A 54,795-nucleotide genomic window follows, 5' to 3' on the forward strand; every position below is an offset into this window, starting at 1 on the left:
CCGCCGCTATGGCCGCGCTGGCCGCGCTGGCCGCCACGGCAGGCGCCAGCGCTGCGAGGGCCGGCCCGTCCTGCGCCCCGCCTACCGTGCGAATGGCCAGGGCGAACACGGCGGCCGCGGCCACCGCGCCGGTGGCGCCGAGGGCCCAGCCCAGGCGCCGGTGGCGCCGTGCCGGCACCGCCGCCTGCCGGGCAGCCTCCTGGTCGAACACCTCCGCGGCGGCCCGGGCCAGGGTGCGCCGGTCGACGCGCTTGCGGCCCTGGGCATAGGCGCCCAGCAGCGCGCGATCGCACAGCAGGTTGATGCGGCGCGGCACGCCGCGCGACAGGCGGTGCACCTGGCGCAGCGCCTGGCGGTCGAAGGGCAGCGCGGCGGCACCGACGCTGCCCGCCACGCCCAGGCGGTGGTGCACGTACTGCGCGGTCTCGGCCTCGGACAGCGCCGTCAGATGGAAGCGCGCGATCACGCGCTGGGCCAGCTGCTCCAGCTGCGGGGCCGCCAGCATGCTGCGCAGCTCGGGCTGGCCGATCAGGATGATCTGCAGCAGCTTGCGCTCGCTGGTCTCCAGATTGGTCAGCAGCCGCAGCTGCTCCAGCAGCTCGGGCGCCAGGTTCTGCGCCTCGTCGATGATCAGCACATTGCTGCGGCCGGCCGCGTGGGTCTGCAGCAGGAAGGCGTTGAGCCGGTCGACGCAATGCTTCGCGGTCTCGCTGCCGCCCGCCGGCAGCGGCTCGCGCGGGATTCGGTATTCCTCGCAGACCGTCTGCAGCAGCTCCAGCACCGTCAGCTTGGGGTTGAAGATGTAGGCGACGTTGCACTGCGCCGGAATCTGCTCCAGGAAGCAGCGGCACACGGTGGTCTTGCCCGCCCCGATCTCGCCGGTCAGCAGCACGAAGCCGCCGCCGCCGCGCAGGCCGTAGAGCAGATGCGCCAACGCCTCGCGGTGCCGCTCGCTCATGAACAGGTAGCGAGGATCGGGCGCGATCGAGAAGGGCTCGTGCTGCAGGCCGAAGAAGGGGGCGTACATGCGAACGGTGGGGAGGTCCGGGGGGCTGGCCGCTAGCTTACTTGTAGAAGGCCTCGACCTTGCCCTTGAGCTTGATCATCAGCGGATTGCCCTTGCGATCCACGGTGCGGCCCGCGGGCACGCGCACCCAGCCTTCGCTGATGCAGTATTCCTCGACGTCGAAGCGCTCCTTGTCGTTGAAGCGGATGCCGATGTCGTGCTCGAACACGGCGGCCACATGATGCGGGCTGCGTGGGTCGATCGATAGGTGGTCGGGCAGCGGGGGCTTGTTGTTGCTGGCAGCGTCGGTCATGCAAACGTCTCTTCGGTGATGCGGATACGAGGCCGCTATTGTCCAGGACTCGGGCGGCAGGCCGGGACGGGGTTCACCAGGCTCCCGGTTCGGCTGCGGCAGCTTAACCCGGCCGGGCCCGGTGCCGCGGGCCTCAGTGCAGGCCGGCCAGCAGGGCCGCGTTGCCGCCCGCCGCCGCGGTGTTGATCGTCAGCGTCTGCTCGGCCGCGAAGCGGTAGAGCTGGCGCGGATCGAGCGCCTCGGCGGCCTCGATCAGCGGCAGGATGGCGCCGGGGCGCTCGGCCAGCCGGCGCTGCAGCGCGCGGCTCAGCGCGCCCTCGCCGGCGACCACCACGCCGGCCAACTCGGTCGTCGCCAGCCAGGCACCCAGCTGTGCGTCCGCACGCCCGGCGATGCGAACCGGGGCCGACGCCGGCAGGGCCGCCAGCAGGGTCTGCGCCGGCGCCTCGCCGCGCTCGTCGACCAGCAGGGCCACGCCGTTGCCGGCCAGCAGGGCGCCGACCACCGCCGCCGCCAGGGCCGGCGCGCCGGCACCGGTGGCCAGCACCAGGAAGATGCCGCGGCCATGGCGACGCAGCTCGTTGCTCTCGCCGGTGGGGCCGGGCAGGACCAGCGGGGCCAGGTCTTGCTCGGCGGCGGCGGCCAGGGCCGCGATCGTGGCGGCACTGGCGCCGTCCAGCAGGCCGTTCCTCGCGCCCTGGCGCAGCGCGGCGACGCGCTCGGACAGCGGCTGCGCGCTCCAGGTCCGGAAGGCCGGGCGCAGTTCGGCGCAGAGCGCGGCAACGGCCGCGGCCGCCGTCGCATCGCCGGCCGCGAGGGCCACCACCGCGCCGTCGGACGGGCGCGCCGGCAGGGCCGCGCCCGCCGGCGCGGCGAAGCGCCGCAGATAGCTGGGTCCGCCCGCCTTCGGGCCGGTGCCGGACAGGCCCTCGCCGCCGAAGGGCTGCACGCCCACCACGGCGCCGATGATGTTGCGGTTCACGTAGACGTTGCCGATGCGGGCCTTGTCCGCAAGACGCAGCGCCCGGCTGTCGATGCGGGTCTGGATACCCAGGGTCAGGCCGTAGCCCAGGCCGTTGATCCGATCGACCACGGCATCCGCCTCGCCGCCCCAGCGCAGCACATGCAGCACCGGGCCGAAGATCTCCTGGCCCAGCTCGCCAACACTCCCGATCTCGAAGGCCACCGGGCGGACCAGGCGCGGCAGCGCGTCGTGGATCGGCGCCTCGGCGATCAGGCGGGCCTCTCGCTTCAGGCGCGCCACATGGCGCTGGATGTTTTCAAACGCCTCGTCGTCGATCACCGGGCCAACATCGGTGGCCAGCTCTTCGGGCCTACCGACCCACAGCTCCTGCAGCGCGCCCTTGAGCATCGCGATCAGGCCGTCGGCGATGCTCTCGTGCACGCACAGCAGGCGCAGCGCCGAGCAGCGCTGGCCGGCGCTGCGGAAGGCGCTCTGCACCACGGCATCGACCACCTGCTCGGGCAGAGCGGTGGAATCGACCAGCATCGCGTTGATGCCGCCGGTTTCGGCGATCAGCGGCACGATCGCGCCGGACTTGGCGGCCAGCGTGCGGTTGATGATCTGCGCGACCTGGGTCGAGCCGGTGAAGCAGACGCCCGCCGTGCGCGCGTCGGCCACCAGGCCGGCGCCGACGATCTCGCCCGGGCCGTGCAGCAGCGCCAGCGCATCCGGCGGCACGCCGGCCTGATGCAGCAGCTCGACCAGCTTCAGCGCGACGAAGGGCGTCTGCTCGGCCGGCTTGGCGGCCACCGCATTGCCGGCGACCAGGGCCGCGACCACCTGGCCGGCGAAGATCGCCAGCGGGAAGTTCCAGGGGCTGATGCAGACGAACACGCCGCGGCCCTGCAGCTCGGATTGCGACTCTGCCTCATCGGCGTAGTAGCGCAGGAAGTCCACCGCCTCGCGCACCTCGGCGATGCAGTCGCCGGCGGTCTTGTGGGCCTCCCTGACCAAGAGGCCGCAGAACTCGGCCAGGCGCGCATCAAGCAGCTCGGCGGCGCGGCGCAGGATGGCGGCGCGTTCCGCGACGGGGCGGGCATTCCAGGCCGGGAAACCGGCGGCCAGCCGTTCCATCGCGGCCCGTACCTCGGCGGCGCCGGCCTCGGGCACGGCCTCGACCCGGGCGGCGGCCACCGCCGCGACGATGGGCGCGCGCTCGCCCGGCGCCGTCAGGTCCGCCCCGCTGCTGTTGCGGCGCGCGCCCAGGATGGCGGCCGGCAGGGGCAGCGAACCCTGGGCCTGCACCAGGGCGAGCGGTGAGGCCAGCAGCTCGTCGACCTTGACCTCGGCATCGGCCAGCTGGTGCACGAAGGAGCTGTTGGCGCCGTTCTCCAGCAGACGGCGCACCAGGTAGGCCAGCAGGTCGCGGTGCTCGCCGACCGGCGCGTAGACGCGGCAGGGAATGCTCGGATCCTTCAGCACCTCGCGGTAGACCCCCTCGCCCATGCCGTGCAGGCGCTGCATCTCGAACTTGGCTCCCGCCCCCGCCCCGGAAGGGGCGTCCAGGCCAGCCGCCCTGGCCATCTGCAGGATCGCCGCGATGGTGCCGGCGTTGTGGCTGGCGAACTGCGGGTAGATCACGTCGGCATGGCCGATCAGGGCCTGGGCGCAGGCCAGATAGGAGACGTCGGTGTGCTGCTTGTGCGTGTAGACCGGATAGGCCGAGAGGCCCAGCTCCTGGGCGCGCTTGATCTCGCCGTCCCAGTAGGCGCCCTTGACCAGGCGCACCATGAAGCGCAGTCCATGCTTGCGCGCTATTCGCGCCACCTCGTCGACCACCGCGCGGGCACGGGTCTGGTAGGCCTGCACCGCCAGGCCGAAGCCGCGCCACTGCGGGTAACGGCCGGCGATACGCTCGGCCAGCGCATCCAGCACCTCGAGCGAGAGCTCCAGCCGGTCCACCTCCTCGGCGTCGATGGTCAGGTTGATATCGGCCTGGGCGGCCAGCTCGATCAGCTGCCAGACGCGCGGCAGCAGCTCGGCGAACACGCGCTCGCGCTGCAGCACCTCGTAGCGCGAGAACAGGGCGCTGAGCTTGATCGAAATGCCGTCCGCGCCTTCCGGCCCGACATCGGCAGGAAGAGCCTGGCGGCCGCCGGCGATCGCCTTGATCGCGTTGATGTACGCGGCCTGGTAGCGCTCGGCGTCGTGCTCGGTGCGGGCGCCCTCGCCCAGCATGTCGTAGGAGAACCTCAGCTGGCGCTGGACCTTGCGCGCGCCGTCGGCCTCGCCCATCGCCTCCTGGATGCTGCGGCCCAGCACGAACTGGCGGCCCAGCAGCTGGATCGCGCGCACGGTGGCCGCGACCACTGTCTGCGCGCCCAGGCGCTTGATCAGGCCGCTGTCGGCCTCGGCACCGGGCAGGAACTTCTTGGACAGCGAGATCGCGCTGGCGGCCAGGCCGGCCAGCATCTTGTGCGGGCCGGATGGGGAAGGGGCCCCATCCTTCGTGCGGCCCGAGCCGCCATCGAAATCGGCCCGCCCCAGCTGGTCGGCGGTCAGCGCGATCGCGGTCTCGGCGTCGGGCACGCGCAGCAGGGCCTCGGCCAGGCGCATCAGGGCCAGGCCCTCGGCGCTGGTGATCGGGTATTCGCGCAGCAGCGATTCCATCGCCCAGAAGGGCGCGGGGTTGGCGCGCACCTGTTCCACCCAGGGACCGGCGGTCCGCAGCACGGCCGGCCAGTCCAGCGCCACGCCGGCGGCCAGTTCGCGCACCAGCGGGATCTCGTCCCGGTAGGGCTGGGGCAGGCGGGCCGACTCGGGCGACAGGACGAAAGCGCTCATGGGAGGGATCCTCACTAGTGAAGACCGGAAATTTATTCGTCCTCGTCTTGGATTAAATTCCAAACATCAGAAGCTGAGCCGAGAAAAATCCAGTGTCATCCGACGAACTCGACAAGATCGATGCCCGCATTCTGCGCGTGCTGCAGGCCGATGGGCGCATTTCCAATCTGAAGCTGGCCGAGGCGGTACATCTCTCCCCCACCGCGGTGCTGGAACGGGTCAAGCGCCTGACCCGCGAGGGCTACATCCTGGGCTACGAGGCGCGCCTGAACCCGGCCAAACTGGGGGCCTCGATGCTGGTCTTCATCGAGATCCTGCTGGACCGCACGGTGCATGACGTGATGGACAACTTCAAGGCCGCGGTCCAGGCCCGGCCCGAGATCCTGGAATGTCATCTGGTGGCCGGCGGCTTCGACTACCTGCTGAAGACCCGGGTGGCCGACATGGGCCATTACCGCGAGTTCATCGGCAGCGTGATCTGGACCCTGCCGGGGGTGCGGGAGACACGCACCTATGCCGTGATGGAGGAGGTGAAGCACAGCAGCGCCCTGCCGATCTGAGCTCATTTTTGTCGCCTTCAAGATCAGATGCGGCCCGTCCCCCGAGGGAGTGTGAGGGCGACCCCTATCCCCCCGCCCTCCCCCATCGTCCCTCCCTGGGTGTGATGGGAGAGCCGCCGGCGCTCGACCAAACTGGACTCATCACAGGCAGTACCCATGGAGTCCATCATGCAAACCCAGCGCCAAGACCAGACCGCCGCCGCCGAGCAGCAGGCCATCGCCCTGCTGCTGGAAGAGCTGGAGCCGGGCGCGCGCTGCGGCTGGTACGCCTCCAGCTACGAGCTGCGCCAGGGCCTGGAGATCAGCGAGGAGACGGACGAGACGGTGCTGGCCCTGTGGTTCCCGGCCCCCGCCGCGCGGCTGCACTGACCCGCGCCGGCAGATCGGCAGGCCCGCGGCGGTGCAGGTCCTGGCGCGTGTAGACCTGGCCGCGGCCCGAGAGCTGGCGCGACAGCTCCATCATCAGCTCATGGCTGCGCGAGCGCGGTGCCGACAGCGGCAGCAGCAGCATCGCCGCCGCCAAGCCGGCCGGCAGCCATAGCGGCAGGGCCAGGCGCAAGGCCGGCGCGCCGCGCAGCACCCAGACGCTGGCCAGGGCCCCCAGAGCAAAGCCGATCAAGGCCTCGGATGGAGAGTGGGCCCTCACCTCGACGCGCGACCAGGCCACCAGAGCCGCCAGCAGGAAGGCCGCCGCCACCACCCAGCGCCGCCGCCGCACCCCGCGCGCCAGCAGGGCGACCCAGGCCAGCGACGGCAGGCTGGCGGCCGCGAACATCGCATGGCCCGAGATGCCGGTGAAATCCCAGCGTGCCGAACCCAGGCCCCAGCCCATGAAGGCCAGCTTGCTAAGCGCCGTCAGCAGCGCCACCGCCGCGATGGCGCCCAGCCAGCGCAGGGCCAGCCGCCCCTGCCCGGCCGCCCGCCACAACCACAGCGCCGCCGCCCCGACCAGGGGCAGCAGGATCTGCGCCTCGCCGAGGCGGGTCAGCACATGCCAGAACGGCAGGGGGGTGGTGGCGTCGAACATGCCGCGATGCTAACGGCCGCCGCAAGATGGCCCGGCCAACTCAGCGGAACCCGCGGATCCGGCTCCGCCGGGCCGCCGGGCTCGCCCCCTTGAGGGGGCGGCCGCAGGCCGTAGGGGGTGGGCGAGTACTACGCCAGCTGCAGATGCCGCGGCCGCGCCAGGCGCGGCTCGGGCGGCGGCGGCGTGAACTGGAAGTCCTCGGCGGGCATCGGCCGGCCGTAGTGCCAGCCCTGGGCCCAGTCGCAGCCCTCGCGCAGCAGCCAGGCGGCCTGCTCGGCGGTCTCGACGCCCTCGGCCAGCACGTCCAGGTTCAGGCTGCGCGCCAGCACGATCACGGTGCGGGCGATCGCCGAGACATTGGCATCGCTGCCCAGCTCGGAGACGAAGCTGCGGTCGATCTTCAGGGTCCTGACCGGCATGCGCTTCAGGTAGGACAGCGAGGAATAGCCGGTGCCGAAATCGTCGATCGCGACCCGCACGCCGCGCTGCGACAGCTCGGTCAGCAGCTCGATCGCGCCCTCCGCATCCTCCAGCAGCAGGCTCTCGGTGACCTCCAGCTCCAGGGCCTGGGGCGGACAGCCGGTCTCGGCCAGGATGTAGTCCAGGGTCTGCACGAAGTCGCTCTGGCGCAGCTGGCGCGCCGAGACGTTGACGGCCACCTGCTGCGGCTTGCCGGGCTGGCCCTGCCAGCGCGCGGCCTGGGCGCAGGCCTCCTGCAGCACCCAGCGGCCGATCGGCACGATCAGGCCGGTGTCCTCGGCCAGCGGGATGAACTCGGCCGGCGAGATCGGGCCGCGCGTCGGGTGGCGCCAGCGCAGCAGCGCCTCGGCGCCCACCAGCTGGCCGTCGGCGAGGCGCACCTGGGGCTGGTATTCGATGCGGAACTGCGCCGCCTCGTTGGCCAGGCGCAGCGCATGGGTCAACTCGAAGCGCTGCTGCACGGCCTGGGTCAGCTCGGGGCGGTAGGCCTGCACGCTGTTGCGCGCCTCCAGCTTGGCGCGCACCATCGCGGCCTCGCCGTTGCGCAGCAGCTCGTCGACATCGGTGCCGTCGGTCGGGTAGATGGCCAGGCCGATGCTGGCACCCAGGTTGAAGCGCTGCTGGCCGACGACGATGGGCTCGTCCATGGCCTGGATCAGGCGGTCGCCCAGGCGCATCGAGGTCTCCTCGTCCACCAGGCCCGAGAGCACGACGACGAACTCGTCGGCCCCCACCCGCGCCACCGAATCGCTGGCCCGCACCACATTGATGAAGCGCTCGGCCGTGACCTTGATGACCTCGTCGCCGGCGCTGTGGCCGGCAATGTCGTTGACCTCGCGGAAGCCGTCCAGGTCGATGTAGAGCAGGGCCACGCAGGTGTGGTCGCGCTGGGCGATGCTGATCTGGCGGGTGATGCGGTCGCGCAGCAGGGCCAGGTTGGGCAGGCCGGTCAGGCGGTCGTGCAAGGACTGGTGCAGCAGCTCGGCCTCGGTCTGCCTGATGCGCGAGATGTCGGTCAGCACCAGCAGGTGCTGCAGCGGGCTGGAGCTGCTGGGCGGCACGCGCACCAGGGTGGCCCAGACCGGCACCGGCTCGCCGTCGCGGCGCCGCAGCGCCAGCTCGCCACACCATTTGCCGGCCTCGTCCAGCGCCTGCCAGATCTGCTGCTGCAGCTCGCTCGCCTGCTCGCCGGGGCGCAGCGGCTGGGGCAGGCGGCCGAGCTGATCGCGCAGGTCCAGGCCGGTGATCTGGAAGAAGGCCGGGTTGGCATCGACCACGCGGGCCTCGGCGTCCAACAGCAGGATGCCCTCGGCGCAATGCTCGAACACCATCGCGGCGCGGCGCAGCTCGTCCAGGGCGATCTGCAGCTCGGTCATGTCGCGCGCCACGCCCAGCGTGCCCAGGCGCTCGCCGTCGCCGCCCAGCACCGGCGCCTGCTGCATGTCCAGGCACAGGCGCAGGCCCTCGGTGCTGCGCGTCCAGGCGCGGCCCTCGGCCGGCAGGGCCTGGGGCAGCTCCTCGTCGCGCTTGCCCTGCAGCTCGGCTTCGCTGCGGCCCACCAGGCGCTCGAAGGCCGGGTTGCAGGCCTCGAAGGCGCCGTCCGCGTCCTTGAAGTAGACGCCGTCGGGGATGGCATTGAGCAGGGCCGCCAGGCGGATGCGCTCGCGCCGTTCGCGCTGCAGCTGGGCGCGGCGCAGCTTCAGGCGCCGGCGCTGCCGCCGCAGTATCACCAGGCCGCCGCCCATGGCCAGCGTGCCCAGCAGGCTGAAGCCCAGCAGCCAGGCGCCGGGCTCGCCCGGCAGCGGCCCGGCATGGGCCGGCCCCGCCCATGCGGCGGCGAGACAACTCAAGCTCAGCGGCCCGGCAAGGCGGCGAAAATGGTCCATCGGGTGGTCAAGGCCTCGGATCGTCGCGGCGTCCGCCTCGGGGCGGAGTCATCCACCGACCCCTTGTTGTCTGGCACCCATGACAGCCGGGTGTTCCCTCGTGCTCGGCGAATCGGCAGTGTGGCGGCGCTACTTGAGGTTGACCAGCTTTACAAGCGCGCGCCGAGACGGGTTCCCTGCAATATTGCACGCTTTGCATCGAGTTCCGCGGCCTCGTCGGCGCCGCCCAGCAGGTGCACGCTGAGGCCCGCGGCGCGCAGCGGCGCCTCCAGCTCGCGCTGCGGTTCCTGGCCGGCGCACAGCACGATGGTGTCGGCCTCGATCAGCTGGGCGTCGCGGCGCTGCTCGCCGTAGCTGACCCACAGGCCCTCGGGCGCGATCGCCTCGTAGTTGACGCCCGACAGCATCTCCACCTGCTTCATCTTCAGCGCGGCGCGGTGGATCCAGCCGGTGGTCTTGCCCAGCGCGGCGCCGGGCTTGCCGGCCTTGCGCTGCAGCAGCGTGATGCGGCGCGCCGGCGCGGCCGGCTCGGGCCGGACCAGGCCGCCGCGCTGCTGTTCGGGATCGGTCACGCCCCATTCGCGGCGCCAGCCCGCGGCGTCCAGCGCCAGCGAATGGCCCTGCTCGGCACCGACCTCGGCCAGGTACTCGGCGACGTCGAAGCCGATGCCGCCGGCGCCGACGATGGCCACGCGCGCGCCCACCGGGGCGCGCCGCAGCAGCACGTCCACATAGCTCAAGACCTGGCCCCGCGCGATGCCCTCCTGCTGGCCCTTGATGCGCGGATCGCGCGGCGTCACGCCGGTGGCCAGCAGCACCTCGTCGAAGCCCAGCAGGTCGGCGACCGCGACGCGCCGGTTCAGCCGCAGCGTCACGCCGGTCAGTTCCAGGCGGCGGCCGAAGTAGCGCAGCGTCTCCCGGAATTCCTCCTTGCCGGGAATGCGCTGGGCCATGTTGAACTGGCCGCCGATCACCGCGGCGCCGTCGAACAGCTCCACCGCATGGCCGCGCTCGGCCAGCGTGGTGGCCGCGGCCAGGCCGGCCGGGCCGGCGCCGACCACCGCGATGCGCTTCTTGCGCGCCTGCGTGGCGGCCAGCGGCAGGATGCGCAGCTCGGTCTCGTGCGCGGCGCGCGGGTTGACCAGGCAGCTGGCGATCTTCTGCACGAACACATGGTCCAGGCAGGCCTGGTTGCAGGCGATGCAGGTGTTGATCTCGTCGGCGCGGTTCTCGCGCGCCTTCCTGACGAACTCGGCGTCGGCCAGGAAGGGCCGCGCCATGCTGACCATGTCGGCGCTGCCGTCGGCCAGCACGCTCTCGGCCACCTCGGGGCTGTTGATGCGGTTGCTGGTGATCAGCGGCGTCGTGATGCCCTCGGCGCGCAGCTGCGCGCGCAGCTTGGCCGTCACCCAGGCGAAGCCGGCGCGCGGCACGCTGGTGGCGATGGTGGGGATGCGCGCCTCGTGCCAGCCGATGCCGGTGTTGATGATGGTCGCGCCGCCGGCGGCGATCCTCCGCCCCAGGGTCACGACCTCGTCCCAGCTGCTGCCGCCCGGAATCAGGTCCAGCATCGAGAGGCGGTAAATGATGATGAAGTCCGGCCCCACCGCCTCGCGCATGCGCGCGAGAACTTCCAGCGGCAGGCGCATGCGGTTCTCGTAGGCGCCGCCCCAGGCGTCGTCGCGCTGGTTGGTATGCGCGACCAGGAACTGGTTGATGAAGTAGCCCTCCGAGCCCATCAGCTCGACGCCGTCGTAGCCGGCCTCGCGCGCCAGCCTGGCGCAGCGCACGAAGGCGCGGATCTGGCGCTCGATGCCGCGCGCGCTGAGCTCGCGCGGCGTGAAGGGCGAGATCGGCGACTGGATGCGCGACGGCGCCACGCACAGCGGGTGGTAGCCGTAGCGGCCGGTGTGCAGGATCTGCAGCGCGATCTTGCCGCCCTCGGCATGCACGGCGTCGGTGACGATGCGGTGGCGGCGCGCCGCGCCGGACGTGGCCAGGGTGCCGGCGAAGGGCTTGGCCCAGCCCTCGATATTGGGCGCGAAGCCGCCGGTCACGATCAGCCCCACCTCGCCGCGCGCGCGCTCGGCGAAATAGACCGCCATGCGCTCGAAATGCTTGCGCCCGTCCTCCAGCCCGGTGTGCATGCTGCCCATCAGCACGCGGTTGCGCAGCGTCGTGAAGCCCAGGTCCAGCGGGGCGAGAAGGTGCGGGTAGGCGCTCATGGCGGCGGATGCTAACGCGGGCGCTATGCGCGCGACCGCAACAAAACTTCATCTGTCGCAACCTGGGGACAAAGCCCAGCAACGACGCCCCTCTCCAATCGCGCCCATTCTCGTCAAGGAGTTCAAATGGGTTTCAAGCGCCTGGCCGCATGTTTCATGGTTTCCGGGCTGTCACTGCTCGCCGCTTGCGGCGGCGGCGGCGGCAGCGATGATGATGGCAAGGCGCAGATCCGCCTGGTCAACGCGAGCAGCGCCTACAGCGGCGGGCTGGATCTGAAGGTGGACGACGCCGGCGTGGCCAGCGCCGTGGCCTATGGCGCGGCCAGCGGCTACAGCTCGGTCAGCGCCGGCAGCGTCACCGCCCTGGTGCAATCCAGCGGCTCGACCATCAGCTCGCTCTACCCGACGCTGACCAAGGGCAATCACTACAGCCTGATCACCTACGGCTGGTCCGGCAACACGAAGAGCACCATCCTCCAGGAAGAGGAAGAGGCGCCGGCCGAGAACTACAGCAAGCTGCTGGTGCTGAACCTGGCGCCCGATGCCGGCACGCTGGACGTCTACCTGACCCAGAACATCGACGACCTGGCCAACGCCACGCCGAATATCTCCGGCGTGCAGGGCAGCAGCAGCAGCGGCTACAACACCGTCGCCAGCGGCACCTACCGCGTGCGCCTGACCGGCACCGGCAAGGCCATCGATCTGCGCCTGGACATCCCCAGCGTCACGCTGACCAGCAAGCAGGTGGCCACCCTGGTCATCACCCCCACCCAGGGCGGTGTGCTGGTGGGCAGCATCCTGGTGACCCAGCAGGGCAGCCTGAGCGCCCAGAGCGCCACCAAGTCGCGCGCCCGCCTGGTCGCGGCCGTGGCGGACAACGCCAGCGTCGGCGCCACCCTGGCCGGCACCACCCTGCTGACCACCTCGGTGGCCCCCAGCATCGGCGAGTACCAGATCGTGAATTCCGGCAGCCCGACGCTGCAGGTGGTGGTGAATGGCGTGCCGATGGCCGCGGCCACCCCGGCCATGAGCGCCGGCAGCGACTACACCGTGCTGGTCTGGGGCGAGCCGAGCGCGCCGCAGATCTCGGTGATCAGCGACGACAACCGCCTGCCCAGCGCCGGCAGCACCGCCAAGTTCCGCCTGGTCAACGCCGTGGCCCGCCTGAACGCCGGCCTGACCATGACCCTGGACTACAGCGCCATCGCCACCAATGTGCAGCCCGGCAGCGCCTCCGGCGTGGCCACCGTCGGCAGCAGCACGAGCTCGCTGATGAACGTCAGCTCGCCCACCTCGGGCACGCCGCTGTACAGCGTCTCCAGCCTGCCGGTGCAGAGTGCGGGCATCTACACCGTCTTCATGATGGGCAGCGCCAACAACGTGCAGGGCACGCTGCGCCGGGAGCGGTAAAGCCCTCCCCCTACGCGCTGCGCGCGCCAAGGCCGGAGGCCTTGGCCGTCGCCAGGCGCCCACAGTCCGCAGGGACTGTGGGTGTCCGGGTTCCGCCCCCTCAAGGGGGCGAGCCCGCAGGACCGGCAAAGCCGGATCCTCGGGCTCCGCCCGGTGGAACCCCAGCGCTCAACCGGTCCCCTCCAACCCCGTGCGGCGCGCGAGCGCGGCGGGGTCTTTTTTCGCCCGCTCGCCGGCGCGCTGCGGCAAGATCGGGCCATGCCCAGCAAACGCGCTGCCCAGGCTCTCTGGGTCGGCCTCCTGACCATCCTGGTCTGGGGCCTCAACTTCCCGCTGCAGAAGACCCTGTTCCAGGCCATAGGCCCCGAGGGCTTCCTGTTCCTGCGCTACCTGCTGATGCCCGCCTGCGCGGCCGGCCTGCTGCTGTGGCATTACGGCCGGGCCTGGCCGCGCCTGCCGGCCCGGGACTGGCGGGCGCTGGCGCGCCTGGGCCTGATCGGCCAGGGCCTGCACCTGGCGCTGGCCAGCTACGGCGTGCATTGGTCGACCGCCTTCTCCAGCTCGGTGCTGCTGGCCTGCGGACCGGTGTTCACCCTGTTGATCCTGCGCATCAGCGGGCTGGAGACGCTGAGCCGTGCCCAGATCGCCGGCGTCGCGGTGGCGGGCTGCGGCGCCCTGCTGTTCATGTCGGACAAGCTGCTGGGCGGCCACTGGACCGCCAGCGGCGGCGACCTGGTGCTGCTGTTCGCCGCGGCCCTGTTCAGCTACTACACGGTGGCCAGCAAGCCGCTGATCGCCCGCCATGGCGGCGTGCTGGTGATGTGCCATGTGACCCTGATCGCCAGCCTGCCGGTGCTGCTGTACAGCGCGCCGGCCGCGCTGCGGGTGGACTGGGCCGGGCTCTCGCCCTGGCTGTGGCTGGGCGCCGTCTGGGCCGTGGTGGCCAGCGGCTTCGTCGGCTGGCTGGCCTGGGGCTGGGTGAACGCCCAGCGCGGCGTCGCGCGCACCGCGCCGCTGGTCTACCTGATGCCGCCGATCGCCGGACTGTCCGCCTGGGCCGTGATGGGCGAGCGCTATACCGCGATCAAGCTGCTGGCCGCCGCCGTCACGCTGGGCGGCGTGGCGCTGGCCCAGTTCGCGGCGCATCGGCGGCCGCTGCCGTCCGAGGCGGTCGACTGAGCCGGGCCCCGGGGCCCACGGCATCGGGCCGCACGCGTCAGACCCGCGCCGACCGCATCCACGGCCGGCTTGCGCGGCGCTGACGAGATCCAGGCGCGGGCTCGCAATGACCTGTCAGGTCATTGCCGCAAGACCCGCCCCCGCTAGCATCGGGACTCATGAACACCGCCTCCCCCCTCGCCGCGCTGCGCACGCAGCGCCGCATCAGCCAGCTGGAGCTGTCACTGCGCGTCGGCGTCTCGCAGCGCCACCTCAGCTGCATCGAGACCGGCCGCGCCCGCGCCAGCCGCGAGATGCTGATCGCCGTGCTGGATGCGCTGGACGCGCCGCTGGCCGAGCGCAACCGGGTGCTGCTCGCGGCCGGCTTCGCGCCGGCCTACCGCGAGACCAGCCTGGACGACCCCGAGATGGCCCCGGTGCGCGCCGCGCTGACGCATCTGCTGGACGCACATGACCCGGCGCCGGCCCTGGTGATCGACGGCGCCTGGAACCTCGTTATGGCCAACAAGGGCCTGCGCGGGCTGATGCGCCTGCTGGGCGTGGACCCGGCCCTGCTGGAGCAGGACTTCAACCTCCTGCGCGCCTGCCTGCAGCCCGGCGGCCTGCGCCATCTGTGCGTCAACGAGCTGGAGGTCTGCGCCGCGCTGTGGCAGCGCGCTAGCAGCGAGGCCCAGCATGTGCCGGCGCTCGGGCCGCTGCTGGCCGAGCTGCAGCCCCATGTGCCGCGGCTGGCCGCGCCCGCGCCGGTGACGCCGCTGCTGCACACGCGGCTGCGCTCATCCACCGGTGAGCCGCTGTCCTTCTTCTCGGCCTTCACCACCTTCGGCACGCCGCTGGACGTGACCGTGGCCTCGCTGCGGGTCGAGCATTTCTTCCCGGCCGATGCGGCGACGCGGGCGGTGCTGGCGCGGGCGGCGTCGGACTAGGGCCGGCCGGGCCGTTGACGCCGCGGCATTTCCCGCGCGGTTTCCCGGGCGCGGGCGATGGGCACCGGCCAGTTGGGGCTTGCAGCGAGGTCAGCGGCGATTGAATACCGAGAAATTCTGCCGAATCTCCATCAGCAGCCGACCGGCGGCCAGCGGAAGGGGCCGGCCATGGCGGATGACCAGTCTCACCTTCGCCTTCCGGCACAGCGGATGGGACAGCTCGAGCGCCACCAGGTGACCCGCTTCAATCTCCGTCGCCGCGGCGAGGCCCGCGCCGACGAACGTCACGCCATCGGTCTCGCGCACAAATCTCTTGAGGGCCGCGACCGAATTGCTGCGCAGGGTCGGATGCAGCTTCACATGCTCCGCGTACTCCAGCAGCTCCACCAGTCTGCCCACACCGTAGGCCGGTGGCATCAGGGCCAGCGGGAAGTCCAGTATCTGCCGGATCTGAAGCGGGCCGGCCACCGCGGTCAGCGGATGCCCCGCCCTCACCAGCAGCTTTACCGGCGCGGCCGCGCTGGCGACGAATTCCAGCTGTCGGTCGGGTTGCGGGTTGTAGGCCAGGCCGATGTGCGCGCGGTCGTTCACGAGCTCGCCGATGAGTTCGTCAGCGGGCACGGCGTCGAGCATGACGGAGAGCTTCGGATGCGCGGCGCAGAACTTCGCCACCACTTCGCCCAGCAGGCCGTCGATATAGCCCTCGCTCGCCACCATCCTGACGGTCCCCGCGTCCATCGACTCGATGGCACGCAGCCTCTCCGAGAACTGCTCCTGGTGCGCCTGGCAGCCTCGCCAGTACTCGAGCAGATGGACGGCCGCGTCGGTCGGCACGACGCCCCGCGCCCGCCGCTCGAACAGCAGCAGCCCCAGCTCTTCCTCCAGCAGCGCAAGCTGCCTTGTGACGACGGACGGGGCCGTATTGAGCGCATCCGCCGCACCGCGGATCGAGCCGTGCTCCAGCACCTCGCGGAAGTACTTGAGCCTTTTCTGATTGATTTCGCGCATGCCGGACTCCGGAGGCTGCGTTGCTCCATAGGCAACGAAGTAGTCAAAAGATTGCTATTGCTCGAACAGATCCTAAGCCAAAGAATTTGTCGCATCTTGCAAAGGAGCCGAGATGCGACACCTCACCAGATTGCCCCTCACCCATTGGATCAAGGCCATGGCCGGTGCCCTGCGCCATCGCGGCCCGAGAGCGCTGGCGGCCACCGCCCTCGCACTCGCCGCCGGCGGTCAAGGCGCGCTTGCCGCCGAGGCGTTTCCTTCGAAGCCGGTGACCATGCTGGTCGCCTTTCCCCCGGGAGGCCCCGCCGACGTGCTGGCGCGCGCCATGCAGGTGATGATGGAAAAGCGGCTCGGCCAGCCCTTCATCATCGAGAACCTCCCCGGCGCCGGCGGCGCGCTGGCGGTGCAGCGGCTGTTGAGCCGCCCCTCCGACGGCTATACGCTGATCATGGGATCGCCCAACGAGGCCATCCTCGCGCCCCTTGCGAATGCCTCGGCGAAGTACAAGCCCGAAGACCTCGCGCTGCTGGCGCCGATCTCGACGCACCCCCTGGTGGTGATGGCCAGGAGCGAGCTGCCCCTCACCTCGCTCGAGCAGCTCATTGCCGAAAGCGGCAAGCCCGGCGCCGCCGGCCTGACCTTCGGCAGCCCGGGTCATGGCTCGATGTACCACATCGTCTCCGAGTACATGGCACAGACCACCGGTGCCAAGCTGGTGCATGTGCCCTACAAGGGCGCCACGCCGATGATGCAGGACCTGATCGGCCAGCGCATCGACTTCACCATCCTGCCCAACCTCGGCGCCTCGACGCAGATGCTCGAGACCCGCAAGATCAAGGCGCTCAGCGTGCTCGACACGCAGCGCATGCCCACGCTGTCGGGCGTGCCGGCGATCGCCGAATCGGGCATCGCGCAGAAGAGCGAGCTGGTGCATTCGATCTGGCTGGCCGTGATGGCCAAGACCGGTATTCCGGCGGATCGCCAGCGCCTGCTGCTGGAGGCCTCGCAGGAGGCGATCCGCTCGCCCGAGATGGCGCGAGCGCTCCAACCCTCCGGCGTGCAGGCGATGAAGCCGCAATCACTGGCCGACGCGGCGAAGTTCTATGAGGACGAGACCGAAAAGTTCAGAAAGATGGCACGGTCGATCAAGCTGACGCCGCAGTGAAGCCGCCGACGCCCGGCGCCGAACCCCGAATCCCTCAGAAGGAGGCTCCCCTTGAACATCCTTGTTGCCGGTTTCCAGCATGAGACCAACACCTTCGCCCCCACCATGGCCAGCTATGAAAGCTTCGTGCGCGGCGAAGACTTCCCGGCCATGGTGCGTGGCGATGAGCTCTTCGGCCTTCTGAACGTCAACCTGCCGGTCAGCGGCTTCATCAACTTCGTGCGCGAGCGCGGGCACACCGTCACGCCCGTCATCTGGGCCGGTGCCGGCGCCTCGGCCCATGTCACGACCGATGCTTACGAGCGCATCGCCGGCGAGATCGTCGCGGCGGTGAAAAGCGCGGCCTTCGACGCCATCTATCTCGATCTCCACGGCGCGATGGTCGCGCAGCACCTGGACGACGGCGAGGGCGAACTGCTGGCGCGCATCCGCGCGCTGGTGGGGCCCCGGATGAAAATCGTGGCATCGCTCGACCTGCATGCCAACGTCACCGAGAGGATGCTCGCGCTGGCCGACGGCCTGGTGGCCTACCGTACCTATCCGCATGTCGACATGGCCGAGACCGGCCGCAAGGCGGGCGAGCTCCTGCTCACGCTCGCCGATGCCGATCGGCCCGCGCATCTCGTGGCCCGGCGGCTGCCCTTCCTGATTCCGGTCAACAGCATGTCGACCGTGATGCAGCCCGCGCGCGGCATGTACGAGCTGCTCGAGGCGCTGGAGCGGCAAGGCCTGCTGTCGCTGTCCTTCGCGCCGGGCTTTCCGGCCGCCGACTTTCCGGAATGCGGTCCGGTCGTCTGGGGCTATGGCTTCGACAAGGTGGCGATCGGGAAGGCCGTCGACACCATCTTCTCCCGGGCATGCGCGCCGGAAGCCCAATGGGCCGTCCAGTTCGAGGAGCCCGACCGGGCGGTGCAGCGTGCCATGCAGATCGCCGCGACGGCCTCCCGTCCGGTGATCATCGCGGACACCCAGGACAACCCCGGCGTTGGCGGCGATGCGAACACCACCGGGATGCTGCGCTCGCTCCTGAAGTTCGACGCGCAGGACGCTGCCATCGGCATCATCTGCGACCCTGCCGCGGCAGCGGCGGCGCACCGGGCCGGCGTGGGCGGCCGCATCGAGATCGGGCTCGGCGGATGCCCCCAGGTCGAAGGCGACGAGCCGCTTCACGCCAGCTACGAAGTCGAGGCGCTCTCCGACGGCAGGTTCGTCTTTGGCGGCCCCATGATGAACGGCAAGGCGGCCGACATGGGCCCGATGGCGCGCCTGCGCATCGGCGGGGTGCGCGTCGCGGTGAGTTCGGCGAAGGCGCAGCTGCTGGACAGGAATATGTACCGTGCGGTCGGCATCGACCCGGAGACCATGAAGATCCTGGTGAACAAGAGCTCCGTGCATTTCCGGGCCGACTTCGCCGCCATTGCCGAGGAGATCCTGGTGGCGCGAGCCCCGGGGCCGTTCATCGCCGACCCGGCGGAACTGCCGTGGCAGCGCCTCAGGAAGGGGCTGCGGACGAAGCCCGAGGGCACGGCCTTCTCGCCGCCGCCCGACGCCGGCCCGAACAGCGCCTGACCGGGGGTCAAGGCGCACGACATCACCTTGTCGGGGCCGGCGGTCGGCGCGCGATCCCGCGTGTCGACGACGCGCGCGGCGCGGCGCGCCTGCATGGCAAGGATGGGCGGCACGCTGCGCCGGCGCAACAGGGCCGACGGCGTGGCGAACACGCTCACGTTTGCGGCCATGCGTCGATCGAGCCCAGCACCGACGCCGGACCGCCTGCGAGCGGCGGCGACGCCGCAAGCCAGGCCCGCGCCGCTGCGTCCACCGCGGCCAGCGGTTCGGTGGCGAAGGCCAAGCCGGTGGCGGGCACGAAGCTGATGCTGTGCAGGCCGATCACGCCCAGGGCCGCTTGCAGATAGGGGCGGAAGAAGTCCGGCTGCAGCGGCGGTTCGCGGAACATGGCGCCGCCGGAGGTCACCGCCACCAGCGTCGGCCGGTCGCGCAGCAGGCCCACCTTGCCGGTGGGGGTGGTCTTGAAGGTCACATCGCGGCGGACCACATGGTCGATCCAGGTCTTGAGCGAGGCGGGCACCGTGAAGTTGTGCACCGGCGAGGCGATGAGCAGCAGGTCCGCGCGATCCAGTTCCTCGACGAGCCGGTCCGACACCGTCAGCGCCGAACCGAAGCGGGTGCGCGCGGCGGGCAGACGCAGCGAGTCGGCATAGGCCGCGTCGATCGGCGGCAGCGGCTCGGTGCCGATGCGGCGCCGGGTCAGGCGGGTCGCGCCACCGATGCACTCCTGCAGCGTCGACAGCAACTGGCGGGCCAGGCGGGCGCTGGTCCCGTCCGCGCGCGGGCTGCATTCGAGCAGCAGGATTTCAAAGGGCTTCATTTCAGATCCATGCTGAAGTGGAGGCCGCTGGCCAGCAGTCCGGAGCGGAAGTAGAAGCGCTGCGCGAGGCTGTTGGACAACGCGGTGTCCAGCAGCAGCCGGCCGCAGCCGGTGCCGCGGCCGATGTCGCGCAATTCGGCCAGCAGGCGTTCGCCCAGGCCCCGGCCACGACGGGTCTCGCAGGTCACCAGATCGTCCACGTACAGGAAGCGGCCATGGATCAGGTTGTCCAGCGAGCGGTAGCCGGCCAAGGCCACCGCCCGGCCGTCATGCCAGGCGGCCAGCAGGCGATAGCCCTGGGGCCGCTGGACGGCCAGGGCGGCCAGCAGCGCCTCGGCGTCGCGCAGGCCGGGGCGCAGTTGGCGCATCACGTCGAAGCAGGCGCGCACATCGGCCTCGGATTCGGCGTGGCGCAGCTGCACGGCGGCGTCGGGGGGGCGGGTCGTCGCGGTAATCATGGTGTCTGCCGTGGTCTCGGTCGGGGTTCTCGATGGCTCCAAGTGTGCCCGCCGGATGTCACAATCAACAGGTACAGTCTTCGACCGAATGAGTAGGCCATGTCGCGATCCTTGCTGCGCATTGAACAGCACGCCGGAACGCCCTTGCAGGTGCAGATCTATGAGCGCTTCAAGGCGCTCATTCATCAGGGCCAGCTGTCGTCCGGGCAGCGCGTGCCCTCGCTGCGCAATCTGGCCGCGGAGCTGGGCATTGCACGCGGCACGGTGGAGGCGGCTTACGATCGACTCATCGGCGAGGGCTATTTGCTTGCACGCGGCCCGTCCGGCACCTTCGTGGCCGAGTTCGACGGACTGAACAGACCCCCGGGCCGGACCGGCTCGCGCGCCGGGGCGGCGCCTGCCCCGGCGCGGCGCGACAGCGCCTTCCCAGCGGAGGCCGGTGCGCCGCAGTTGCTGCAATTGGGGCTGCCGGCCCTGGATGAGTTTCCGCGCAAGCTCTGGGCGCGCCTGGTGGCACGCCAGGCACGCAGCAGCCAGCCGCTGGCCATGCCGGCACCGCAGGGCCTGCCGCGCCTGCGGGAGGCCATCGCCGCCTACCTCCATCGCTCGCGTGGCATTGCGGCCGAGGCGGGCAATGTCTATGTCGTGCCGGGTTATGCGGCGGCGTTGAGCCTGGTGTCGGACACGCTGCTGAAACCCGGCGGCGAAGCCTGGGTGGAATGCCCGGGCTATCCGCCCACGAGCCAGGTGCTGAGCCGGTTGGGCCACCCGGTGCGGCATGTGCCCGTGGACGAGGACGGCATGCGGGTGGACCTTGCCGCACGACGCTGGCCGCAGGCGAGCCTGGCCGTCGTGACGCCCTCGCACCAGAGCCCTACGGGCGTCTCATTGACCCTGGCGCGCCGCACCGCCCTGCTGGACTGGGCCGACACCGCCGGCGCCTGGATCCTCGAGGACGACTACGACAGCGAATACCGCTACCGCGGCCATCCCCTGCCTGCGCTCAAGAGTCTCGACCGGCGCGAGCGCGTGGTCTATTTCGGCTCCTTCAGCAAGGTGCTCTATCCGGGGTTGCGGCTGGCCTATCTCGTGGTGCCGGAGGGCCGGGTGCCGGCCTTCTCGGCCGTCTGCCAGCGGGCCATGCATGGCGGATGCCCCGAGCTGTTGCAGGCGGTGGTGGCGGACTTCATCGAGCATGGCCATTTCGCCCGCCACATCAGGCGCATGCGGACGCTCTATGCCCAGCGCCGCGGCTTCCTGGCCGACGCCCTGGCCCCTCACGCGCAGCGCGGCCTGCATGTGAGGCTGGGCGACGGCGGCATGCACCTGCTGATCCAGCTGGACGACGCGCTGGACGATGTGGCGCTGGAGGGCCGCGCCCGCGCTGCCGGTTTCGCGGTGCACGCGCTGAGTCGCTGGCGCCAGGCCAGCGCCGGCCCTCGCGGGCTGCTGGCCGGCTTCACCAACGTGCCCTCCGCCGGGGCGGCGCGCGCGCTGGTGCGCGAGTTGCTGCAGGCCCTGGACCTGCCGGAGTCGGTGCAGGCCGCGGCAACGAGGAGCGCCCGGCGATTGCGTTCGGCCTAGCACCGGAAGCGGAGGATTTGCGGGCCGGCCGGAGTCCGGGCGCCTCGTCGGCCCGGGCGCCTGCCGGCGGCGTAGGATGCACCTACCGCCATTTGTTGGAGAACGAAGGTGAGCCCCAAGAACACGATCTGTCTCTGGTACGACGGCACCGCCCTGGAAGCCGCGCAGTTCTATGCCGCGACCTTTCCGGACAGCGCGGTGGGCAGGGTCCAGCACGCGCCCGGCGACTATCCCTCGGGCAAGCAGGGCGATGTGCTGACGGTGGAGTTCAGCGTGATCGGCATCCCCTGTCTGGGCCTGAATGGCGGCCCGGCGTTCAGGCACAACGAGGCCTTCTCGTTCCAGGTGGCGACCGACGACCAGACCGAAACCGACCGCCTGTGGAATGCGGTGGTGGGCAACGGCGGTCAGGCAAGCGCCTGCGGCTGGTGCAAGGACAAGTGGGGCCTGTCGTGGCAGATCACGCCACGCGCCCTCATTGCCGCGCTCGCCGATCCTGATCGCGCCGCGGCCAAGCGCGCCTTCGAGGCGATGATGGAGATGGGCAAGATCGATATCGCGGCGATCGAGGCGGCCCGGCGCGGCTGACACACCTTGCTCGGCCCATTGGCGATGGCCGCGTAAGGCGGTCTTGGGTCGACGGCGCCGCCTAGCGGCGCTGTTGAAATTCGCCGCATTCGAGCCAAGATCACACCCATCTCGGGCTGATCGATGAAGGCGGGACCGGTTCTGCAGGTCGGGCTTGCAATGCAGTGCTGCTTGCCAAGCCTGTGATGCCAGGGCTGGCTGCTCATCGCTGCGCCCCTTGTGGCGCCGGGGTGAGTATTCGAGCCAACCGCCACTGAGCAATGAAGTCCCGAGTGCCGCAGCCCTTGTCCGCGGCCAGCGTCTTGCGATGCTTGCCCGGCACCGTGTCTAGCATGGCCAGGGCTGCCGCGCGCTCGGCGTAGCCATCGGCCTGCGTCACGACAGCGCCCATTACGAGACCCGAGCGGTGCTCCATCAAGACATGCCCTTGATAGGCCAGCACGGCGGCCTGGCTGCTGCCCTTGCGGAACAGCTTCGCATCCGGGCCCGTCGTGCTGGCATGGGTGACAGCTTTTGTTAGCCGCTCTAAGCGCCAGGCGACGCCGGCCCCCTCCGTTCCGGTCGAGCGCCTCCACGCCGTTCGTGCGACCTACCCCTCAAAGCGACTCGTGGCGTCACGATCGCGGTCGTATCGTCTCGTGAGCGGAAACGGCGGCAACCAGGACTCGCGACGGACGATCCAGCTTTCGTAGGTGGGCATCAATTGGTCAGGGGCATCCAGGGATCCCAAGTTCACTTCGATTTCGTCTGCGGTGCGTGCGAAAACGGACGAGCCGCAGCGGGGGCAGAAGAACCGCCCGGCGTAGTCGCGTGTCTCGCCATCGATCGCCACCGCATCCTGAGGAAACACCGCGGACGCGTGGAAAAGGGCCCCGTGATGCTTGCGGCAGTCGAGACAGTGGCAAAGGCCGACCCGGTACGGGAGTCCAGACGCCACAATCCGCACGTTGCCGCACAGGCAGCCACCCGTGAATCGCTCCATGCTGCGTCTCCTCTGAAGTCAAGCGCAAGCGGGCGCAATGCTGGTTGACGACCAACAGCACCGCCACTGCATGTGGCGCAGTGTCCATCACATCACCCTTGCCGTGGGCGCCAGGGACCTGGATGTCCGCGCCCAGCCTCCAGCACAAACCGGCCCGCCCGCCGTTTGGCCTGCGCGCTGGAACGGGCGGGCTCGGCACTAGCCCCGCTGAGCGGCAGGCAAGGGAACCCGTGTCTCGAACTTCGAGCAATTCATCGCGAACATGCTCTTGAAGTTGCGCACGTTGTTGTTGGAAGAAAAGACTTCGCGCGTGAAGGCGTGGTACTGCTCCATGGACTCGGCGCTGGCGATGATCAGGAAGTCGAACTCCCCCGACACCTCGTAGCAGGCCATCACGTCCTCCAGCGCGGCCATGCGCTGCTCGAACTGCTTGAGCAAGGCCGCATTCTGCTTCTCCAGCTCCACCGAAACGAAGACGGTCAACGCACGTCCCACCAGCTGCCGGTCGACGAGGGCGACCTGCTTGTGCAGCACGCCCGACTCCCGCATCTGGGCAATACGCCGCTGGCAGGTCGCCGGCGAACTGCCGACCCGGTCAGCCAGCGCACGAACGGGCAGCGATGCGTCGCGCTGCAGCAGGTCCAGCAAGGCCGCATCCAGGGCGTCCAGGGAGACCGGGAGGCCATTCTTTCCGAGCCGCTGAGCCATTTGATCGGTCATCCCGCGCCGATTGAGACAGAGCAATCATACGTTGCCAATTTACGGTGAATTTGTTCTGCACCCATGCCCAAGAATTCCATATCGACGCATGGGAGCCAGCATGGAAGGCCTGACGCAGCAAACGGGCGAGGACGCGCTTGAGGCCGGTTGGGTACGCTGGCGTCAGGACTTTCATCGTTTTCCCGAGACCGGCTTCAAGGAGCAGCAAACCTCGGACCGGGTCGCCCAGATCCTGGAACTGTTCGGGCTGGAGGTGCATCGCGGCATCGGCGGCACCGGCGTCGTGGCCAGCCTCAAGGTCGGATCGGGCCAGCGCGTCATCGGCTTGCGCGCCGACATGGATGCGCTGGCGATGGCAGAGACCGCGGAGAACCGTGCCTACGCTTCCAGCAACCCGGGATGCATGCATGGCTGCGGTCACGACGGGCATATGGCGATGCTGCTGGGCGCGGCGCAGTTGCTGGCACGCCGTCGCGACTTCGACGGGACCGTGCGCTTCGTATTCCAGCCCGCCGAGGAACACGGCCGGGGGGCTGCCGCCATGCTGGCCGACGGCCTGCTGGAGCGCTTTCCGATGGACGAGATCTATGGCGCCCACAACATCCCCGGCATGCCCGCCGGCCACATCGCCACCCGGGCAGGCGGCATCATGGCGAGCGAGGACAATTTCGTCATCCGCATCACCGGCCGCGGCGGACATGCGGCCCGCCCGCATATGGCCATCGACCCCTTGGTGATCGGGGCCGAGATCGTGCTCGCGCTCCAGACCATCGTCGCGCGCTCGGTCGATCCTCGGCACTCGGCCGTGCTGTCCTGCACCGAGTTCATGACCGACGGCATTCGCAACGCGATTCCGACGGAGGTGGTGATCAAGGGCGACACCCGCAGCTATGCACCGGAGGTGCAGGCCCTGCTGGAGCAGCGCATGCGCGAGCTGTGCGAGGGCATCTGCCGCGCGCATGGCGCGACCTGCACCGTCGAGTACACGCATGAATTCGCACCCACCGTGAACTGGCCGCAATGCGTCGACGTGGCCGTGCGGGCCGCGCGGTCGGTGGTCGGCGATCTCGGTGTGAACGCCGACGTGCCCCCGATGATGATCTCGGAGGACTTCGGAGGCTTCCTGAAGGTCATGCCCGGTGCCTTCGTCTTCATCGGCAACGGCGATGGCGCCAGCCCCGGTGCCGTGCCCTTGCACAACGCCCGCTACGACTTCAACGATCAGATCCTGCCCATCGGCGCGCGCTACTTCGCCGAGCTCGCCCGAGTCCGACTCCCCCGCTCCACTGTGGTCAACTGACATGTTCCTGCTCAACCCCCACGCCACGCGTCGCCCCTATGCCGCCGACCTCCAGCGGGTCCTCAGCCTGGAGGCCGGCCGCGCCAGCCGGGCGCGCCTGTCCACCTGGCCGCACCTGAACGCCCATCCGACCCCGGCCTGGGAGCTTCCCGGGCTGGCCAGGGCGCTGGGCATCGCCGGCCTGACGGTCAAGGACGAATCGAAGCGCTCGGACCTGGGCAGCTTCAAGGCCCTGGGCGCACCGAACGCATTGGTCCAGCTGGTGCTGCGCCGGTGGCCCGACCACTCCTGGACCGCCGCGGAACTGTTCGCGGGGCAGCACGCTGGCGCGCTGAAGGACTTCGTCGTCATCAGCGCCACCGATGGCAATCATGGTCGCGGCCTTGCCGCCGCTGCCCGGAGCATCGGCTGCCGCTGCGTGATCGTGCTGCATGCCCATGTCGGCCAGGAGCGGGAGGATGCGATCGCGGCCCATGGTGCCGAGATCGTCCGCATCCGCGGCAACTATGACGAGTCGGTCGATGAGGCCGCACGCCTGGCAACGGCCCATGGCTGGGAGGTCGTGTCCGACACCTCGTACGAGGGCTACGAGGACGTGCCGCGCGACGTCATGCAAGGCTATGGCGTGCTGGCGGAAGAGTTGCTGGAGGCCGTGCCGGCCTCAGCGCCCTGCCCGTGGACACACGTGGTCCTGCAAGGCGGCGTGGGCGGGCTCGCGGCAGGCATCGTCAGCCACTTCTGGGAGCGCTATGGCGCTCAACGCCCCCGCTTCATCGTGGTCGAGCCCGAGCAGGCCGACTGCCTGTACCAGAGCGCGCTCCAGGGCCGGGCATCGCTGGCCACCGGCAGCGTCGACTCCGTCATGGCCGGGCTCGCCTGCGGAGAAACCTCCCCGCTGGCCTGGCGCTTCCTCCAACCAGCGGTGGATATGTTTATGACAGTCTCCGACGCCCGGGCCGTCGAGGCGCTGCGGACTTTGGCCCATGCGGAGCATGGCGACATCCCGGTACTGTCCGGGGAATCGGGCGCGGCCGGGCTGGCGGGACTGCAGGCGCTGGCCGGCGATACGGAGGGGCTCGCGGCCAGCGGGCTAGACAAGCGCTCCCGCGTGCTGCTGATCAGCACCGAAGGCGCGACGGCGCCGACCGTCTACGCGGAGCTGGCGGGATGCGGCCACGAAGCGGTGCTCGCGGCCCAGCGCGCCTGGCTGGAGCGTCAGGGGATCGGCCAGGGCCAGCTGATGCAGCGGATCGACGAGCATGCGGCCATCGGCGCCATCGAAGGCGGCGGCGTCTGCCGCGTGGCCTTGACCGACGCGGACCGGCAGGGGCGGGACCAGCTGGTGGCCTGGATGGTCCAGCTAGGATTGGCCGTGCAGGTCGACCAGCTGGGCAACATCTTCGGCACCCGTGCCGGGCGGTCCAACGGCGCGCCGGTGATGACCGGGTCGCATATCGACACGGTCGCCACCGGCGGCCGCTATGACGGCAACTATGGCGTGATGGCCGGGCTGGAAGTGGTGCGTTGGCTCAACGAGCGCCGGATCGTCACCGAACGGCCGATCGTCGTCGCGGCTTTCACGAACGAGGAAGGCGTCCGCTACCAGCCCGACATGATGGGCTCGCTGGTGTATGCCGGCGGCTACTCCCTGCAGCAGGCGCTGGACACCATCGGCGCGGACGGATCGCGACTGGGCGACGAGCTGCAGCGCATTGGCTACGCCGGCGCCATGGCCTGCGGGGCGATCGTGCCGCAGGCCTTCGTGGAGCTGCACATCGAGCAGGGTCCGGTGATGGAGGCCGATGGCGTCCAGATCGGCGCGGTGGAGAACCTGCAAGGCATCTCATGGCAGGAGTTCACCATCACCGGCCAATCCAACCATGCGGGCACGACGCCGATGCGGCTGCGACGCGACGCGGGCTACTGCGCGGCCGCGATCGCCGTGTTCGTGCGGGACCTGGCGCGTCGCCATGGCGGCAGCCAGGTCGCCACCGTCGGCGCCATCCAGCTGCATCCGAACCTGATCAATGTGATTGCGGCTCGCGCCACGCTGACCGTGGATTTGCGCAACACCGACGACGCGATGCTCTGCGCGGCCGAGCGCGAGCTGGCCGCGTACATCCAGCGACTCGCCGCCGAGGAGTCCGTCGAGATCGAAGCGAGGCGGCTGGTGCGCTTCGAGCCGGTGACCTTCGATGGACGACTGGTCCGCATCATCGAAGGCGCGGCGGCCGCGCGAGGGTACTCGCAGCGCCGGATGACTTCCGGCGCGGGTCACGACGCGCAGATGATGGCGCGCATCTGCCCGGCGGCGATGATCTTCGTACCCAGCGTGCGAGGCATCAGCCACAACCCCCGCGAGTTCACGGAACCGGCCGATCTGGCGCGCGGGGCCGATGTGCTGCTGGACGTGCTGCTGAAGCTGGCGGCCGAGCCTTGAGGCTTTTCTTGCTTCGGCGCTAGCTCGGGCCGGCCGGCAGCGGACCGTGCCGGCGCTCGCATCGACTCGCATCGGCACCATCAGCGGCCGCATCCCGCCCGCACCTGGCGCGCCGCTCCTGGCCGACAGCAATGCACGGACGTCCGGCCCCGTCTGTCTCTCCATCTCCGGTCAATCTGCCGCAGGTGCCCGGCCCAGCCGCGGCTTCAGCTCCCGCAGCGCATCGGCCCCGATCCAGCGCGCGCTTCTCCGACCGCGCCCGCAGCCGCTCGGCGCAGGCAATGGCCTGCGGCAGCAGCGCGCGCGAGCGCTTGCCGATCTGGCGCAGCGCCCAGTTGACCGCCTTCTTGACGAAGTTGCGCTCGTCGTCGGCCGCCGCCTCGATCAGCGCAGCATTGCCACGAAGTCCACGTCGGACCGCCCCATGTCATGCACGGCCATGGCCGCCAGCAGCGAGAAGGCGGCGCGCTTGACGAACAAGTCCCCGTTGCGCGCCGTGGCCCACACCGGGACGCTCGCACAGGACCCAGGCGCGCATGCCCTGACCACCGCCGGCGCGGCCGGGTCGGTCACCAGCGAGGCGGCGATCTGCGCATCCGGGATGCCGCTGTCCCACCGCGCCAGGGCCGGCTGGTCGCCGCCGCCACGCTGGGCCGCGTGGCGCTGGCCCGGTTCGCGGCGCATCGGCGGCCGCTGCCGTCCGAGGCGATCGACCGAGCCGGGGTCAGGACTTGCCGACGGCGGGCAGTCCCCCCGTCAGTACCCCCAGTAGGCCGGTACAAAACGAAAGACGTCGCCTTCGACCGCCACCCGGCCGAATGGGAACGACACGTGAGCGGCCACCAGCAGCTCGCGGGTCGCCGCCAGCTCCCGCAAGAGACCGATCCGGACGCGGACCGCCTCCTCGGGGTCATGGTCGAAAGCGTTGTACCAGTCGGGGCGGTCGAAATGGTTGTGGAACACGGCATCGCCGAGGAAGGTCATCCGCTCGCCGCCGGATGCCAGGCGGACCACGCTGTGCCCGGGCGTGTGGCCGCCGGTGCGACAGACGAGCACCCCCGGCGCCACCTCGCACTGCGCGTCGAACAGCCGCAGCTGGCCGCGGTATTTGTCCAGGAAGCGCGCGGCGACGGGCCCAAGCACGTCCCGCACCGGCGGCGGCATGAAGGGGGGGAAATCGGGCGAGGCCCAGAACTCGGCCTCGGCCGCCGCCAGGTGGATCGGCACGTCCGGGCGCAGCCGCCCCATCAGTCCGTCGGCGAGCAGCCCGCCGACATGGTCCACATGCATGTGGGTCAGCACCACGTCGGTGATGGATGCGGGATCGATGCCGGCGGCGTCCAGTCGCAGGGCCAGGTGCCCGTTGCGCGGGGAGTGAAACTCCGCGCCCACCCCGGCGTCGACGAGTATGGTCTGGTCGCCGCTGCGCAGCACGACCACGTTCAGCGGCCAGGCGAACTCGTCCGGCGGCAGGCGCATGTGGTCCAGCCAGGCCGCCATGTCGGCCGGGTCGGCGTTGGTGGCGATCGTCGTGGCCGGCTGCGGCAGCACCCCATCGCTGATCACCAGCACCTCGATCTCGCCAACCCGCAGCGCATAGCGCGACGGCACCAACTCGTCGGCCCTCTGGCTGGCGGCGCGCAAGGAGTTATCCACGGAATTCATAGTGATGAAGCCTCAAAGAAAGACCACCCGATTGCCCGGGCCGAACCAGTCGGACGACTGGCAGCAAGTCTCCGTTCAACACCCTGCGGTGTCGGGCGCGGATCACGGCGGAAGGCCGTGTGTCTTTCATCGTAGGGAGGACGGGCGCGAGGCGGTAGGCTGCAAACGGGCGCACGGTGGTGCCCGATACGCACCAATTGGCACCACGAAAGCCGATGCCTGTCGCGTCTAGCCGGCCCGGCCTGCCCGCTCGAACCTGGGCCTCAGTTCCCGCAGCGCATCGCCCCCGATCCAGCGCGCGCTCTTCTCCGGCCGCTCCCGCAGCCGCTCGGCGCTGGCGATGGCCTGCGGCAGCAGCCCGCGCGAGCGCTTGCCGATCTGCCGCAGCGCCCAGTTGACCGCCTTCCTGACGAAGTTGCGCTCGTCATCCGCCGCCGCCTCGATCAGCGGCAGCAGCGCCGCGAAGTCCGCATCCGCCCGCCCCTTGTCATGCACGGCCAGCACCGCCAGCAGCGAGAAGGCCGCACGCTTGACGAACAGGTCCTCATTGCGCGCCGCGGCCCACACCGGGATGCGCGCCCAGGCCAGCGGCGACCTGCGAAACGCATTCAGGCAGGCCTGGTCGCAGACGTCCCAGGCCTGCATGCCGCGCGTCCAGCGGTTCATCTGCGCCACCGTGAGGGCGGCCGGGTCGGCCAGCAGCGAGGCGACGATCTGCGCGTCGGGGATGCCGGTGTCCCACAGGGCCAGCGCCAGCTCATGGTCCGTTCGGCCCAGCTGCTTGCCGAGCGTGCGCATCTGCGGCACCGACAGGCCCAGCCGCGTCGCGCCGGTCAGGCCGAAGCGCGCCATGCCGTCCAGCGCCTCCGGCCGCGCCTGGGCCCGCAGCAGCTGCAGGGGCTGCGCCAGGCGCTGGTCGAGGGTGATGTCGGACATGCGGCTGGAGGGCGATGATGAGGAAGAGAAGGGCCGGGTCTTGCCGGCCCGATCCTACCGGGGTCTCAAGCGCCGAACTTCACCAGGTTCAGCGCCGGCAGCGGGCCGCCCGGGAACTGGCTCAGGCGGCCGCCCTCGGCCAGCGTGCCCAGGTCGATGGCCGCGAAGCCCAGCCGCTCTTCGATCAGCCGCGTCACCGTGGCCTTGGCGTCGCGCTCGTCGCCGGCCAGGAACAGCACGCGCCGGCCGCCCTCGGCGCGCGGATCGCCCGCCAGCAGATGGGGCTGCAGGTGGTTGAAGGCCTTGACCACGCGGGCGCCCGGCACATGCTTAGCGAACACCTCGCTGGAGGCGCGGCCGCCCAGTTCGATGGGCTGGAAGGTCGGCGCCTCGATCGGATTGTTGGCGTCGATCACGATGCGGCCGCCCCAGTCCGGCAGGCCGGCCAGCGCCGCCGGGATCTTGGACCAGTTGACCGCGACGAACACGAGCTCGGCTTGCGCCGCCTCGGCCACCGTGCCGGCCCGGGCCTGCGGACCCAGCTCGCGGACCAGGGCCTGCAGCGAGTCCGGCCCGCGCCGGTTCGCCAGGGTCACCTCCAGGCCGCTGCGGGTCAAAGCGCGGGCGATGGCGGCGCCGATATTGCCGCTGCCGATGATGCCGATGCTGTGGTTGCTCATGGTCTTGCTCCGGGGCTCAGGCGGAATACCCACCATCGACCGGCATGTTGGCACCGGTGATGAAGCTGGCGCCAGGGCTGGCCAGGTAGGCCACGGCATCGGCGATCTCGGCCGGCTGCGCGTAGCGCTGCAGCGCGATATAGCCGCGCGCCTGCTGGGCGAACTCGCTGTTGTCGGGGTTCATGTCGGTGTTGGTCGGGCCGGGCATCACGTTGTTGATCGTGATGCCGCGCGGGCCGAGGTCGCGCGCCAGCGCCTGGGTCCAGCCGGCCACCGCGGCCTTGGTCAGCACATAGAGGCCGCCGCCGCCGTAGGGCACGTACTCGCTGTTGATGCTGCCGATATTGATGATGCGGCCGCCCCGGCCATCGTTCGCCATGTGCTTCAGCGCCTCCTGCGTCGCGACGAACACGCCCTTGACGTTGACATTGACGATGCGGTCGAAGTCCTCCAGCGAGAACTCGCCGGCCGGCTTGACGATCGCGATGCCGGCGTTGTTGACCAGGATGTCGATGCGTTCGAGCACGGTGGCGGCCTGCTGCACCGCGGCCGCCATGGCGGCGGCATCGCCGGCGTCGGCAGGGATCGCCAGCGCGCGGCCGCCGGCGGCCTCGATCTCCTTGACGAGAAGCTCGGCCGGCGCCGGCGAGGCCATATAGGTGAAGGCGACCGCGGCGCCCTCGGCGGCCAGGCGGCGCACGACGGCGGCGCCGATGCTGCGCGAGCCGCCGGTGACGAAGGCGACCTTGCCGGCCAGCGAGCGGGAAGAAGAAGCGGTGACGGTGTTCATGTCGGTTCCTTTCGAGGAAGAGAAGAAGTGGCTTGCGATGGCTCTACTTTGGGCGCCGCACTCCCCTTTCGGTAGCCGGCAATGTCTAGAATCTTTTTCAAGCAATGCTTGAAGATTGGTGGTCGAAGCGATGGAAACCCTGGCGAACCTGGAATCCTTCGTGCGCAGCGCCGAGGCCCTGAGCTTTTCGGCCGCCGCGCGGCGCCTGGCGCTGACGCCGGCGGCGGTGAGCCGCAACGTGGCGCGGCTGGAGGCCAATCTGGGCGTGCGCCTGTTCCAGCGCAGCACCCGCAAGCTGACCCTGACCGAGGCGGGCGAGCGCTTCCTGCAGTCGGTGGCCGGCTCGCTGGACGGCATCCAGTCGGCCATCGCCGCGCTGGCCACCGACGCCGGCCAGCCCGCCGGCACCCTGAAGCTGAGCATGGCGCCGGGCTTCGGCATCGACTACGTGCTGCCCCTGCTGCCGGACTTCCTGGCGCGCTACCCGGCGGTTCGGCCGGACTGGCATTTCGACAACCGCAAGGTGGACCTGATCGCCGAGGGCTTCGACGCCGCGATCGCCGGCGGCATCGAGCTGGCGCCGGGCGTGGTGGCGCGCGAGCTGGCGCGGGTGCATATCGTCGCGGTCGCCTCGCCGGCCTATCTGGCAGGCCGGCGCGAGGCGAAGGAGCCGGCCGACCTGGCCGACTGGGACGGCCTCGCGATGCGCTCGGTCCAGCATGGCCGGCTGCGCGACCGGCTGCTGCGCCATCGCGACGGCCGCGAGGCGGCGATCGAGCCGCGCATGCGCGCCGTGCTCAACGACCCCGAGGCGCTGACCCACGCCGCGCTGATGGGCCTGGGCGTGGCCCTGGTGGCCCTGCCCCATGTGCTGCCGCATCTGGAGGCCGGGCGGCTCAAGCGCGTGCTGCCGCAGTGGTACTGGGACGCCGGCCCGCTCTCGCTGTACTTCCCGGGCCAGCGCCTGCTGCCGGCCAAGACCCGGGTGTTCATCGACTTCCTGGTCGAGCGCTTCCGCGCCGAGCGGCTGGCCGAGCGCTTCGCGGCGGTCTGAACAGCGCACAGATCCTCCCAAAATCCGCATGAGCTCCTGCATTCCCCTCATGGGCAGGGGCTTGCGCCCGGACCGACAATCCCGGCCATGAACAAGTCCCTGACCGCGCTGGCCCTGGCCATCGCCCTGCTGGCCCCCGCGGCCCATGCCAGCGCTCCGGCCACCGCCGGCGTGGCCTGGCAGAACGCCGCGGCCGATGCCGACATCGAACGCGCCTTCGCGCGCGCCAGGGCCGAGAAGAAGCCGGTGCTGCTGTACTGGGGCGCCAAATGGTGCCCGCCCTGCAACCAGCTGAAGGCCACGCTGTTCAACCGCCAGGACTTCATCGAGCAGTCGCGCGCCTTCGTGGCCGTCAATATCGACGGCGACCTGCCCGGCGCGCAGAAGCTCGGCGCGCGCTTCAAGGTGCGCGGCTACCCGACGATGATCCTGTTCGGCCCCGAGGGCGGCGAGATCACGCGCCTGCCCGGCGAGGCCGACGCGCCCCAGGTGCTGCAGGTGCTGCAGCTGGGCATGGCCGGCGGCCGCCCGGTCAAGGCGGTGCTGGCCGATGCGCAGGCCGGCAAGAAATTGACGACCAATGAATGGCGCCTGCTGGGCTTCTATTCCTGGGAGACCGACGAGCAGCAGCTGGTGCCGGCCGGCGAGCGCCCGAGCCTTTTGGTGCAGCTGGCCGTGGCCAGCGCGGGCGCAAACGATGCCGAAACCACGACGCGCCTCTGGCTGAAGGCCCTGGCCGCCAGCCAGGCCGGCCTGGGCGTCAGACCCGACGCCGCGCTGCGCGAACGCGTGCGCGCGGTGCTGGCCGACGCGAAGCTAAGCCGCAGCCATGCCGACGTGCTGGGCAACGAGGCGGCCGACATTGTCCGGGCCCTGACGCCCGAGCCCGGTGCCGAGCGAGCGGCCCTGGTAGCCGAGTTCGACGCCGCGCTGAAGCGCCTGGAGCTTGACGCCACGCTGTCGCGCGCCGACCGCACCCAGGCCCTGATTGCCCGCGTGCAGCTGGCCCGCATCGATGCGCCCAGAGACGCGCTGAGCCCCGGCATCGCGCCCGCGCTGCTGGCCGAGGTCAGGGCCCATGCCGCCAAGGCCGACCGCGAGGTCACCGAGGGCTACGAACGCCAGGCCGTGATCACCGCGGTGGCCTATCTGCTGGGCCAGGCCGGGCTGTGGAAGGACAGCGACGAGCTGCTGAAGGCCAGCCTGGCCAAGAGCCACTCGCCCTACTACCTGATGAGCCAGCTCGGCGGCAACGCCCGCAAGCAGGGCCGCAAGGACGAGGCGCTGCGCTGGTACGCGGAGTCCTTCGCCAAGAGCGAGGGCCCGGCCACGCGCCTGCAATGGGGCTCGGGCTATTTGGCGGCCCTGGTCGAGCTGGCGCCGCAGGACGCCGCCAGGATCGAGAAGACCGCGGCCCAGCTGTTCAAGGAGGCCGCGCAGGACAAGGGCGCCTTCTACGAGCGCAGCGCGCACGCGCTGCAGCGCGTCGGCGCCAAGCTGGCCAGCTGGAACGCAGAGGGCCGGCACCGGGCGGTGCTGCAGCGGCTGAAGACCCAGCTGAACGGCGTCTGCGCCAAGGTGGACCCCGCCGATCAGCAGCGCGCCACCTGCGAGGCGCTGATCAAGGCGCCGGTAAGGAAAGGCTGACCCCCTGCGGACGCTCGAACTCCGCCGGGTCAGGGCAGCAATAACTTGAGTTTCTGGGCCAGGCCGCGAAAACGCGCCTCGCCGGAATCCGCCAGCTCGGCCATCGGCCGCCAGGCCGCGCCATGCACCTCGTCCGGCTGCGGGGCCAGGTCTTGCCCTTCCATGGTCGCGATCACCAGATAGGCGTAGTCGTGGTGCCAGTGCGCCCCCTCGCCCTTCTTCGGGTTGGCGGCGATCGGGTGGCTGTCGATGTCCAGCGGCTGGGCCGAGCCCCAGGCCGGGTGGGCCGAAAGCCGCGTAACGCCGGTCTCCTCGGCCACCTCGCGCAGCGCCGAGGCCCACAGGTCCTGGCCCGCCTCGTAATGCCCGCCCGGCTGCAGCCAGCGCCCGATCACGCGGTGATGGATCAGCAGCGTGTGGGTCAGCCCGGGGTTCAGCACCAGGGCGCTGGTCGTCACATGGCCGCGCATGTTCGCGCGGCTCAGGGGATCACCCGCATCCTCGTCGAGCTGGGCGCGCAGCGCGGCCAGCCGCGGCGCCTCCTCGGGCAGGCGGTGCAGATAGCGCCCGAGCTGCTCCCGCGCCTCGCGGCGCGCCTGCTCGGGGCTCATTGCAGCAGCCCCTCTGCCCGCAGCGCGGCTCGCACGGCCGGCCGGGCGGCCACACGCACGCGGTAGTCTCCCAGCGCCGCCAGGCTGGCAATATCCACGCCCACCTTGGACGCCCAGTTCGTGACGGTGAACAGATAGGCATCGGCCACGGTGAAGGTCTCGCCCATCAGGTAGGGGCGGCCGGCCAGCTGCGCATCGACCCAGGCCAGGCGTTCGCCCAGCCTGGTGCGGAACAGCGCCTTGGCCTCCTCGGGCTGAGCCGGGTTGAACAGCGGCGAAAAGCCCCTCTGCAGCTCGGTGCCGATGAAATTCAGCCATTCCTGCAGGCGGTAGCGTTCCCAGGATCCCTGGGCCGGCGCCAGCCGGCGCTCCGGCACCTGGTCGGCGATGTACTGCACGATGGCCGCGCCCTCGCTCAGGCGCCGACCGTCGTCCAGCTCCAGCAGCGGTACATAGCCCTTGGCATTGATGCTGTAGTAGTCGGTGCCATCCGCCAGCTTATGGGTCCTGGTGCTGGCCAGCACCAGCTCGAAGGGCAGGTCGGCCTCGCGCAGCACGATATGGGGGCTCAGCGAGCAAGCGCCGTTGCTGTAGTAGAGCTTCATGCATCGTCTCCGGTGATTTCGGGCAGGCGCCGACGACCGATCCGGGTTCGCCGGCGCCGCCGGTGAGACAGGAGAGTGTGCCAGACTGCCCCCATGGACCGCCATTCCCCGGTCGCCGCGCCTGCGCGCGAGGACGCCGCTTCGCTGCCGTGCGTCGGGCGCGGCGCGCGGCCCTGAACCCGATGGCTGCGGCGCATTGGCTGAGGCTGGCCGACCTGGTGCTGCTGCTGCATGCCGCGCTGGTGCTGTTCGTCGTCGGTGGCCTGCTGCTGATCATCGCCGGCAACCGGCTCGGGCGCTGGCCCTGGGTGAACCGCGCCTGGTTCCGCGTCGCCCATCTGGCGGCGATCGCCAGCGTCGTGGCCGAGTCCTGGATCGGCCTCACCTGCCCGCTGACCACGCTGGAATCGTGGCTGCGCGTGCGGGCCGGCATGGCGGGCTACGGTCCGGACCAGGGCTTCATCGCCCATTGGCTGCACCGCCTGCTGTTCTATGACGCGCCGGACTGGGTGTTCACCCTGCTCTACAGCGGCTTCGGCTTGCTGGTGGTCGCCGCATGGTGCTACTTTCCGCCCCATGCCGGCACCCGGTCATCCCCAGGAGGCGCCATGAGCCACAAGCCCGCGAAGACAAAGCTGCATTTCGCCATCACGATCCAGGCCCCGCGCGAGCGGGTCTGGCGCACGATGTTGGAACTGCCCACCTATCGCCAATGGACCGCGGCCTTCACGCCGGGTTCCACCTACGAGGGCTCATGGGAACAGGGCCAGGCGATCCAGTTCCTCGCCCCGGGCGCCGGCGGCATGGTGGCGCGCATCGCGGAAAACCGCGCGCCCGAGTTCGTCTCGATCGAGCACCTCGGCATGATCGATGCCGACGGCGTCGAGGACCGCGACAGCGAGGCCGTGCGCGCCTGGCTCCCGGCCTTCGAGAACTACACCCTGCTGGCGCCGGCGCCCGACCGCACCGAGGTACGGGTCGACATGGACATCACGGCCGACTACGAGCAGATGATGCGCGAGCTCTGGCCCAAGGCGCTGGCGGCACTGCAGGCGCTGTGCGAAGCCCCGCCCTCGCCCTGAATGCGCCGCAGCGCGCCGCGCATGTACGTCGGGATGTACGTCGCGAGGCACGCCCGGCTGCGCGCGGGTTCCTGATCGGCGAACCGCTTCCGGCCCGCTCAGGGCCGCGTCTGCGCGTCGCGCTTCTGGCGCGCGATCATGCGGCTGCCATGGTCCTGGCGCTGCTCCAGCCGCAGCGCTTCCCGGCCGCTGAGGTGGCCGTCGGCTTCGGCGCGCTGCTCCAGCCTGGCGGTGCGCGCCTGCTGGCGCTGCAGGCGGCGCTGCTCGCGGCGCGTCAGCCGGCCGGATTCGGCGCCGCCGGCGATGCGCTCGGCCTGGCGGTCCTGGCGCTTGTCGACGCGCCGCTCCATGCGCTCGGCAGGGTCGGCGGCCAGCGCCGGGCCGGCCAGCAGGATCATCAGGGCGGCGCTGAGGGTGAGGCTGCGAATCATGAGGGGCGTCCTTGCTTGCGGGTTGCACCGGCCGCAATGCCGATGTGGCCCTTGAACCGCGCCGGCGGCGCCGCGCTTACGCCAATCCCGGGCGCGGCGCGGGGATTTGCCGGCGCGGCGTAAGAACCGGCACCGGCGCGGGTTGAAGCGCACAAGGCCCCACCGACATCGGCACCCACATTCCCCTCCCCCGCCATGCAAGCCGCCGCCCTCGCCGCCCACCGCTTCGGCTATGCCGAGACCAGCCTGCGCGCCCTGCAGTCCGATCCGCGCGGCTGGGTCCAGGCCCAGTTCGCGCCCGAGGCCCAGACGCCCTTCGACGCCGTCGGCCTGGCCGACAGCGCCGCTGCGCTGCGCGTCACCCGCGAGCTGCTGCGCGCCGCGCTGCAGCAGCAGCAGCCGCTACCGGCCATGCCCGGGGGGCCGCAGAACGGTCGGGCGATGGCCGCCGCCGCGGAGCGTCGCCTGCTGCGCCAGATCAACCGCGAGGGTCTGCGGCGCCGCTGGCAGCACATCGTCGCGACCGCGACCCCGGTGGCCGAGCGCTGGGTGCAGTTCTGGGCCAACCATTGCTGCGTCGCCGCCACCAAGGGCACGACCCTGGCCCTGGTCTGGCCGCACGAGAACGAGGCGATCCGGCCGCATGCCTTCGGCAGCTTCAAGGATCTGCTGCGCGCCTCCACCCTGCACCCGGCCATGCTGCTCTACCTGGACAACGCGCAGTCGGTGGGCCCGGATTCGCGCGCCGGCCGGCGCCGGCCCGAGCGGCCCCGCGGCCTGAACGAGAACCTGGCGCGCGAGCTGCTGGAGCTGCACACCTTGGGCGTGGACGGCGGCTACACCCAGGCCGACGTGACCGAGACCGCGCGCCTGCTGACCGGCTGGACCGTGCGCTTCAATGGCGACGGCACGGCCGGCTTCGAGGCCGCGCTGCACCAGCCCGGGACCAAGCACATCCTCGGCAAGCGCTATGCCGAGGGTCCGCAGGCGCTGGATGCGCTGCTGGGCGACCTGGCGCGCCACCCCGCCACCGCGCGCCATCTGGCCGGCAAGCTGGCGCGCCATTTCGTCACCGACGATCCGCCCGCGGCCCTGGTCGACGCGGTGGCCGCCCGCTACCTGGCCAGCGACGGCGATCTGCGCGCCACCGCCGGCGCGCTGTTCGAGCATGAGTCGAGCTGGCGGCGCGACCATCGCCCCAAGTTCAAGCGCCCCGAGGAACTGCTGCTGTCGACCCACCGCATGCTGAAGCTGCCCTTCGCGGGCGGCGACGCCGCGCTGGACGCCGCGGCCCAGGCCGTGCAGGCCATGGGCTAGGCGCCGGGCCGCGCGCCCTCGCCCCAGGGCTGGCCGGACCGCAGCGAGGACTGGCTCTCGCCGGACGCCCTGTTCAAGCGCGTGCAATGGGCCGAGCGCTTTGCCGCCGCCCATGCCGACGCGGCCGATGCCCGGCTGCTGGCGCGCCTGGCCCTGGGCGAGGACCTGGGCGAGCGCACGCGCCGGCAGATCGAGCGCGCCGACAGCGGCGCCCAGGCCCTGGCCCTGTGGCTGGCCAGCCCCGAATTCCAGCGGAGGTAGGAACAGATGCCGAGCTCATACCCGCTGCGGCGCCGCGCCGCGCTGCAATGGCTGGCCGCCGGCGGTCTGGCGGCGGCCGCCCCGGCCCGGCTGGCCCTGGCCGGCGGCAGCCGCGATGCCGAGGCGCCGCGCCTCGTCGTGGTGATGCTGCGCGGCGCGCTCGACGGGCTGGCCGCGGTGCCCGCCGTCGGCGATCCGGCCTGGGCCGCGCTGCGCGGCCCGCTGCCGGCGCCCGAGGCGGCGCCGCTGCCGCTGGACGGCTCGCTGTTCGCGCTGCACCCGGCGCTGACCCAGCTGCACCGCTGGTATGGCGAGCGCCAGCTGCTGGTGCTGCACGCCGTCGCCAGCCCCTACCGCGAGCGCTCGCATTTCGACGCCCAGCAGCTGCTGGAGAGCGGCGGCGAGCGGCCCTTCGCGCTCTCCACCGGCTGGCTGGGCCGCGCGCTGCAGGCCACCGGCCAGCCGGCCGTGGCGCTGACGCCGGCCATGCCGGTGGCGCTGCGCGGCGCCGCGCTGGCCAGCACCTGGACGCCATCGCGCCGCCTGGCCCGGGCCGACAGCGAGGACCTGCTGGCGCGCGTCTCGCGCTTGTACGACGAGGATCCCGCCCTGCAGGCGGCCTGGTCGCAGGCCCTTGCCCAGCAGGGCATGAATGCGGCCATCGGGACCACCGGCTCGCCGGGCGGCGGCTTTGCCACGCTGGCGCGCCAGGCCGGCGGCTTCCTGGCGGCCGATAGCGGCCCGCGGGTGGCCTGGCTGGAAAGCGGCGGCTGGGACACCCACACCCAGCAGCTGGGCCGCCTGCAGCGCCTGCTGGGCGGATTGGACGAGGGGCTGGCCGGCCTGCGCGAGGCCCTGGGCCCGCATTGGGACCGCACGACGCTGCTGGTAATGACGGAGTTCGGCCGCTCGGCCGTGCCGAATGGCAGCGGCGGCACCGACCATGGCACCGGCGGCATGGCCCTGCTGGCCGGCGGTGCGGTGGCCGGCGGGCGCGTGCTGGCCGACTGGCCGGGTCTGGCACCCGCCCAGCTGCTGGACGGGCGCGATCTGCGGCCCACGCTGGATCTGCGCGCCGTGCTGGCCGCGCTGCTGCAGCATCAGTTCGGCCTGTCCCAGGCCCAGCTGGACGCCGGCGTGCTGCCCGGTGCGCCGCGGCCGCCCGCGGCGCTGTGGCGCGCTTGAGCGATGATGGCCATGGAGATGCCGATGAAATCCCTCGCCCGCGCCCTCCTCCTTGCTGCCGCACCGGCCCTGCTGGCGCTTGCCGCGGGCGCGACGCCGGTGGCCGTGCCGGATCCGCAGGACTGGGCCCGCCAGACACCGGAACAGCAGGCCCAACGGCGCGCCGAACTGAAGCAGCAGCTGCAGCAGGCCACGCCGGCCGAACGCCGCGTCTTCCGCCAGCAGCTGCGCCAGCGCCTGGAAACCCTCAGCCCGGCCGAGCGCCGGGCCCTGGTGGCGCAGACCCGCGAGCGCTGGGAGGAGCTGCCGCCGGAGCAGCGCCGGCAGCTGGCCGAGGAGCGTCGCCAGCAGATCAAGGCGATGACGCCCGAGCAGCGCCGCGAGCTGCTGCAGCAGCGCCGCGCGATGCTCGAGAAGCTCAGCCCCGAGGAGCGCCGCGCCCTGCGCGAGCGGCTGCCCACCGAATGAAGGGCCGCGAAGCCGCCCTGCCCGCGCCGGCCGGTCGGCTGGCCCGCTGGTTCGGGCGCCCCCCGCCTGCGCAGGAGGATTGGTCGCTGTGGCGGCGCGCCTGCGACGGCGAGGCCGCGGCCGCGACCGCCCTGGTGCGACGCCTGACGCCCCAGGCCCATGGCCTGGCGCTGCGGCTGCTGAGGCGCGCCGAGGACGCCGAGGACGCCGAGGACGTGGTGCAGGAATCCTTTCTGCGCCTGTGGGGCAGCCGGCCCAGCGAGGCCCATGGCGCGGCGCTGGCCACCTTCTTCAACGCCATCGTGATCAACCGCTGCAAGACCCTGCTGACCCAGCGCCGCGAGCTGGCCACCGAGCCCGAGGCGCTGACCGCGCTGGCCGATGCGCAGCAGCAGCCGCCGCCGCCAATGGACGCCGCGCCAGCGGACGACGCGCTGCGCAGCGCGCTGCAGCGCCTGCCGGCGCGCCAGCGCATGGCCCTGGCCATGTGGGCCTATGCCGACGCCTCGGTGGCCGAGATCGCCCGCGCGCTGGAGCTCGACGCCAACGCCACCCACCAGCTGCTGCACCGCGCCAAGCAGGCACTACGCCAGCATGTACAGATGAAGGAGCCGTCATGACCGATGATGACGACGCGCTGCGCCGGGCCCTGCGCGCCGAGTTGCAGCAGACCCGCGAGAACCCCGACACCGCCGCGCTGCAGCAGCGCGTGCTGGCCCAGTGGCAGCAGCGCCACGCCGCCCCCGAGGCCCGGCTGGCCGCGGCCGATGGCGGGCCCGCCCTGCGCCGGCCCACCGGCCGCTGGCTGGGCGCTGCCGCCCTGGCCAGCAGCCTGATGGTGCTGGCCTGGTGCAGCGTCAGACCCGACCCGACCCTGGACGAACTGATGCAGCTGGACGTGCTGTCGCAGATCGCGATCGGGGAGATGTGAACCACCCCCTACGGCCTTCGGCCGGCCCCCTCTAGGGGGCACGCCCGCAGGACCGGCAAAGCCGGATCCTCGGGCGTCGCTGGAGGATGCTGGCGCGTAGGCGATGGTGTGGTGTGGTGCCCCGCCGAGCCGGCAAAGCGGGATCCTCGGGCGTCGCTGGGGGATGCTGTCGCGCAGGCGATGGCGGTGGCCCATGCGCTGCCTATAGTCGGCCCATGGACAAGACCCATGCTTTCGAGGATTTCGCGGTCGGCCAGGTGCGCGAGTTCGGCGGCCGCGTCGTCGACAAGGCCGAGGGCCTGGCCTTCGCCGCCGCCTACGACCCGCAGCCGCTGCATCTGGACGAAGACGCCGCCACCGCCTCGCTGCTGGGCGGCCTGTCGGTCAGCGGCTGGCACACCTGCGCGATGGTGATGCGCATGATGTGCGACGCCTACCTGCTGGACTCCACCAGCCAGGGCTCGCCCGGCATCGACAATCTGCGCTGGCTCAAGCCCGTGCGCCCCGGCGACACCCTGCGCGTGCGCATGACGGTGCAGGAGACCAAGGCCAGCAAGACCCGGCCCCAGATCGGCCTGATCCGCTCGGCCTGGGAGGTCTTCAACCAGCGCGACGAGGTCGTGATGACGATGGAAGGCTGGGGCATGTTCGGCCGGCGCGAGCCCGCGCCGCCAGCCGCCGGCTGAATCCCGCCGTTCGTCCCGCCGCGCCGCCGTCCATGGCATGGGCGCTTGGACGGTCCGCGCCGTTTCCCATAATCGGGCCGCATCCGAACAAGGCACGCGATGGAGGACGGACGATGAGGGCGAGGAGAGATCGACGCGCATGGGCCCTGGCCCTGGCGCTGCTGGCCGCCGCGGGGCTGGGCGCGCGGGCCCAGGCCCTGCCCGAGCGGGAGGCGCCCACCCGGCCCTGCCGTGTCGAGGGCGTGCCGACCGAGCTGGCATGCGGCGTGCTCAAGCGGCCGCTGAACCCGCAGGAGCCGCTGGGCCGGCAGATCGAGCTGCACTATCTGGTCGTGCCGGCGATGGCCCGCAACAAGCAGCCGGACCCGGTGGTGATGCTGGCCGGCGGGCCCGGCCAGAGCGCGATCAGCATCGCGCCGCTGGTGCTGCCGCGCCTGGCGCGCCTGAACAACCGCCGCGACCTGGTCTTCATCGACCAGCGCGGCACCGGCCGCTCGGCCGCGCTGGAATGCCCGGATGAGAGCAGGCTGCCGCTGGCCGAGGCGCTGGACCCGCAGGCCCAGCTGCGGCGCCTGGCCGACTGCCGCGCGGCGCTGGAGCAACTGCCGCATGGCGACCTGCGCTTCTACACCACCGAGATCGCGATGCAGGACTTCGACGCGGTGCGCCGGCAGCTCGGCGTGGCGCAGTGGAACCTGGTCGGTGCCTCCTACGGCACGCGCGCCGCGCTGGAGTACCAGCGCCAGTTCCCGCAGCGGGTGCGGCGCATGGTGATCGACGGCGTGGCGCCACCGGACATGGTGCTGCCGGCCAGCTTCTCGACCGACGGCCAGGCCGCGCTGGATGCGGTGTTCAGGGCCTGCGAGGCGGAGGCCGCCTGCCAGCGGCGCTACCCGGCGCTGCGCCAGCAATGGGCGACCCTGCTGGCCGGCCTGCCGCGCGCCGTCACGGTGGCGCATCCGATGACCGGGAACCCCGAGCGCTTCACCCTGACGCGCGCCATGCTGTTGCGCGGCACGCGCCAGCCGCTGTACAGCCCGGCCCTGGCCGCGGCACTGCCGGCCGCCATCCACCAGGCGGCGCAGGGTCGCTTCGAGGCCATCACCGGCCTCGCGGGTGCGCTGGGCGGCGGCGGCAAGGCCATGAAGCTGGCGATGGGCATGCATTTCTCGGTGGTCTGCGCCGAGGACCTGCCGCGCCTGGCCGCCGCCGGCGACGCGCCCGGCGCGGACTTCGGTCGCGTCGATGCCGAGCAGTACCAGGCCGTGTGCAAGGCCTGGCCCCGCGGCACGGTGTCGCCGGACTTCTACACGCTGAGGCCGGCCGCCAGTCCGGTGCTGCTGCTCAGCGGCGGGGCCGATCCGGCGACGCCGCCGCGCCATGGCGAGCGCATGGCCAAGGCGCTTGGCGCCAGGGCCGTCCATGTGGTGGTGCCCGAGGCCGGCCACGGTGTGATGGGCCTCCCCTGCATGCGCGAGGTGGTGCACCGCTTCATCGACGCCAGGGAGGACGGCGCGGCGCTGGCGCTGGACGCCGGCTGTGCCGCCAGGATCCCGCGCCCCGTCGCCTACCTGCCGATCGAGGTACAGCAGCCATGATCCATATCGACCAGGTCGCCAAGCAGTTCCACACCCGCCCCGGCGGTTCCGTCTTCAAGAGGGCGCCGAAGCAGACCGTGCATGCGGTGCGCAGCGCCAGCCTGGACGCACCGAACGGCCGCATCACCGGCCTGCTGGGCCCCAACGGCGCCGGCAAGACCACCACCCTGCGCATGCTGGCCGGCCTGTTCCCGCCGGACGCCGGCGCCATCGCGGTGGACGGCATCGATGTGCGCCAGCGGCCACGCGCGGCCCTGGCCCGCATGGGCATCCTGGGCGATGCCCATGGCCTCTATCCGCGGCTGTCGGCGCGCGAGAACATCGTCTACTTCGGCCGCCTGCAGGGCATGGAGACCGAGGCCGCCCACGCGCGCGCCGAGGCACTGGCCCAGCTGCTGGACATGAAGCACATCCTGGAGCGCCGCGCCGAGGGCTTCAGCCAGGGCGAGCGCATGAAGACCGCACTGGCCCGCGCCCTGGTGCACGACCCGGCCAATATCGTGCTGGACGAGCCCACCAACGGCCTGGACGTGCTGGCCACCCGCGCGCTGCGCGAGGCGCTGCGCCATCTGCGTTCGCCGGAAGGCGGCGGCAAGTGCATCGTGTTCTCCAGTCACATCATGCAGGAGGTGGAGCAGCTGTGCGATCACGTCGTGGTGATGGCGCATGGCCGCTCGGTGGCCGAGGGCACGGTGGACGAGCTGCTGGCCCAGGCCGGCGCCGCCCGCTTCGAGGACGCCTTCGTGAAACTGGCCTTCGGGGGAGCCGCCGCATGACGAAGAGCCACAAGTCGGAGGCCTGGAACGACTTCCTGATCGTGCTGCGCAAGGAGATCGTCGATGCGCTGCGCGACCGCCGCACGCTCTTGCGCCTCCTGATCCCGGCGGTGCTGATGGGCCCGCTGCTGCTGATGGCGCTGTCGGGCCTGATCGCCTCGCTGGAGGAGCGGGCCGAGCGGCGCGAGCTGCTGGTGGCGGGCATCGAGCATGCGCCGACCTTGCGCAACTATCTCGAGCGCCAGACCTACACGATCAAGCCGGCGCCAGCCGACTACGAGGCGCGGCTGCGCGCCACCCGGTTGCTTGAGCCGGTGCTGGTGATCGGCAAAGACTTCGAGGCCGAGCTGCTGCGCGGCGAGCGCCCGACGGTGGAGATCGTCACCGACAGCGCCAACCAGCGCGCCAGCGCCGGCACCGGCGCCATGCAGCGCCTGCTGCAGGGCTTCGGCCGCGAACGCGCGGCGCTGACGCTGGCGATGCGCGGTGTCTCGTCCGAGCTGCTGCAGCCGCTGGCCGTCGAGGAGCGCGACCTGGCCAGCACCCAGGCCCGCGCCGCCCGCATCACCAGCATCATCCCGATGTTCATCATCATGGCGGTGCTCTACGGCGCGCTCACCGCGGCGCTGGACAGCACGGCCGGCGAGCGCGAACGCGGCTCGCTGGAGCCCCTGCTGATGAACCCGGTGCCGCATGGCGCGCTGGTGGCCGGCAAATGGGGCGCGGTGGCCCTGCTGGGCCTGGCCGTGGCCCTGCTGGCCAACCTGAGCTTCGTGCCGGCCCAGTGGCTGCTGAAGAGCGACAGCCTGCAGGCAATGTTCCAGTTCGGCTGGGGCGAGGTCGGCGCCTTCCTGCTGCTGCAGCTGCCGCTGGCCGCCGGCCTGGGCGCGCTGCTGATGGCGCTGGCGATCCGCTCCAAGACCTACAAGGAGGCACAGGCCGGCTCCACGCTGATCATCACCCTGGTGGGCCTGGCGCCGATGGTGAGCCTTCTGAATCCCGGCGGCGACGCGCCCTGGTATCTCTGGGTGCCGGGTCTTGCCCAGAACACGCTGATGCTGCTGGTGCTCAAGGGCGAAACGCCCAGCCTCGCCCAGGTGCTGCCCTCGATGCTCGTCGGCCTGGCCCTGACCATCGCCGGCCTGGCCTATGTCGCGCGCTCGATGCGGGTCGCCGTGGCGCGCTGAGCGGCCGATCGAGCCAAGCCCGAGGATCCGGTTTGCGCCGGTTCTTCGGGCGCGCCCCTCGAGGGGCAGAGCCCGGACGCAGGCCGTTGGGCGGGGCCTAGTGCACCAAGCCCAGCGCCCGCTGCACCTCGTCCTGCCAGGGCAGGGTGTGGACGATGCCGTTGAGCTGCAGCACCGACTGCATCGGTGCCAGCACCTCGCCTTCGGCGCTGACGAACTGCAGATTGGTCACCAGGGCCATCGGGTCGGCCAGCGCCACCACGCCCTCGGGCAGGCGGATCCAGTCCCAGGCCACCCCGGCCGCGGCGCCGTTCTCCGATTCCCCGGTCCACAGGGTTTGTCCCATGGAAGGATGCTCGGCGTCGCCCGACACCAACACACGAGTCGTCGAATGCGCGAAATGCAAACGGGTTACGCGCCGGGTCTCACACAAAATTCGCGGCCAAGCGTACACAATCCAAGTTGGAGTCATTGTCTTAATTTTTCTCTGGATGAAGGACAGCTGGCACAAGCCTTGTTCGGCTGATGCATTGCGGTCAGTGTGCAAAGGCCCGCCATGAATCGCTAGCTGTAAACCTTGTCAGGGATATGAATGGGTTGAAGCCCGGTGTCGCCTGATCGACCCGGCCTATTGTGAGAAAGAGTTCGATGCTGCAGGGCGGTTACCAGTCGGTGCTCGAAGCCAGAACCCGTGATGAATTTCGCGGCGAGGTGCTGCGCTTCACCAAACAACTGGAGTTCGAGACCTTCTCGGCCATCACCGTTGTCGACCATGCGATTGGCAAGTCGGAGTTCATTGCTATCGACAATTCACCGCCTGGATTCAGCGATGCATTGAACGATCCCCGCTTGGGACGTATTGATCCGGTCATGCAGCACTGCAAGCGCAGCAGTGTGCCGATCGTCTGGGATCAGCAGACCTATGTGCACCACAACGTCGCCGACTTCTGGGAGAACCAGGCCCGCTTCGGCTACCGAACCGGTATCTGCCTGGCATTGCACCTCCCCGAAGGCCGACACTTCGTGCTTGGAGTCGATCGCGACAAGCCGCTGCCGCAGGACAACACTCAACTCACCCGTCTGGTTGCCGATCTGCAGTTGTTTGCCGTCCATGCGCTGGATGCCGCGATGCGCGTGCTGCTGCCGCCGGAACAGCAGCTGGATGCCCCGAAGCTGACCCCCCGCGAGCTGGAATGCCTGCGCTGGACCATGGAGGGCAAGACCGCCTGGGAGGTGGGCGGCATCCTCAGCATCACCGAGCGCACGGCGGTGCTGCACATCAACAACGCCATGCACAAGCTGGGCAGCAGCAACAAACATCAGGCCGTGCTCAAGGCGCTGCGCCTTGGCTTAATACGATAAGACCGGCACCGTACATCCCCCATCTGTAAGAGTTGACAGTTACGCATGATCGACGTTGCCGTTTCAATCCGGGCTGTGCACTTCTTCGCACATCACAGAACACCCGGAGCCGGTCATGCAAAAGCAAGTTCAAGAGCAACAAGTCATTCCCGCCGCCCACCAGTCCACGGGCCCCGTCGAGATCGATGCCAGCCTGCTGCAGTTCGTCAGCGGCGGCGCCCCCAAGAACACCTGGTCCGAGCCCGATGCCGTCGAGCTGGCCACGACGACTTCCAGCCAGGCTCCGAAGAACACCTGGTAAATCCAAGTTTCGCTGTCATCCACTCCGAGGGGGGGCCAGTAAGCCTGGCACTCTGAATGCTGTTCCGTCCCGAAGCACTGGCCGGCCAGCAGCAGTCCTGGTTGGGCAGCATTCAGTTGCTGAGACCCCTCTCGCTAAAGCTGCTCACGGCCTGCGCCGTGGGCAGCGTCGTTTTGGTCGGTGCCTTTCTTTGCACCGCCGAATACAGCCGCAAGGCCCGCGTCGGCGGCTATCTGGTGCCGGATCGTGGCGTGCTGCGCATCACGGCTCCACAGGCGGCCACCGTGCTGGCGCGCCGCGTTGCCGAAGGCCAGCAGGTCAAAGCCGGCGATGTGCTGTTCGAGCTGAGTCTCGACTCGGCCACCGCCAGTATCGGTGAGGGCGTGGCCCAGAGCTTGGCCGAACGCGAGTCGTCCCTGCGCGACGCGCTGCAGCAGCTGGACCGCCAGTTCCAGCAGCAGAAAGACGGGATCGAGCGCCGGCTGGCGGCCCAGCAGGGCGAGCTGGGCGCCGCCAACGAGGAAGCCGGCTCGCACCGCGAGCGGCGCCGCCTGGTGCGCGAGGAACTGGCGCGGGCCGAGACCCTGCGTGGCCAGGGCTTCTATTCCGACGCCCAGCTGCAGAGCCGTCGCAAGGATTTGCTGGACGCCGACACCCAGGCGCTGACCCTGGAGCGCGAGCGCGAGAAGCTGCGCACCGAGCAAGCCGCGCTGCGGGCCGAGCGCGACGCGCTGCCGCTGCGACTGGCCGAAAGGCGTGGCGAACTCACCCGCGAACTGGCGTCACTGAAGGCCCTGGGGCTGGAAACCGAGGCCAAGCGCCGCCTGGTGCTGCGCGCGCCCAGCGACGGCGTGGTGTCCACCATACAGGCAGAGCCCGGCCAACCGGTCACGCCGGCCCTGGCGCTGGCCAGCGTGCTGCCCGCCGACACGCGCATGCAGGCCTATCTTTACGCGCCCTCCAGCGCCGTGGGCTTCGTGCGGCCGGACCAGGCGGTGCGGCTGCGCTACCAGGCCTATCCCTATCAGAAGTTCGGCCATCAGGAAGGCCGGGTGCTGCAGGTCTCGCGCACGCCGCTGCCGGCGGCCGAGCTGGCCGGCCTGCCCCTGGGCCCGGCCGCCGGTGGCCAGGAGCCGCTGTACCGCATCACGGTGGCGCTGCAGCGCCAGTCGGTCGAAGCCTATGGCGCCGAGCAGCCGCTGGCCGTCGGCATGCAGCTGGATGCCGACGTGCTGCTGGAGCGCCGGCGTCTGATCGAATGGATCTTCGAGCCCTTGCTGGCGCTGGCAAATCGTGTCTGATACCCCCTCCCCCGCGTCTGTCCTGCAGCGCCTGAACCTCGGCTGGAGCCGCGGCTCGCGCCTGCCCCTGATCCTGCAGACCGAGGGCGCCGAATGCGCCCTCGCCTGCCTGGCCATGGTGGCCAGCTTCCATGGCCAGCGCTGCGACCTGGCCGAGCTGCGTGCGCGCTTCTCGCTGTCGCTGAAGGGCGCCACGATGGCCGAGCTGGTGCGCATGGCCGCCCAACTGGGCCTGGCCAGCCGCGCGCTGCGTGCCGAACCCGAGCACCTGGCCCAGCTGCAGCTGCCCTGCATCCTGCACTGGGATTTCCGCCATTTCGTCGTGCTGGTCGAGGTGCGCGGCGACCGCGCCCTGCTGCACGACCCGGTGGCCGGGCGGCGCTGGATCAAGCTCGCCGAGCTGTCGCGCCACTTCACCGGCGTCGCGCTGGAACTGCGCCCCGGCGCCGATTTCGCACCCAAGGCCGCGCCGCCAAAGATCCGCTGGCAGCAGCTGCTGGGCAGGGTCGTCGGCCTGAAGCGCTCGCTGGCGCAGATCCTGACCCTGGCCCTGGCGCTGGAGCTGCTGGTGCTGCTCTCGCCCTTCTTCATGCAATGGGTGGTGGACGGCGTGCTGGTCAGCGCCGACCACGATCTGCTGGTCACCCTGGGCGTGGGCTTCGGCCTGCTGGTGCTGCTGCAGGTGGGCATCGGCGCCCTGCGTTCCTGGGCCGTGCTGCAGCTCTCGGCCAGCCTGAACCTGCAGTGGCTGGGCAATGTGTTCACGCACCTGCTGCGCCTGCCGCTGGCCTGGTTCGAGAAGCGCCACATGGGCGACATCCTGTCGCGCTTCAACAGCGTGCAGCAGATGCAGCAGACCCTGACCACGCAGTTCATCGAGGCGATGCTGGACGGGCTGATGGTCGTGATCACCTTGGCGATGATGTGGGTCTACAGCCCGCGTCTGGCCCTGATCGCGCTGGGCGCGGTGGCCGCCTACGGCCTGCTGCGCTGGGCCTATTACCGGCCGCTGCGTCAGGCCTCGGAGGAGGCCCTGGTGCACGAGGCGCGCCAGACCAGCCATTTCATCGAATCGCTGCGCGGCGCCCAGGCCGTGAAGCTGTTCAATGCCCAGGCCGACCGCGGCGCGCGCTTCGCCAATCTGGTGGTCGAGCGCATGAACGCCCAGCTGAGCACGCGCCGGCTGGAACTGGGCATGGGCGTGGCCAACAAGCTGCTGTTCGGGCTGGAGCGCATTGCCATCGTCTGGCTGGGTGCGCTGCTGGTGCTGGACCGCCAGCTCTCGGTGGGCATGCTGTTCGCGTTCCTGGCCTACAAGGAGCAGTTCAGCCTGCGCATCAGCGCCCTGATCGACAAGGCCGTGCAGCTGAAGATGCTGAGCCTGCAGGGCGAGCGCCTGGCCGACATCGTGCTCACCGCGCCGGAGCCGCTGGATACGGTGGCCGCGCCCCAGGCCGCGCCGGCACCGGCCGCGCTGGAGCTGCGCGAGGTGTACTTCCGCTATGCCGATGGCGAGCCCGAGGTGATCTCGGGCTGCAGCCTGCGCATCGAGCCGGGCGAATCGGTCGCCATCGTCGGACCTTCGGGCTGCGGCAAGACCACCTTGTTGAAGCTGATGCTGGGCATCCATGCGCCGCAGTCCGGCGATATCCGCCTGGGCGCCCAGGCCCTGTCGCAGATCGGCCTCTCGGACTGGCGCCGGCGCATCGGGACCGTGATGCAGGACGACCAACTCTTTGCCGGCAGCCTGCGCGACAACATCTCCTTCTTCGACCCGGAGGCCGACCAGGACTGGATCGAGCAATGCGCCCGCCTCGCCTGCGTGCACGAGGACATCGCCGCGATGCCGATGGGCTACGAGAGCCTGATCGGCGATATGGGCTCCAGCCTGTCCGGCGGCCAGCGCCAGCGCGTGCTGCTGGCGCGGGCCCTGTACAAGAAGCCCCAGTTCCTGTTCCTGGACGAGGCGACCAGCGCACTGGATGTGGAGCGCGAGCGCCAGGTCAATGCCTCGCTGCGCCAGCTCTCGCTGACCAGGATAGTGATCGCTCACCGTCCGGAAACCATCGCCGCCGCGCAGCGCGTCATCACCCTGCATCATGGGCGGGTGGCGCAGGACCTGCGCGCCGTACCGGCACCCAGCGCCCAGGCCTGACGCCGGGCCGCTCGGCCCCCGGGGCTATCGCCGCGATGGCCAAATCCAACTGGCCCGGGCCGATACTAATCATTAGCATTCACCTATTGAAATTAATCCATCAATAGGAGATCAACCATGGCCAAGACCGCCAGCTTCGGCATCCTGCATATCGGCACCGCCTTCGGCGTGACCTATGCGATGACCGGCAACCTGGCCGTGGCCGGCGCCGTGACCTTCGTGGAACCGCTGGTCAACACCGTGATGCACTACTTCCACGACAAGCATTGGGACCGGGTGGAGAACAGGTTCCGCAACCTGTTCCGCCTCGGTCGGGCGACGCCGGAGCTCAATCCGGCTTGATTTTCGCGCGGGCCACCACGGCCTTCCAGCGCTGCTGCTCCTGGGCGATGAACGCGGCGAACTGGGCCGGCGTGTTGCCGACGGCCTCCGCCGCGTCGGCACTGAGTCGCTCCTTGGCGCCGACCGAGCGGATCGCCTTGGCGGCTTCCACGGCCAGCTTGTCGATATTGGCGGGGGCCATCGTGGACGGCGCGTTCAGTCCATACCACTGCGTCATCTCGAAGCCCGGGAAGCCCTGCTCGGCCACGGTCGGCACATCGGGCAGCTGCGGCAGGCGCTCCTTGGAGCCGGTGGCGATGCAGCGCAGCTTGCCGGCCTTGATGAACTGGATGATGGCCGGCGCGCCAACCGCCGCCGCGTCCAGGCGGCCGGCCAGCAGATCGGTCAGCTGCGGGCCGGTGCCGCGATAGGGCACATGCAGGATGAAGAGGTTGCCGACCATCTTCAGGTATTCGAAGGCGAGGTGGCCGGCGCTGCCGTTGCCGGCCGAACCGTAGTTCAGGCGGCCCGGCTTGCTGCGCACCAGGGCGACGAATTCCTTCAGGTCCTTGGCCGGCACGTCCGGATGCACGACATAGAGGCTGGGCACCTTGGCCAGCAGGGTGACGGGCTTGAAGTCGCGGTTGGTGTCGAAGGGCAGCTTGTCGTAGATGTAGGGGTTCACGGCCAGGGTGCCGATATGGCCGAGGATCAGGGTGTGCTGATCGTCGGCGCGGGCCACCTCGCCCATCGCGATATTGCCGCCGCCGCCCGGCTTGTTCTCGACATAGACGGTCTGGCCCAGGCTCTTGGTCAGCTCGGCCGCGGTGGCGCGGGCGACGATCTCGCTGCTGCCGCCCGGGGCGAAGGGCACGATCAGTCGGATCGAGCGATTCGGCCAGGCGGCCTGGGCGCCGGCCGGCAGTCCGAGCAGGCTGGCGGCACCGGCCAGGCCGGATTGAAGAATGAGGCGGCGCTGGGTCGGGTTTGCGGACATCGTCTTTGTCTCCATCGTTGTTGTTGGAGCCCAGTCTATGCCCGCAGCCTGTCAGGGCGCTGTCTCGCGCTCCATCCAGCCCAGCCAGCGCAGCGCCTGTTCGCGCGTTTCGCCACACATGATCTCGCTGGGCTGCAGCGAGCCGCAGACCGCGGGCCGCTCGGGCCGGCCGAAGATCCTGCAGCGGTCCTCGTCGTCGAGCTGGATGCAGCGCACGCCGGCGGGCTTGCTCACCCCGTTGACGACGGGCATGCCCGGAATCGGGGAGCTGATCGACGGCGCGATGCAGCAGGCGGCGCAATGGTCTCGGCAGTTCATGATGGCGATATTGTCGGCCCGGCCATGCCCCTCGGCCGTGACTTATCCACAGCCCCCCAGTAAAATTCAGGGTTTGCCCGCGCCGACGTTTTTCTCCCTCTTTCCGGCGCCAGATCGAGGCTTCACCCATGCTCTATCCCAAGGAATTCGACGTCATCGTGGTCGGCGGCGGCCATGCCGGCACCGAGGCCGCGCTGGCCGCTGCGCGCATGGGCGTCTCCACCCTGCTGCTGACCCACAATATCGAGACCCTGGGCCAGATGAGCTGCAACCCCTCGATCGGCGGCATCGGCAAGGGCCACCTGGTCAAGGAGGTCGATGCGCTGGGCGGCGCGATGGCCGCGGCCACCGACGAGGGCGGCATCCAGTTCCGCATCCTGAACGGTTCCAAGGGTCCGGCCGTGCGCGCCACCCGCGCCCAGGCCGACCGCGTGCTGTACAAGGCCGCGATCCGCCGGCGCCTCGAGAACCAGCCGAACCTGATGCTGTTCCAGCAGGCCGTCGACGACCTGATGATCGAGGGCGACAAGGTGGTGGGCGCAGTCACGCAGTCCGGCATCCGCTTCCGCGCCCGCGCCGTCGTGCTGACCGCCGGCACCTTCCTGGACGGCCGCATCCACATCGGCCTGCAGAACTACAGCGCCGGCCGCGCCGGCGACCCGCCGGCCGTCTCGCTGTCGGGCCGGCTCAAGGAACTGAAGCTGCCGCAGGGCCGCCTGAAGACCGGCACGCCGCCGCGCATCGACGGCCGCACGATCGACTTCTCCAAATGCGAGGAACAGCCGGGTGACGGCGTGCCCTCGGCAGACGGCACGCCTCCAAGCCATCCGGTGCCGGTGTTCAGCTTCATGGGCTCGGCCGACCAGCATCCGCGGCAGCTGCCCTGCTGGATCACCCACACCTCGGCGCGCACCCACGAGATCATCCGCTCCGGCTTCGAGCGCAGCCCGATGTTCACCGGCGTGATCGAGGGCGTCGGGCCGCGCTACTGCCCCTCGATCGAGGACAAGGTGAACCGCTTCGCCGACAAGGACTCGCACCAGATCTTCCTGGAGCCCGAGGGCCTGACGACGCACGAGTTCTACCCGAACGGCATCTCCACCTCCCTGCCCTTCGACATCCAGCTGGCCGCCGTGCGGTCGATCCCCGGCCTGGAGAACGCGCATATCCTGCGCCCCGGCTACGCGATCGAGTACGACTACTTCGACCCGCGTGAGCTGAAGTCCAGCTTCGAGACCCGCGCGATCCAGGGCCTGTTCTTCGCCGGACAGATCAACGGCACGACCGGCTACGAGGAAGCCGCGGCCCAGGGCCTGTTCGCCGGCCTGAACGCCGCGCTGCAGATCAAGGGCGCAGGCCCCTGGCTGCCGGGCCGAGACCAGGCCTATCTGGGCGTGCTGGTGGACGACCTGATCACCAAGGGCGTGACCGAGCCCTACCGCATGTTCACCAGCCGGGCCGAGTTCCGCCTGCAGCTGCGCGAAGACAACGCCGACCTGCGCCTGACCGAAGAGGGGCGCCGCCTGGGCCTGGTGGACGATGCGCGCTGGGAAGCCTTCAACCGCAAGCGCGATGCTGTTTCACGTGAAACAGAGAAGCTGAAGTCCACCTGGGTGCATCCCGGCATCCTGCCGGCGGCCGATGCCGAGCGCCTGGTCGGCAAGGCCCTGGAGCGCGAGTACAACCTCGTCGAGTTGCTGCGCCGGCCCGGCGTGGTGTTCGACACCATCGCCGAGGTGGCCGGTATTGCCCGCCCCGAAGCGGCTGTTTCGCGCAAGGCGTTGCGCAGCGAACTGGGTTCGACCCTGGCCGATGCCGTGGTCGAGCAGATCGAGACCAGCGTCAAATATGCCGGCTACATCAACAAGCAGGTCGAGGACGTGGCCCGTGCCGCTTATTTCGAGAACCTGAGGCTGCCGGCCGACTTGGACTACAGCCAGGTCGCCGCCCTCTCCTTCGAGGTGCGCCAGAAACTGGCCAAGCACAAGCCCGAAACCCTGGGTCAGGCTTCCCGTATTTCCGGTGTCACGCCGGCCGCGATTTCGCTGCTGCTGGTGCACCTGAAGAAGGGGCGCTTCAAGGGCTTCACCGACACTCCCGCCGCCGCCTGAATCCGATGACCGACCTCGACCTCCTGCGCGCCCCACTGGCGGCCGCCGCGCAGCAGCTGAGCCTGGCGCTCAGCGACCAGCAGCTCGACAAGCTGCTCGGCTACCTGGCCCTGATCCAGAAATGGAACAAGGTCTACAACCTGACGGCCGTCCGCGAACCGCAGGCCATGCTGACCCAGCACCTGGTGGACAGCCTCAGCCTCATACCGGCCTTGCGCCGGTATTCCGATGGTGCACCCCTGCGGCTGATGGACGTGGGCAGCGGCGGCGGCTTGCCCGGCGTGGTCGTGGCCATCTGCGAGCCCGGCATCGACGTCAGCTGCGTCGACGCGGTCGCGAAGAAGGCCAGCTTCATCAAGCAGGTGGCCGCCGAGCTGGCGCTGCCGAACCTGCATGGCGAGCATTCGCGCGTTGAAGCCCTGGAGGTGCCGCCCTTCGACCTGATCACCTCACGCGCCTTTGCCTCCTTGCTGGACTTCACCACCCTGACCCGCCAGCACCTGAAGCCCGGCGCCATCTGGCTGGCGATGAAGGGGCAGCATCCGGCCGAGGAACTGGCCGCCCT

General features: G+C 70.6%; 52 protein-coding genes and 2 pseudogenes (1 of these 54 only partly in view). 30 read left to right on the forward strand and 24 right to left on the reverse strand.

Annotated features, from left to right (window positions below):
- The 3 genes from AC07OQ_RS17990 to AC07OQ_RS18000 form a co-directional block, all read right to left on the reverse strand.
- On the reverse strand, positions 1-1,027 hold a 1,027-nt coding region (locus AC07OQ_RS17990; protein ID WP_495054509.1), incomplete at its 3' end, for an ExeA family protein.
- A gap of 37 nt (positions 1,028-1,064) precedes the next feature.
- Positions 1,065-1,319 carry a DUF3297 family protein gene (locus AC07OQ_RS17995; RefSeq protein WP_495054510.1) on the reverse strand — a complete coding sequence of 85 codons (255 nt, stop codon included), beginning with the start codon at positions 1,317-1,319 and terminating at the stop codon, positions 1,065-1,067.
- A 133-nt stretch (positions 1,320-1,452) separates the two neighbouring features.
- Positions 1,453-5,127, reverse strand: a complete 3,675-nt coding sequence (locus tag AC07OQ_RS18000; protein WP_495054511.1) for an L-glutamate gamma-semialdehyde dehydrogenase — start codon at positions 5,125-5,127, stop codon at positions 1,453-1,455.
- Positions 5,128-5,219: 92 nt separating this feature from the next.
- Here AC07OQ_RS18000 and AC07OQ_RS18005 point away from each other — a divergent pair, with 92 nt between their 5' ends.
- Together AC07OQ_RS18005 and AC07OQ_RS18010 are read left to right on the forward strand one after the other, a co-directional pair.
- Positions 5,220-5,687, forward strand: coding sequence for an Lrp/AsnC ligand binding domain-containing protein (locus tag AC07OQ_RS18005; RefSeq protein WP_495054512.1), 468 nt, complete (start codon positions 5,220-5,222; stop codon positions 5,685-5,687).
- A gap of 168 nt (positions 5,688-5,855) precedes the next feature.
- Entirely contained in the window at positions 5,856-6,056 is a 201-nt protein-coding gene (locus AC07OQ_RS18010) for a hypothetical protein (protein WP_495054513.1), read from the forward strand.
- Here AC07OQ_RS18010 and AC07OQ_RS18015 read toward each other — a convergent pair.
- The 3 genes from AC07OQ_RS18015 to AC07OQ_RS18025 form a co-directional block, all read right to left on the reverse strand.
- Positions 5,989-6,714 (reverse strand): phosphatase PAP2 family protein, encoded by a 726-nt coding sequence (locus tag AC07OQ_RS18015; protein ID WP_495054514.1) that lies wholly within the window; start codon positions 6,712-6,714, stop codon positions 5,989-5,991. The two genes, AC07OQ_RS18010 and AC07OQ_RS18015, sit on opposite strands and share 68 nt — an antisense overlap.
- A gap of 128 nt (positions 6,715-6,842) precedes the next feature.
- The gene (locus AC07OQ_RS18020; RefSeq protein ID WP_495054515.1) at positions 6,843-9,080 is read right to left on the reverse strand and encodes a putative bifunctional diguanylate cyclase/phosphodiesterase; all 2,238 of its coding nucleotides are present in this window, start codon (positions 9,078-9,080) and stop codon (positions 6,843-6,845) included.
- A gap of 149 nt (positions 9,081-9,229) precedes the next feature.
- Positions 9,230-11,305, reverse strand: a complete 2,076-nt coding sequence (locus tag AC07OQ_RS18025; RefSeq protein ID WP_495054516.1) for an oxidoreductase — start codon at positions 11,303-11,305, stop codon at positions 9,230-9,232.
- 126 nt (positions 11,306-11,431) lie between these two features.
- Between AC07OQ_RS18025 and AC07OQ_RS18030 the strand changes: the two genes are divergently transcribed.
- From AC07OQ_RS18030 to AC07OQ_RS18040, 3 genes are all read left to right on the forward strand, one after another.
- Positions 11,432-12,715, forward strand: coding sequence for a DUF4397 domain-containing protein (locus AC07OQ_RS18030; RefSeq protein WP_495054517.1), 1,284 nt, complete (start codon positions 11,432-11,434; stop codon positions 12,713-12,715).
- A 258-nt stretch (positions 12,716-12,973) separates the two neighbouring features.
- Positions 12,974-13,894, forward strand: coding sequence for a DMT family transporter (locus AC07OQ_RS18035; protein WP_495054518.1), 921 nt, complete (start codon positions 12,974-12,976; stop codon positions 13,892-13,894).
- A 158-nt stretch (positions 13,895-14,052) separates the two neighbouring features.
- Positions 14,053-14,820: a helix-turn-helix domain-containing protein gene (locus tag AC07OQ_RS18040; RefSeq protein ID WP_495054519.1), complete on the forward strand. Its 768-nt coding sequence runs from the start codon at positions 14,053-14,055 to the stop codon at positions 14,818-14,820.
- A gap of 90 nt (positions 14,821-14,910) precedes the next feature.
- Here the strand turns inward: AC07OQ_RS18040 and AC07OQ_RS18045 are convergent, their stop codons facing one another.
- Entirely contained in the window at positions 14,911-15,828 is a 918-nt protein-coding gene (locus tag AC07OQ_RS18045) for a LysR family transcriptional regulator (RefSeq protein ID WP_495054520.1), read from the reverse strand.
- 112 nt (positions 15,829-15,940) lie between these two features.
- On the opposite strand from AC07OQ_RS18045, the gene AC07OQ_RS18050 reads away from it, so the two are divergent.
- Together AC07OQ_RS18050 and AC07OQ_RS18055 are read left to right on the forward strand one after the other, a co-directional pair.
- Entirely contained in the window at positions 15,941-16,993 is a 1,053-nt protein-coding gene (locus AC07OQ_RS18050) for a tripartite tricarboxylate transporter substrate binding protein (protein WP_495054521.1), read from the forward strand.
- Between the two features lie 51 nt (positions 16,994-17,044).
- Positions 17,045-18,562 (forward strand): M81 family metallopeptidase, encoded by a 1,518-nt coding sequence (locus AC07OQ_RS18055; protein ID WP_495054522.1) that lies wholly within the window; start codon positions 17,045-17,047, stop codon positions 18,560-18,562.
- A 154-nt stretch (positions 18,563-18,716) separates the two neighbouring features.
- Here the strand turns inward: AC07OQ_RS18055 and AC07OQ_RS18060 are convergent, their stop codons facing one another.
- Entirely contained in the window at positions 18,717-19,382 is a 666-nt protein-coding gene (locus AC07OQ_RS18060) for an FMN-dependent NADH-azoreductase (RefSeq protein WP_495054523.1), read from the reverse strand.
- Positions 19,379-19,840 carry a GNAT family N-acetyltransferase gene (locus AC07OQ_RS18065; protein WP_495054524.1) on the reverse strand — a complete coding sequence of 154 codons (462 nt, stop codon included), beginning with the start codon at positions 19,838-19,840 and terminating at the stop codon, positions 19,379-19,381. The genes AC07OQ_RS18060 and AC07OQ_RS18065 overlap by 4 nt, the downstream gene beginning before the upstream one ends.
- Before the next feature lie 99 nt (positions 19,841-19,939).
- On the opposite strand from AC07OQ_RS18065, the gene pdxR reads away from it, so the two are divergent.
- Positions 19,940-21,424 carry a MocR-like pyridoxine biosynthesis transcription factor PdxR gene (gene pdxR / locus AC07OQ_RS18070; RefSeq protein WP_495054525.1) on the forward strand — a complete coding sequence of 495 codons (1,485 nt, stop codon included), beginning with the start codon at positions 19,940-19,942 and terminating at the stop codon, positions 21,422-21,424.
- A 108-nt stretch (positions 21,425-21,532) separates the two neighbouring features.
- Entirely contained in the window at positions 21,533-22,012 is a 480-nt protein-coding gene (locus AC07OQ_RS18075) for a VOC family protein (protein WP_495054526.1), read from the forward strand.
- A gap of 226 nt (positions 22,013-22,238) precedes the next feature.
- Here AC07OQ_RS18075 and AC07OQ_RS18080 read toward each other — a convergent pair.
- The 3 genes and pseudogenes from AC07OQ_RS18080 to AC07OQ_RS18090 form a co-directional block, all read right to left on the reverse strand.
- Positions 22,239-22,517: pseudogene (locus AC07OQ_RS18080) on the reverse strand (transposase); the annotation flags it as partial.
- 84 nt (positions 22,518-22,601) lie between these two features.
- Positions 22,602-22,994, reverse strand: a complete 393-nt coding sequence (locus AC07OQ_RS18085) for a GFA family protein (protein ID WP_495054527.1) — start codon at positions 22,992-22,994, stop codon at positions 22,602-22,604.
- Positions 22,995-23,192: 198 nt separating this feature from the next.
- Complete coding sequence (locus tag AC07OQ_RS18090) at positions 23,193-23,714, reverse strand: Lrp/AsnC family transcriptional regulator (RefSeq protein WP_495054528.1); 522 nt, start codon at positions 23,712-23,714, stop codon at positions 23,193-23,195.
- A gap of 100 nt (positions 23,715-23,814) precedes the next feature.
- Here AC07OQ_RS18090 and AC07OQ_RS18095 point away from each other — a divergent pair, with 100 nt between their 5' ends.
- Together AC07OQ_RS18095 and AC07OQ_RS18100 are read left to right on the forward strand one after the other, a co-directional pair.
- Positions 23,815-25,014 carry a M20 aminoacylase family protein gene (locus AC07OQ_RS18095; protein ID WP_495054529.1) on the forward strand — a complete coding sequence of 400 codons (1,200 nt, stop codon included), beginning with the start codon at positions 23,815-23,817 and terminating at the stop codon, positions 25,012-25,014.
- A gap of 1 nt (position 25,015) precedes the next feature.
- Complete coding sequence (locus tag AC07OQ_RS18100; RefSeq protein ID WP_495054530.1) at positions 25,016-27,454, forward strand: diaminopropionate ammonia-lyase; 2,439 nt, start codon at positions 25,016-25,018, stop codon at positions 27,452-27,454.
- A 19-nt stretch (positions 27,455-27,473) separates the two neighbouring features.
- Here AC07OQ_RS18100 and AC07OQ_RS18105 read toward each other — a convergent pair whose 3' ends face one another.
- The 6 genes from AC07OQ_RS18105 to AC07OQ_RS18130 form a co-directional block, all read right to left on the reverse strand.
- On the reverse strand, positions 27,474-27,842 hold the full coding sequence (locus AC07OQ_RS18105) for a DNA alkylation repair protein (protein WP_495054592.1): 369 nt from the start codon (positions 27,840-27,842) through the stop codon (positions 27,474-27,476).
- Positions 27,839-28,138 (reverse strand): hypothetical protein, encoded by a 300-nt coding sequence (locus AC07OQ_RS18110; protein WP_495054531.1) that lies wholly within the window; start codon positions 28,136-28,138, stop codon positions 27,839-27,841. The genes AC07OQ_RS18105 and AC07OQ_RS18110 overlap by 4 nt, the downstream gene beginning before the upstream one ends.
- A gap of 72 nt (positions 28,139-28,210) precedes the next feature.
- Positions 28,211-29,119 carry an MBL fold metallo-hydrolase gene (locus tag AC07OQ_RS18115; RefSeq protein WP_495054532.1) on the reverse strand — a complete coding sequence of 303 codons (909 nt, stop codon included), beginning with the start codon at positions 29,117-29,119 and terminating at the stop codon, positions 28,211-28,213.
- 228 nt (positions 29,120-29,347) lie between these two features.
- On the reverse strand, positions 29,348-30,055 hold the full coding sequence (locus AC07OQ_RS18120; protein WP_495054533.1) for a DNA alkylation repair protein: 708 nt from the start codon (positions 30,053-30,055) through the stop codon (positions 29,348-29,350).
- A gap of 65 nt (positions 30,056-30,120) precedes the next feature.
- A complete protein-coding gene (locus AC07OQ_RS18125; protein ID WP_495054534.1) occupies positions 30,121-30,735 on the reverse strand; it encodes an NADPH-dependent F420 reductase in 615 nt (204 codons plus the stop codon).
- A gap of 16 nt (positions 30,736-30,751) precedes the next feature.
- Positions 30,752-31,525: an SDR family oxidoreductase gene (locus AC07OQ_RS18130; protein ID WP_495054535.1), complete on the reverse strand. Its 774-nt coding sequence runs from the start codon at positions 31,523-31,525 to the stop codon at positions 30,752-30,754.
- A gap of 130 nt (positions 31,526-31,655) precedes the next feature.
- Here AC07OQ_RS18130 and AC07OQ_RS18135 point away from each other — a divergent pair, with 130 nt between their 5' ends.
- The gene (locus AC07OQ_RS18135) at positions 31,656-32,579 is read left to right on the forward strand and encodes a LysR family transcriptional regulator (RefSeq protein WP_495054536.1); all 924 of its coding nucleotides are present in this window, start codon (positions 31,656-31,658) and stop codon (positions 32,577-32,579) included.
- A gap of 87 nt (positions 32,580-32,666) precedes the next feature.
- Complete coding sequence (locus tag AC07OQ_RS18140) at positions 32,667-34,226, forward strand: thioredoxin family protein (protein WP_495054537.1); 1,560 nt, start codon at positions 32,667-32,669, stop codon at positions 34,224-34,226.
- Between the two features lie 29 nt (positions 34,227-34,255).
- On the opposite strand, the gene AC07OQ_RS18145 is transcribed toward AC07OQ_RS18140, so the two are convergent.
- A complete protein-coding gene (locus AC07OQ_RS18145; protein WP_495054538.1) occupies positions 34,256-34,837 on the reverse strand; it encodes an NUDIX hydrolase in 582 nt (193 codons plus the stop codon).
- Entirely contained in the window at positions 34,834-35,442 is a 609-nt protein-coding gene (gstA, locus tag AC07OQ_RS18150; protein WP_495054539.1) for a glutathione transferase GstA, read from the reverse strand. The genes AC07OQ_RS18145 and gstA overlap by 4 nt, the downstream gene beginning before the upstream one ends.
- Before the next feature lie 149 nt (positions 35,443-35,591).
- Here gstA and AC07OQ_RS18155 point away from each other — a divergent pair, with 149 nt between their 5' ends.
- Positions 35,592-36,524 carry a DUF2784 family protein gene (locus AC07OQ_RS18155; protein WP_495054540.1) on the forward strand — a complete coding sequence of 311 codons (933 nt, stop codon included), beginning with the start codon at positions 35,592-35,594 and terminating at the stop codon, positions 36,522-36,524.
- A gap of 98 nt (positions 36,525-36,622) precedes the next feature.
- Here AC07OQ_RS18155 and AC07OQ_RS18160 read toward each other — a convergent pair whose 3' ends face one another.
- The gene (locus AC07OQ_RS18160; protein ID WP_495054541.1) at positions 36,623-36,955 is read right to left on the reverse strand and encodes a hypothetical protein; all 333 of its coding nucleotides are present in this window, start codon (positions 36,953-36,955) and stop codon (positions 36,623-36,625) included.
- Between the two features lie 195 nt (positions 36,956-37,150).
- Here AC07OQ_RS18160 and AC07OQ_RS18165 point away from each other — a divergent pair.
- The 9 genes and pseudogenes from AC07OQ_RS18165 to AC07OQ_RS18205 all read left to right on the forward strand — a co-directional run bounded on the left by AC07OQ_RS18165 (position 37,151) and on the right by AC07OQ_RS18205 (position 45,364).
- Positions 37,151-38,533 (forward strand): annotated as a pseudogene (locus AC07OQ_RS18165) (DUF1800 domain-containing protein).
- A 6-nt stretch (positions 38,534-38,539) separates the two neighbouring features.
- Entirely contained in the window at positions 38,540-39,718 is a 1,179-nt protein-coding gene (locus AC07OQ_RS18170; RefSeq protein ID WP_495054542.1) for a DUF1501 domain-containing protein, read from the forward strand.
- A 24-nt stretch (positions 39,719-39,742) separates the two neighbouring features.
- Complete coding sequence (locus AC07OQ_RS18175; RefSeq protein ID WP_495054543.1) at positions 39,743-40,186, forward strand: DUF3106 domain-containing protein; 444 nt, start codon at positions 39,743-39,745, stop codon at positions 40,184-40,186.
- Positions 40,183-40,806 carry an RNA polymerase sigma factor gene (locus AC07OQ_RS18180; protein WP_495054544.1) on the forward strand — a complete coding sequence of 208 codons (624 nt, stop codon included), beginning with the start codon at positions 40,183-40,185 and terminating at the stop codon, positions 40,804-40,806. Before AC07OQ_RS18175 ends, AC07OQ_RS18180 begins: the two co-directional genes overlap by 4 nt.
- Positions 40,803-41,117, forward strand: a complete 315-nt coding sequence (locus tag AC07OQ_RS18185) for a hypothetical protein (protein ID WP_495054545.1) — start codon at positions 40,803-40,805, stop codon at positions 41,115-41,117. The genes AC07OQ_RS18180 and AC07OQ_RS18185 overlap by 4 nt, the downstream gene beginning before the upstream one ends.
- Positions 41,118-41,332: 215 nt before the next feature.
- Complete coding sequence (locus AC07OQ_RS18190; RefSeq protein ID WP_495054546.1) at positions 41,333-41,803, forward strand: MaoC family dehydratase; 471 nt, start codon at positions 41,333-41,335, stop codon at positions 41,801-41,803.
- Positions 41,804-41,916: 113 nt separating this feature from the next.
- Positions 41,917-43,401 carry an alpha/beta hydrolase gene (locus AC07OQ_RS18195; protein ID WP_495054547.1) on the forward strand — a complete coding sequence of 495 codons (1,485 nt, stop codon included), beginning with the start codon at positions 41,917-41,919 and terminating at the stop codon, positions 43,399-43,401.
- The gene (locus tag AC07OQ_RS18200) at positions 43,398-44,177 is read left to right on the forward strand and encodes an ABC transporter ATP-binding protein (RefSeq protein ID WP_495054548.1); all 780 of its coding nucleotides are present in this window, start codon (positions 43,398-43,400) and stop codon (positions 44,175-44,177) included. Before AC07OQ_RS18195 ends, AC07OQ_RS18200 begins: the two co-directional genes overlap by 4 nt.
- Positions 44,174-45,364 (forward strand): ABC transporter permease, encoded by a 1,191-nt coding sequence (locus AC07OQ_RS18205; protein ID WP_495054549.1) that lies wholly within the window; start codon positions 44,174-44,176, stop codon positions 45,362-45,364. Before AC07OQ_RS18200 ends, AC07OQ_RS18205 begins: the two co-directional genes overlap by 4 nt.
- 97 nt (positions 45,365-45,461) lie before the next feature.
- Here AC07OQ_RS18205 and AC07OQ_RS18210 read toward each other — a convergent pair whose 3' ends face one another.
- Positions 45,462-45,836 (reverse strand): DUF4902 domain-containing protein, encoded by a 375-nt coding sequence (locus tag AC07OQ_RS18210; RefSeq protein ID WP_495054550.1) that lies wholly within the window; start codon positions 45,834-45,836, stop codon positions 45,462-45,464.
- Positions 45,837-46,012: 176 nt separating this feature from the next.
- On the opposite strand from AC07OQ_RS18210, the gene AC07OQ_RS18215 reads away from it, so the two are divergent.
- The 5 genes from AC07OQ_RS18215 (at position 46,013) to AC07OQ_RS18235 (ending at position 50,825) form a co-directional block, all read left to right on the forward strand.
- Positions 46,013-46,726: an autoinducer binding domain-containing protein gene (locus tag AC07OQ_RS18215; protein ID WP_495054551.1), complete on the forward strand. Its 714-nt coding sequence runs from the start codon at positions 46,013-46,015 to the stop codon at positions 46,724-46,726.
- Between the two features lie 115 nt (positions 46,727-46,841).
- Positions 46,842-47,027, forward strand: a complete 186-nt coding sequence (locus AC07OQ_RS18220; RefSeq protein ID WP_495054552.1) for a hypothetical protein — start codon at positions 46,842-46,844, stop codon at positions 47,025-47,027.
- A 56-nt stretch (positions 47,028-47,083) separates the two neighbouring features.
- Positions 47,084-48,328, forward strand: coding sequence for an HlyD family secretion protein (locus AC07OQ_RS18225; RefSeq protein ID WP_495054553.1), 1,245 nt, complete (start codon positions 47,084-47,086; stop codon positions 48,326-48,328).
- Positions 48,321-50,483: a peptidase domain-containing ABC transporter gene (locus AC07OQ_RS18230; protein WP_495054554.1), complete on the forward strand. Its 2,163-nt coding sequence runs from the start codon at positions 48,321-48,323 to the stop codon at positions 50,481-50,483. The genes AC07OQ_RS18225 and AC07OQ_RS18230 overlap by 8 nt, the downstream gene beginning before the upstream one ends.
- A 117-nt stretch (positions 50,484-50,600) precedes the next feature.
- Positions 50,601-50,825, forward strand: a complete 225-nt coding sequence (locus AC07OQ_RS18235; protein ID WP_495054555.1) for a DUF2061 domain-containing protein — start codon at positions 50,601-50,603, stop codon at positions 50,823-50,825.
- Here the strand turns inward: AC07OQ_RS18235 and AC07OQ_RS18240 are convergent.
- Positions 50,812-51,801 carry a Bug family tripartite tricarboxylate transporter substrate binding protein gene (locus AC07OQ_RS18240; protein ID WP_495054556.1) on the reverse strand — a complete coding sequence of 330 codons (990 nt, stop codon included), beginning with the start codon at positions 51,799-51,801 and terminating at the stop codon, positions 50,812-50,814. The two genes, AC07OQ_RS18235 and AC07OQ_RS18240, sit on opposite strands and share 14 nt — an antisense overlap.
- Before the next feature lie 51 nt (positions 51,802-51,852).
- Complete coding sequence (locus AC07OQ_RS18245; RefSeq protein WP_495054557.1) at positions 51,853-52,119, reverse strand: YkgJ family cysteine cluster protein; 267 nt, start codon at positions 52,117-52,119, stop codon at positions 51,853-51,855.
- 128 nt (positions 52,120-52,247) lie between these two features.
- Between AC07OQ_RS18245 and mnmG the strand changes: the two genes are divergently transcribed.
- Positions 52,248-54,230 carry a tRNA uridine-5-carboxymethylaminomethyl(34) synthesis enzyme MnmG gene (mnmG, locus tag AC07OQ_RS18250; protein ID WP_495054558.1) on the forward strand — a complete coding sequence of 661 codons (1,983 nt, stop codon included), beginning with the start codon at positions 52,248-52,250 and terminating at the stop codon, positions 54,228-54,230.
- A gap of 5 nt (positions 54,231-54,235) precedes the next feature.
- Positions 54,236-54,795, forward strand: partial view of a 16S rRNA (guanine(527)-N(7))-methyltransferase RsmG gene (rsmG, locus tag AC07OQ_RS18255; RefSeq protein WP_495054559.1) — the 5' portion only. 94 nt of this gene lie beyond the right edge of the window; only the first 560 of its 654 coding nucleotides appear in the window; it begins with the start codon at positions 54,236-54,238; its stop codon lies off the right edge, out of view.

It is taken from the genome of Roseateles sp. GW821-FHT09B06 (genome assembly GCF_059418245.1).

Bases quoted from the DNA above. Each gene is read 5' to 3' on its own strand.
- AC07OQ_RS17995 (WP_495054510.1), bottom strand. From the start codon at position 1,319: ATGACCGACGCTGCCAGCAACAACAAGCCCCCGCTGCCCGACCACCTA.
- AC07OQ_RS18000 (WP_495054511.1), bottom strand. From the start codon at position 5,127: ATGAGCGCTTTCGTCCTGTCGCCCGAGTCGGCCCGCCTGCCCCAGCCC.
- AC07OQ_RS18010 (WP_495054513.1), top strand. From the start codon at position 5,856: ATGCAAACCCAGCGCCAAGACCAGACCGCCGCCGCCGAGCAGCAGGCC.
- AC07OQ_RS18015 (WP_495054514.1), bottom strand. From the start codon at position 6,714: ATGTTCGACGCCACCACCCCCCTGCCGTTCTGGCATGTGCTGACCCGC.
- AC07OQ_RS18020 (WP_495054515.1), bottom strand. From the start codon at position 9,080: ATGGACCATTTTCGCCGCCTTGCCGGGCCGCTGAGCTTGAGTTGTCTC.
- AC07OQ_RS18025 (WP_495054516.1), bottom strand. From the start codon at position 11,305: ATGAGCGCCTACCCGCACCTTCTCGCCCCGCTGGACCTGGGCTTCACG.
- AC07OQ_RS18030 (WP_495054517.1), top strand. From the start codon at position 11,432: ATGGGTTTCAAGCGCCTGGCCGCATGTTTCATGGTTTCCGGGCTGTCA.
- AC07OQ_RS18035 (WP_495054518.1), top strand. From the start codon at position 12,974: ATGCCCAGCAAACGCGCTGCCCAGGCTCTCTGGGTCGGCCTCCTGACC.
- AC07OQ_RS18040 (WP_495054519.1), top strand. From the start codon at position 14,053: ATGAACACCGCCTCCCCCCTCGCCGCGCTGCGCACGCAGCGCCGCATC.
- AC07OQ_RS18045 (WP_495054520.1), bottom strand. From the start codon at position 15,828: ATGCGCGAAATCAATCAGAAAAGGCTCAAGTACTTCCGCGAGGTGCTG.
- AC07OQ_RS18050 (WP_495054521.1), top strand. From the start codon at position 15,941: ATGCGACACCTCACCAGATTGCCCCTCACCCATTGGATCAAGGCCATG.
- AC07OQ_RS18060 (WP_495054523.1), bottom strand. From the start codon at position 19,382: ATGAAGCCCTTTGAAATCCTGCTGCTCGAATGCAGCCCGCGCGCGGAC.
- AC07OQ_RS18065 (WP_495054524.1), bottom strand. From the start codon at position 19,840: ATGATTACCGCGACGACCCGCCCCCCCGACGCCGCCGTGCAGCTGCGC.
- pdxR (WP_495054525.1), top strand. From the start codon at position 19,940: ATGTCGCGATCCTTGCTGCGCATTGAACAGCACGCCGGAACGCCCTTG.
- AC07OQ_RS18085 (WP_495054527.1), bottom strand. From the start codon at position 22,994: ATGGAGCGATTCACGGGTGGCTGCCTGTGCGGCAACGTGCGGATTGTG.
- AC07OQ_RS18090 (WP_495054528.1), bottom strand. From the start codon at position 23,714: ATGACCGATCAAATGGCTCAGCGGCTCGGAAAGAATGGCCTCCCGGTC.
- AC07OQ_RS18095 (WP_495054529.1), top strand. From the start codon at position 23,815: ATGGAAGGCCTGACGCAGCAAACGGGCGAGGACGCGCTTGAGGCCGGT.
- AC07OQ_RS18100 (WP_495054530.1), top strand. From the start codon at position 25,016: ATGTTCCTGCTCAACCCCCACGCCACGCGTCGCCCCTATGCCGCCGAC.
- AC07OQ_RS18110 (WP_495054531.1), bottom strand. From the start codon at position 28,138: ATGCGCCGCGAACCGGGCCAGCGCCACGCGGCCCAGCGTGGCGGCGGC.
- AC07OQ_RS18115 (WP_495054532.1), bottom strand. From the start codon at position 29,119: ATGAATTCCGTGGATAACTCCTTGCGCGCCGCCAGCCAGAGGGCCGAC.
- AC07OQ_RS18120 (WP_495054533.1), bottom strand. From the start codon at position 30,055: ATGTCCGACATCACCCTCGACCAGCGCCTGGCGCAGCCCCTGCAGCTG.
- AC07OQ_RS18125 (WP_495054534.1), bottom strand. From the start codon at position 30,735: ATGAGCAACCACAGCATCGGCATCATCGGCAGCGGCAATATCGGCGCC.
- AC07OQ_RS18130 (WP_495054535.1), bottom strand. From the start codon at position 31,525: ATGAACACCGTCACCGCTTCTTCTTCCCGCTCGCTGGCCGGCAAGGTC.
- AC07OQ_RS18135 (WP_495054536.1), top strand. From the start codon at position 31,656: ATGGAAACCCTGGCGAACCTGGAATCCTTCGTGCGCAGCGCCGAGGCC.
- AC07OQ_RS18140 (WP_495054537.1), top strand. From the start codon at position 32,667: ATGAACAAGTCCCTGACCGCGCTGGCCCTGGCCATCGCCCTGCTGGCC.
- AC07OQ_RS18145 (WP_495054538.1), bottom strand. From the start codon at position 34,837: ATGAGCCCCGAGCAGGCGCGCCGCGAGGCGCGGGAGCAGCTCGGGCGC.
- gstA (WP_495054539.1), bottom strand. From the start codon at position 35,442: ATGAAGCTCTACTACAGCAACGGCGCTTGCTCGCTGAGCCCCCATATC.
- AC07OQ_RS18160 (WP_495054541.1), bottom strand. From the start codon at position 36,955: ATGATTCGCAGCCTCACCCTCAGCGCCGCCCTGATGATCCTGCTGGCC.
- AC07OQ_RS18170 (WP_495054542.1), top strand. From the start codon at position 38,540: ATGCCGAGCTCATACCCGCTGCGGCGCCGCGCCGCGCTGCAATGGCTG.
- AC07OQ_RS18175 (WP_495054543.1), top strand. From the start codon at position 39,743: ATGAAATCCCTCGCCCGCGCCCTCCTCCTTGCTGCCGCACCGGCCCTG.
- AC07OQ_RS18180 (WP_495054544.1), top strand. From the start codon at position 40,183: ATGAAGGGCCGCGAAGCCGCCCTGCCCGCGCCGGCCGGTCGGCTGGCC.
- AC07OQ_RS18185 (WP_495054545.1), top strand. From the start codon at position 40,803: ATGACCGATGATGACGACGCGCTGCGCCGGGCCCTGCGCGCCGAGTTG.
- AC07OQ_RS18190 (WP_495054546.1), top strand. From the start codon at position 41,333: ATGGACAAGACCCATGCTTTCGAGGATTTCGCGGTCGGCCAGGTGCGC.
- AC07OQ_RS18195 (WP_495054547.1), top strand. From the start codon at position 41,917: ATGAGGGCGAGGAGAGATCGACGCGCATGGGCCCTGGCCCTGGCGCTG.
- AC07OQ_RS18200 (WP_495054548.1), top strand. From the start codon at position 43,398: ATGATCCATATCGACCAGGTCGCCAAGCAGTTCCACACCCGCCCCGGC.
- AC07OQ_RS18205 (WP_495054549.1), top strand. From the start codon at position 44,174: ATGACGAAGAGCCACAAGTCGGAGGCCTGGAACGACTTCCTGATCGTG.
- AC07OQ_RS18210 (WP_495054550.1), bottom strand. From the start codon at position 45,836: ATGACTCCAACTTGGATTGTGTACGCTTGGCCGCGAATTTTGTGTGAG.
- AC07OQ_RS18215 (WP_495054551.1), top strand. From the start codon at position 46,013: ATGCTGCAGGGCGGTTACCAGTCGGTGCTCGAAGCCAGAACCCGTGAT.
- AC07OQ_RS18220 (WP_495054552.1), top strand. From the start codon at position 46,842: ATGCAAAAGCAAGTTCAAGAGCAACAAGTCATTCCCGCCGCCCACCAG.
- AC07OQ_RS18225 (WP_495054553.1), top strand. From the start codon at position 47,084: ATGCTGTTCCGTCCCGAAGCACTGGCCGGCCAGCAGCAGTCCTGGTTG.
- AC07OQ_RS18235 (WP_495054555.1), top strand. From the start codon at position 50,601: ATGGCCAAGACCGCCAGCTTCGGCATCCTGCATATCGGCACCGCCTTC.
- AC07OQ_RS18240 (WP_495054556.1), bottom strand. From the start codon at position 51,801: ATGTCCGCAAACCCGACCCAGCGCCGCCTCATTCTTCAATCCGGCCTG.
- AC07OQ_RS18245 (WP_495054557.1), bottom strand. From the start codon at position 52,119: ATGAACTGCCGAGACCATTGCGCCGCCTGCTGCATCGCGCCGTCGATC.
- mnmG (WP_495054558.1), top strand. From the start codon at position 52,248: ATGCTCTATCCCAAGGAATTCGACGTCATCGTGGTCGGCGGCGGCCAT.